51 protein-coding genes (2 of these 51 only partly in view) are annotated in these 57,671 nt (G+C 39.4%); 14 read left to right on the top strand and 37 right to left on the bottom strand.

The genetic code is table 11. From position 1 onward, the window contains the following. The 3 genes in view from ABFU83_RS15530 to ABFU83_RS15520 are tightly spaced (at most 55 nt apart) and all read right to left on the bottom strand, a layout consistent with a single transcriptional unit that may run on beyond the window. Positions 1–35: the start of an OmpA family protein gene (locus ABFU83_RS15530; protein ID WP_347067244.1), read on the bottom strand. Its footprint begins 1,882 nt before the window's first position; only the first 35 of its 1,917 coding nucleotides appear in the window; its start codon is at positions 33–35; its stop codon lies off the left edge, out of view. 18 nt (positions 36–53) lie between these two features. Further along, entirely contained in the window at positions 54–974 is a 921-nt protein-coding gene (locus ABFU83_RS15525; protein ID WP_347067242.1) for a type IX secretion system membrane protein PorP/SprF, read from the bottom strand. 55 nt (positions 975–1,029) lie between these two features. Further along, on the bottom strand, positions 1,030–3,789 hold the full coding sequence (locus tag ABFU83_RS15520) for a gliding motility-associated C-terminal domain-containing protein (protein WP_347067240.1): 2,760 nt from the start codon (positions 3,787–3,789) through the stop codon (positions 1,030–1,032). A gap of 162 nt (positions 3,790–3,951) precedes the next feature. Here ABFU83_RS15520 and hflX point away from each other — a divergent pair, with 162 nt between their 5' ends. Beyond that, the gene (gene hflX / locus ABFU83_RS15515) at positions 3,952–5,184 is read left to right on the top strand and encodes a GTPase HflX (protein WP_347067238.1); all 1,233 of its coding nucleotides are present in this window, start codon (positions 3,952–3,954) and stop codon (positions 5,182–5,184) included. 82 nt (positions 5,185–5,266) lie between these two features. On the opposite strand, the gene ABFU83_RS15510 is transcribed toward hflX, so the two are convergent. From ABFU83_RS15510 to ABFU83_RS15445, 14 genes are all read right to left on the bottom strand, one after another. Next, positions 5,267–6,139: a DUF3078 domain-containing protein gene (locus ABFU83_RS15510; protein WP_347067237.1), complete on the bottom strand. Its 873-nt coding sequence runs from the start codon at positions 6,137–6,139 to the stop codon at positions 5,267–5,269. Positions 6,140–6,240: 101 nt separating this feature from the next. Then, positions 6,241–6,744: a DUF2480 family protein gene (locus tag ABFU83_RS15505; protein ID WP_347067235.1), complete on the bottom strand. Its 504-nt coding sequence runs from the start codon at positions 6,742–6,744 to the stop codon at positions 6,241–6,243. After that, positions 6,744–7,067 carry an SUF system Fe-S cluster assembly protein gene (locus tag ABFU83_RS15500; RefSeq protein WP_347067234.1) on the bottom strand — a complete coding sequence of 108 codons (324 nt, stop codon included), beginning with the start codon at positions 7,065–7,067 and terminating at the stop codon, positions 6,744–6,746. The genes ABFU83_RS15505 and ABFU83_RS15500 overlap by 1 nt, the downstream gene beginning before the upstream one ends. Before the next feature lie 5 nt (positions 7,068–7,072). Then, positions 7,073–7,492 carry a SufE family protein gene (locus ABFU83_RS15495; RefSeq protein WP_347067232.1) on the bottom strand — a complete coding sequence of 140 codons (420 nt, stop codon included), beginning with the start codon at positions 7,490–7,492 and terminating at the stop codon, positions 7,073–7,075. 4 nt (positions 7,493–7,496) lie between these two features. After that, entirely contained in the window at positions 7,497–7,976 is a 480-nt protein-coding gene (locus ABFU83_RS15490; RefSeq protein WP_347067231.1) for a hypothetical protein, read from the bottom strand. 10 nt (positions 7,977–7,986) lie between these two features. Further along, positions 7,987–9,207, bottom strand: coding sequence for a cysteine desulfurase (locus ABFU83_RS15485; RefSeq protein WP_347067229.1), 1,221 nt, complete (start codon positions 9,205–9,207; stop codon positions 7,987–7,989). A 232-nt stretch (positions 9,208–9,439) separates the two neighbouring features. Next, complete coding sequence (locus tag ABFU83_RS15480) at positions 9,440–12,559, bottom strand: CusA/CzcA family heavy metal efflux RND transporter (protein ID WP_347067228.1); 3,120 nt, start codon at positions 12,557–12,559, stop codon at positions 9,440–9,442. A gap of 3 nt (positions 12,560–12,562) precedes the next feature. After that, positions 12,563–12,862, bottom strand: coding sequence for a DUF190 domain-containing protein (locus ABFU83_RS15475; protein WP_136404379.1), 300 nt, complete (start codon positions 12,860–12,862; stop codon positions 12,563–12,565). Positions 12,863–12,874: 12 nt separating this feature from the next. Further along, entirely contained in the window at positions 12,875–13,876 is a 1,002-nt protein-coding gene (locus tag ABFU83_RS15470) for an efflux RND transporter periplasmic adaptor subunit (RefSeq protein WP_347067226.1), read from the bottom strand. After that, the gene (locus tag ABFU83_RS15465) at positions 13,876–15,129 is read right to left on the bottom strand and encodes a TolC family protein (protein WP_347067225.1); all 1,254 of its coding nucleotides are present in this window, start codon (positions 15,127–15,129) and stop codon (positions 13,876–13,878) included. Before ABFU83_RS15465 ends, ABFU83_RS15470 begins: the two co-directional genes overlap by 1 nt. 260 nt (positions 15,130–15,389) lie before the next feature. Next, complete coding sequence (sufD, locus tag ABFU83_RS15460; RefSeq protein ID WP_347067224.1) at positions 15,390–16,706, bottom strand: Fe-S cluster assembly protein SufD; 1,317 nt, start codon at positions 16,704–16,706, stop codon at positions 15,390–15,392. A 42-nt stretch (positions 16,707–16,748) separates the two neighbouring features. Then, positions 16,749–17,495: a Fe-S cluster assembly ATPase SufC gene (gene sufC, locus ABFU83_RS15455; protein ID WP_347067222.1), complete on the bottom strand. Its 747-nt coding sequence runs from the start codon at positions 17,493–17,495 to the stop codon at positions 16,749–16,751. A gap of 69 nt (positions 17,496–17,564) precedes the next feature. Next, positions 17,565–19,013, bottom strand: a complete 1,449-nt coding sequence (gene sufB, locus ABFU83_RS15450) for a Fe-S cluster assembly protein SufB (RefSeq protein ID WP_347067220.1) — start codon at positions 19,011–19,013, stop codon at positions 17,565–17,567. A gap of 80 nt (positions 19,014–19,093) precedes the next feature. Continuing rightward, positions 19,094–19,423: an iron-sulfur cluster assembly accessory protein gene (locus ABFU83_RS15445; protein ID WP_347067219.1), complete on the bottom strand. Its 330-nt coding sequence runs from the start codon at positions 19,421–19,423 to the stop codon at positions 19,094–19,096. A gap of 260 nt (positions 19,424–19,683) precedes the next feature. Here ABFU83_RS15445 and ABFU83_RS15440 point away from each other — a divergent pair, with 260 nt between their 5' ends. From ABFU83_RS15440 to ABFU83_RS15400, 9 genes are all read left to right on the top strand, one after another. Continuing rightward, on the top strand, positions 19,684–20,544 hold the full coding sequence (locus tag ABFU83_RS15440) for an MBL fold metallo-hydrolase (RefSeq protein ID WP_347067218.1): 861 nt from the start codon (positions 19,684–19,686) through the stop codon (positions 20,542–20,544). A 69-nt stretch (positions 20,545–20,613) separates the two neighbouring features. After that, entirely contained in the window at positions 20,614–22,221 is a 1,608-nt protein-coding gene (locus tag ABFU83_RS15435; RefSeq protein ID WP_347067216.1) for a S8 family peptidase, read from the top strand. Positions 22,222–22,309: 88 nt separating this feature from the next. Next, entirely contained in the window at positions 22,310–24,199 is a 1,890-nt protein-coding gene (locus tag ABFU83_RS15430; protein WP_347067214.1) for a M1 family metallopeptidase, read from the top strand. Positions 24,200–24,564: 365 nt separating this feature from the next. Then, entirely contained in the window at positions 24,565–25,602 is a 1,038-nt protein-coding gene (locus tag ABFU83_RS15425) for a patatin-like phospholipase family protein (protein ID WP_347067212.1), read from the top strand. Between the two features lie 69 nt (positions 25,603–25,671). After that, positions 25,672–26,058: a ribonuclease P protein component gene (gene rnpA, locus ABFU83_RS15420; RefSeq protein ID WP_347067211.1), complete on the top strand. Its 387-nt coding sequence runs from the start codon at positions 25,672–25,674 to the stop codon at positions 26,056–26,058. An 89-nt stretch (positions 26,059–26,147) separates the two neighbouring features. Then, positions 26,148–26,972: a DUF4349 domain-containing protein gene (locus tag ABFU83_RS15415; protein ID WP_347067209.1), complete on the top strand. Its 825-nt coding sequence runs from the start codon at positions 26,148–26,150 to the stop codon at positions 26,970–26,972. Between the two features lie 2 nt (positions 26,973–26,974). Then, positions 26,975–28,615 carry a S41 family peptidase gene (locus ABFU83_RS15410; RefSeq protein WP_347067207.1) on the top strand — a complete coding sequence of 547 codons (1,641 nt, stop codon included), beginning with the start codon at positions 26,975–26,977 and terminating at the stop codon, positions 28,613–28,615. 67 nt (positions 28,616–28,682) lie between these two features. Next, positions 28,683–30,665, top strand: coding sequence for a KUP/HAK/KT family potassium transporter (locus ABFU83_RS15405; protein WP_347067205.1), 1,983 nt, complete (start codon positions 28,683–28,685; stop codon positions 30,663–30,665). Positions 30,666–30,675: 10 nt separating this feature from the next. Continuing rightward, the gene (locus ABFU83_RS15400; RefSeq protein ID WP_347067204.1) at positions 30,676–31,494 is read left to right on the top strand and encodes an OmpA family protein; all 819 of its coding nucleotides are present in this window, start codon (positions 30,676–30,678) and stop codon (positions 31,492–31,494) included. A gap of 2 nt (positions 31,495–31,496) precedes the next feature. Here ABFU83_RS15400 and ABFU83_RS15395 read toward each other — a convergent pair whose 3' ends face one another. The 6 genes from ABFU83_RS15395 to ABFU83_RS15370 all read right to left on the bottom strand — a co-directional run bounded on the left by ABFU83_RS15395 (position 31,497) and on the right by ABFU83_RS15370 (position 37,021). Beyond that, positions 31,497–31,946, bottom strand: a complete 450-nt coding sequence (locus ABFU83_RS15395; protein ID WP_347067202.1) for a GNAT family N-acetyltransferase — start codon at positions 31,944–31,946, stop codon at positions 31,497–31,499. Positions 31,947–31,966: 20 nt separating this feature from the next. Next, positions 31,967–32,953, bottom strand: coding sequence for a DUF4837 family protein (locus ABFU83_RS15390; RefSeq protein WP_347067200.1), 987 nt, complete (start codon positions 32,951–32,953; stop codon positions 31,967–31,969). An 18-nt stretch (positions 32,954–32,971) separates the two neighbouring features. Continuing rightward, on the bottom strand, positions 32,972–34,837 hold the full coding sequence (locus ABFU83_RS15385) for a LysM peptidoglycan-binding domain-containing protein (protein ID WP_347067198.1): 1,866 nt from the start codon (positions 34,835–34,837) through the stop codon (positions 32,972–32,974). A 104-nt stretch (positions 34,838–34,941) separates the two neighbouring features. After that, on the bottom strand, positions 34,942–36,129 hold the full coding sequence (gene pgk, locus ABFU83_RS15380; RefSeq protein ID WP_347067197.1) for a phosphoglycerate kinase: 1,188 nt from the start codon (positions 36,127–36,129) through the stop codon (positions 34,942–34,944). 157 nt (positions 36,130–36,286) lie between these two features. After that, a complete protein-coding gene (locus tag ABFU83_RS15375; protein WP_347067195.1) occupies positions 36,287–36,544 on the bottom strand; it encodes a histidine kinase in 258 nt (85 codons plus the stop codon). Positions 36,545–36,802: 258 nt separating this feature from the next. Then, entirely contained in the window at positions 36,803–37,021 is a 219-nt protein-coding gene (locus tag ABFU83_RS15370) for a hypothetical protein (protein ID WP_347067193.1), read from the bottom strand. A gap of 132 nt (positions 37,022–37,153) precedes the next feature. Between ABFU83_RS15370 and ABFU83_RS15365 the strand changes: the two genes are divergently transcribed. Beyond that, a complete protein-coding gene (locus ABFU83_RS15365; protein ID WP_347067192.1) occupies positions 37,154–38,302 on the top strand; it encodes a DNA polymerase III subunit delta' in 1,149 nt (382 codons plus the stop codon). Between the two features lie 5 nt (positions 38,303–38,307). Beyond that, complete coding sequence (locus ABFU83_RS15360; protein WP_347067191.1) at positions 38,308–38,694, top strand: DoxX family membrane protein; 387 nt, start codon at positions 38,308–38,310, stop codon at positions 38,692–38,694. Between the two features lie 65 nt (positions 38,695–38,759). Here the strand turns inward: ABFU83_RS15360 and ABFU83_RS15355 are convergent, their stop codons facing one another. The 6 genes from ABFU83_RS15355 to ABFU83_RS15330 form a co-directional block, all read right to left on the bottom strand. Further along, a complete protein-coding gene (locus ABFU83_RS15355) occupies positions 38,760–41,039 on the bottom strand; it encodes a helix-turn-helix domain-containing protein (RefSeq protein WP_347067189.1) in 2,280 nt (759 codons plus the stop codon). A gap of 80 nt (positions 41,040–41,119) precedes the next feature. Further along, positions 41,120–41,689 (bottom strand): OmpH family outer membrane protein, encoded by a 570-nt coding sequence (locus tag ABFU83_RS15350; protein ID WP_347067187.1) that lies wholly within the window; start codon positions 41,687–41,689, stop codon positions 41,120–41,122. A gap of 250 nt (positions 41,690–41,939) precedes the next feature. Continuing rightward, entirely contained in the window at positions 41,940–42,800 is an 861-nt protein-coding gene (locus tag ABFU83_RS15345; protein ID WP_347067185.1) for a class I SAM-dependent methyltransferase, read from the bottom strand. Positions 42,801–42,933: 133 nt separating this feature from the next. Continuing rightward, on the bottom strand, positions 42,934–44,811 hold the full coding sequence (gene mnmG, locus ABFU83_RS15340; RefSeq protein WP_347067183.1) for a tRNA uridine-5-carboxymethylaminomethyl(34) synthesis enzyme MnmG: 1,878 nt from the start codon (positions 44,809–44,811) through the stop codon (positions 42,934–42,936). Positions 44,812–44,920: 109 nt separating this feature from the next. Next, entirely contained in the window at positions 44,921–45,340 is a 420-nt protein-coding gene (gene ybeY, locus ABFU83_RS15335; RefSeq protein WP_347067182.1) for an rRNA maturation RNase YbeY, read from the bottom strand. Continuing rightward, on the bottom strand, positions 45,333–48,647 hold the full coding sequence (locus ABFU83_RS15330) for a DUF4175 family protein (protein WP_347067180.1): 3,315 nt from the start codon (positions 48,645–48,647) through the stop codon (positions 45,333–45,335). The genes ybeY and ABFU83_RS15330 overlap by 8 nt, the downstream gene beginning before the upstream one ends. A gap of 871 nt (positions 48,648–49,518) precedes the next feature. Between ABFU83_RS15330 and gltX the strand changes: the two genes are divergently transcribed. Next, positions 49,519–51,030 carry a glutamate--tRNA ligase gene (gene gltX / locus ABFU83_RS15325; protein WP_347067179.1) on the top strand — a complete coding sequence of 504 codons (1,512 nt, stop codon included), beginning with the start codon at positions 49,519–49,521 and terminating at the stop codon, positions 51,028–51,030. A 30-nt stretch (positions 51,031–51,060) separates the two neighbouring features. Here gltX and ABFU83_RS15320 read toward each other — a convergent pair whose 3' ends face one another. From ABFU83_RS15320 to ABFU83_RS15310, 3 genes are read right to left on the bottom strand one after another with little or no spacing between them, the layout of a single operon-like run. After that, a complete protein-coding gene (locus ABFU83_RS15320; protein ID WP_347067177.1) occupies positions 51,061–51,753 on the bottom strand; it encodes a porin family protein in 693 nt (230 codons plus the stop codon). A 2-nt stretch (positions 51,754–51,755) separates the two neighbouring features. Beyond that, positions 51,756–52,358, bottom strand: coding sequence for a hypothetical protein (locus ABFU83_RS15315; RefSeq protein WP_347067175.1), 603 nt, complete (start codon positions 52,356–52,358; stop codon positions 51,756–51,758). Positions 52,359–52,369: 11 nt separating this feature from the next. Beyond that, positions 52,370–53,101, bottom strand: a complete 732-nt coding sequence (locus ABFU83_RS15310) for a hypothetical protein (protein ID WP_347067173.1) — start codon at positions 53,099–53,101, stop codon at positions 52,370–52,372. A gap of 229 nt (positions 53,102–53,330) precedes the next feature. On the opposite strand from ABFU83_RS15310, the gene ABFU83_RS15305 reads away from it, so the two are divergent. Next, complete coding sequence (locus ABFU83_RS15305; RefSeq protein ID WP_347067171.1) at positions 53,331–54,305, top strand: SPFH domain-containing protein; 975 nt, start codon at positions 53,331–53,333, stop codon at positions 54,303–54,305. 31 nt (positions 54,306–54,336) lie between these two features. On the opposite strand, the gene ABFU83_RS15300 is transcribed toward ABFU83_RS15305, so the two are convergent. From ABFU83_RS15300 to ABFU83_RS15280, 5 genes are all read right to left on the bottom strand, one after another. Next, entirely contained in the window at positions 54,337–54,573 is a 237-nt protein-coding gene (locus tag ABFU83_RS15300) for a DUF6327 family protein (RefSeq protein ID WP_136404347.1), read from the bottom strand. Between the two features lie 2 nt (positions 54,574–54,575). Beyond that, on the bottom strand, positions 54,576–54,926 hold the full coding sequence (locus tag ABFU83_RS15295; RefSeq protein ID WP_136404346.1) for a phage holin family protein: 351 nt from the start codon (positions 54,924–54,926) through the stop codon (positions 54,576–54,578). Positions 54,927–54,934: 8 nt separating this feature from the next. Further along, complete coding sequence (locus ABFU83_RS15290) at positions 54,935–55,264, bottom strand: YtxH domain-containing protein (protein WP_347067169.1); 330 nt, start codon at positions 55,262–55,264, stop codon at positions 54,935–54,937. 277 nt (positions 55,265–55,541) lie between these two features. Next, positions 55,542–56,456 (bottom strand): sterol desaturase family protein, encoded by a 915-nt coding sequence (locus tag ABFU83_RS15285; protein WP_347067167.1) that lies wholly within the window; start codon positions 56,454–56,456, stop codon positions 55,542–55,544. A gap of 4 nt (positions 56,457–56,460) precedes the next feature. Beyond that, positions 56,461–57,671 carry the 3' portion of a glutamine--tRNA ligase/YqeY domain fusion protein gene (locus ABFU83_RS15280; RefSeq protein ID WP_347067165.1) on the bottom strand. The gene runs 475 nt beyond the window's last position, so the window shows 1,211 of its 1,686 coding nt (coding positions 476–1,686); its start codon lies beyond the right edge, outside the window; it ends in the stop codon at positions 56,461–56,463.

The raw sequence follows: 57,671 nt of genomic DNA, 5'->3' as shown, positions 1-57,671 counted from the left end.
ATTGCGACAACAAAAGCGAAGACCATTTTTTTCATACTGTAGGCTATTTAATGTTAGAAATATCGGGGCGATTTGGATGCAATTTTAGAAAAACAGAGGTCAAACAGTACTATAAATTCATGCGATGATGATGCCGTTTTTTTTAAATCGGATACGATATGATCATAAGCATATCCGATACGAAGGCTTGGCGTAATGGCATAGTTAACCATCGCTCCGAAGGAATCGTCCAATCGGTAAGTAGCTCCGATTTCGAATTTGTCATAAAAAAGGAAGTTGGTCGATACATCAAACGAAGTTGGCGCATCGAAGGCCGACTTCACCATAAAGAACGGTTTGAATTTTGCATTCTCGCTTAAATCGAATACATATCCCCCCGTTACAAAATAGTGTTGGGTATCACTTCCGAATTTACGGCCGTTATAATCCAAATACGTCGACTTTAACATGTTGGGTACCGAAGCTGCCAAATAGTACTTATTGGTATAGTAGAACAATCCGGCTCCCGCGTTAAAAAACGTACGGCTGGTGTTCTCGGCAAAAGCAGGGTCGTTCGCATCCGGAACATACGGACTTACATCCGATAATAGCCCAACCTTATGGAAAGTCGCTCCCGCTTTTAATCCCAAAGCCAGTTTGTGTTCACCACCAAGGTTTAAGGTGTAGGAGAAGTCAGCGTACACATTATTCTCTTTCACAGGACCGATCTTGTCCGAAATTACCGAAAGTCCCAATCCTACATTCTTACCTACCGGACTGTGACCCGAAAAGGTAGCCGTAGACGGAGCCCCTTCAAGATCAACCCACTGCTTGCGGTATAACAACCCAAAGGATAAGGTCTCCTTCGAACCGGCATACGCCGGGTTGATGACATTCATATTATACATGTATTGTGTATAATGTGGGTCTTGTTGTGCTGAGGCCTCTTTTAATCCGATCAGGGCTAAAAAGGCGGTCAAATATATTTTCTTCATTGCTATACTACTTCTCAATAAATCCCCTAACACGATCAGGCGTTCTCTGATGTTATTATCTATTTTCTCTGCTGATATAAACCCAACCCGTTTTTGTTTCACCTTTTTCCAAATCAATAACATAGAAATAGGTGCTATCCGGCAACTCACTGCCATTTTTGGATTGTCCGAACCATTGGTTGGTATAGCCTGCACCATGACTGTAAACTTCCGTACCGTATCGGTTAAAAATGCTTAGTTTTTCGACACTAAACCCCGTTAAATCAAAAGTGTCGTTCAAATTATCGTTATTGGGCGAGATCCCTTTTTGAATCTGACAACGCAGCCCTTTGACGACAATTTCTTTTGTAACGGAGCATCTACCTGCTACAGTAACTTCAACCGTAAAAACAATCGGAAAAGCAACATCATTAATCCAATCCCGGCAATAACGAGTCACATTAAAATCAGGCATATTATCGCCTACTTTTCCTTTTTTATCACAGAACCATTGAAAATGAGTCTTTGTCAGGTCAAAAGTATTTCCTTCTTCTGGTTGTATTTTCAGCACGACTTCATCATCGGTACAATCACTAAGAACAGTTACCGCTATCGGTTGTACTGCTACTGTAAGCGATGCTGTAATACCTTGTTTTACGCATTGATTGGCATACGGGGTAAAGATATAAGTCGTCGTAATAGCATTACTGATTACCGGTGGCATCCAGGCACCTGCTATTCCTTCTTTCGAACGGCTGGGTAATTTCGGAACGGCTGCTCCCGGGCAAATTGGCCCGATCGGATTAAACGTCAGAAGGGTTGTTTTATCCTCATTATCAATTTTCACATCAAGTATATCAACACAATATGCTGTTTTCCAGTAGTAACGATAGGTTCCGCTTGTTGTAAATCCGGAGATCGTAGTTTTATTGGCATGATAATCCCCTATCGTAGATGTTCCGGGATTATTAGTATCGGCCAGCCAGACACCCTCCCCTTTTGCTGAGACATTTGCCAAAACGTTGGCACAATTTAACAGTATAGGGCCTGGTGTGATAATACTATTATCGCTTTTTAGCTCAAAATCATCCAGAAGGTTGCCACTACCTGACTGGTTTTTAAAAATAAAACGGGTTACAGGCTGATTCTCCGGAACAGCGTACGTTCCGACATACTCCTTCCAGGCATTGTTCCCTGTTGTAGCGATCACAACTAAAGCAAAGGGACCTTCCGGCGGACCGGCATAGAGTGCACAGGAACTTTCATTATCCCGACCTCTGTGCAAAAAACGACACCGAAAGGATATAGGAACTGCCGTCGCGTAATCCTGGTATATATCCGAACCTTCCGTTTCATTAATTTCAACAAACTGAGTTCCTGAATAAGCCTGTATATTCAGATTATTACCCGAATGCCAAAATTTTATATGGTTATTTTCCGCTGTTGTTTTCCATCCCGGAACACTGTGCTGATTATAAAGTTGGGGATATGCTGATTTCACCTGATGTAAAGGCTTTTCAAAATCCGGATTTACAGTATAAACCAGACAATCTGTAGCCTTGCTCTGGACAACATCCGGTATCTTAACACAGAGATCAAAGCTAAAGGTTGTTTTTCCACGCAGACTATTAACCGCCAGCCGGAGGGTATAAACAGTCCCTATCCGCAATCCCAATGCCAGTAAAGAATTAGTGGTATTACAATATATTGGTTGTATTTGATCACATTGTTTTCCTTCATACATCGTTATGGCAACCGGTTTTGCGTTTCCTTTGAAATTAATCAGGTCAATCATATGAGTTTCATGAGTAGCCGTAAAAGAAAACCATATATCGCCATTATTATCCGGTACACAGCTATCGGATCCGGTTATCGTAGTTCCTAAAAAAGATACCGGTACTACTTTACTACAGGATTGATCTTCGTTTACAGGAATCGTTTGAGCATTACGGCACTCGTCATTATTCACAAGGGTAGTAAACGCATAGAAATCACTCCATTCACTGTATGCCATTTCCCCACATTCCGACCGCACTCTGAAGCGATAGGTCGTTTGAGGATTAAGATTTATGACAACATATTGGTTTTCGGTTACAGTAGTACTTTCGGAAAGTGGCGAAGCAGCAGCAATCAGTTCGATTTCCCATTTTCCGGGACTGTCCGGAAGCGCCCAGGCTAACACTGCCGAATTGGCGGTAACATTCGTTATCTTGATATCCTTTGGTGTAACACAGGGAGATTTCAATTCGATATCATCAATCAAAAAGCGGTCACCAGTACTACCTTCCGTCTGCTTATGCACGCGCACAAAGGCGATATAAACCATTTCATCTGCTGTGACGTGTTGTTCGTTAAAAGTAATCGTCATCTTTTTATAGACACCTGAAACAGAACCAATTTGACTTTCTGAGAATTCAGCTACTTCTGTAAAAGAAGACAGATCCGTTTGAGCTGTTTTTGAAATCTTTATTTTGAGTTTGGATCCCTGATCACCGGCACGTCCATGCAAAATATAGAAGGACAATTCGCCACCGACCGGAATGGCAACTTTGGGTGCAATAAGCCAGTCTTCTTCTGTTTTACCGTCTCCAATGTTTATTTTTTCGACCATAGCAGCATAATTTCCGGAATGTGGATTATACACACTCGTAATACGAGGCGTTTGTTTCCAGATATTCCGGTTCATCGGTCCCATCCCTATTCCGTTGTGCGTTACGATCCAGGCTCCTTCCGAACCGGAAGGCGGAAAGCTTCCTTCAAATCCTTCCGGAAAAACCTGAGAGAAACAAATAGAATTAAGCATAATCATCAATAGCATCAGGAACGTTTTCTTCATCATTAAATATTTTAATTGGTGAGGCAATACAAAAATCCTATCCATTTAGTAAAAAAAATACTTTATGGCCTGTTTGTAATACAAAATGCTTCTTTAGTTATGATTTAATAATTTATTCCGATTAATCCTGAAATGCTTATTTTTGTACTTTAATAGAAAAGAATGTTAGAGAAAGAAGTAATAAATTTTGAAAAAACCGTAATTGTCGGAATCATAACCAAAGAGCAAAGTGAGGAAAAACTTAGCGAGTATCTGGATGAACTCGAATTTCTGACTTTTACAGCCGGAGGTGAAGTGGTGAAGCGTTTTTCTCAAAAAATGGACAAACCCAACCCCAAAACATTTGTGGGAACCGGTAAAATGGAAGAGATCCAATACTATATAAAAGATAACGACGTTAAAACCGTGATTTTTGACGACGAGCTTACACCGGCACAGCAAAAAAACATTTCCAAACTTTTGGACTGTAAAGTTCTGGATCGTACCAACCTTATCCTGGATATTTTTGCGCAAAGAGCCGAAACATCCTATGCCCGTACACAGGTAGAACTGGCACAATGTCAGTATTTGCTACCCCGTCTTTCGGGTATGTGGACGCACCTTGAACGACAGCGAGGTGGTATTGGTATGCGTGGTCCCGGTGAAACCGAGATTGAAACCGACCGTCGTATTGTTAGGGATCGTATCGCTTTATTAAAAGAGAAAATCAAAACCATCGACCGTCAGATGTCCGTACAACGAAGCAACCGCGGTGCTATGGTTCGCGTGGCCTTGGTGGGCTATACCAACGTAGGAAAATCGACTTTAATGAATGCCATTGGTAAAAGTGATGTGTTTGTCGAAAACAAACTATTCGCCACTTTAGATACCACCGTTCGTAAAGTAGTGATCAAGAACTTACCATTCCTGTTATCGGATACCGTTGGATTTATCCGCAAATTACCAACACAATTGGTGGAATCCTTTAAAAGTACGCTGGACGAAGTACGCGAAGCCGATTTATTATTACATGTGGTAGATATTTCGCATCCCGATTTTGAAGATCATATCGCCTCTGTAAATCAGATTTTACAGGATATTAAAAGTGCCGATAAACCAACGATCATGGTATTTAACAAGATCGACGCTTATAAACACCTGACGATTGACTCCGATGATCTGATTACCGAACGGACAACCAAACACTATACATTGGACGAGTGGAAAAACACCTGGATGTCGAAAGTAGGCGAAAACAATGCCTTATTTATTTCGGCAACCAGTAAACAAAATTTCGAGGAATTCCGTGAAAAAGTATACGAAGCCGTACGAACAATTCACATTACGCGCTTCCCTTATAATAATTTCCTATATCCTGATTATAAGGATGCCGTTGAAAAGGAAGATGAAGAATAACAAAAGGCTGTCGGTGGACAGCCTTTTTATTTACACTATTATTTACACCTGACAGGTTTTAAAAAACTGTCAGGTGTAAATTTTAAAATCCGTAATTGATTCCAAGTCCCAATACCTGACGGATCTGAAATCCTTTAAAAGCATTGTCATCATAAATGGTTTGGAAAGCCAGATTGGTCGATAAATATTTGTTGATTTTCATCACGATATTTAACTGATAATCCAAATCGACGTTTTGCGGATCCTCCAGATAATTGGAGTACAGGTTTAGTATATTTTCAACCGATACATTTTCCATCAGGTTAAACTTATAATAGGCCGATGCGTTAAAACCCAATTCATATCGCATACTTTTTCCTTCATCCACGCCAAAATAACCCTGATTGGGCAAGGTAAAATTCTTGTCAACAAATGTTAACTTAGAAGTCGCCGGTGAAAGGTTTACTTTCAGATTATCACTTTTTTTCCAAAGCATACCCGGACCAAAAGACAGGTATCCCGGAGACAGAAAGTTGGTATATTCACTTCGGGTTTCGGCACCATCGGCATCCGTCCCATACTTGTATCCTTTTGTCATCTGCGTTTTAAAGTTTAAAAAAGCAGAATAATACCAGTAACCAGCCGCTTTTTTACCCAATAGCGAGTTTAACTCCAGTCGGTCGTCCGTTTTCTTTTCAAAAGCGGAGTTCTTCGTTTTTACAAGCCCGTAGGCGGCAATAATTTTATTGTCCCAGGACCAGTCACCCTTCTTATAATTAAAATCGTAATTCACGCCCAGATTACCGGCGATATTGTTTTCTCCTCCGGCAACCCAATTGTTAAAGGCCGATTGATTAAGAAGGAATGAAATATTCCCTTTGGTTGTCCAGTGTTTTGTAGTATCCTGAACAGGTTCCTGTGCTTGAACGGCCATAGTACCGATAAAACAAAGCAGTGTCAATGCAATTTTTCTCATAGGTAGAATTTTCTGTTTCACACAAGGTAACAAAAAATCACAAAAAAATCACAAAAAAATCACAAAAAAATCACAAAAAACTGTGTAAAAACCGACAAATACTATTTGCGTTTATAAACCGGAACGGCCGAACAGGCTTCGCCAAACATAATGCTTTTGGCAACCGGCATCAGCTTTTGCGTGGCCAGCACATAGACTTCCTGCGGAACCGGTTTGCGGGAGCACCCTTTGATGATCACCGGTTTATCCTGATAACTGCTATAATCCAGCTTTTGCAGTATTTCCTGATACAATCCAATTTCCATTTGCGGAATCGTTCCCCAGAAAACATTTTTGGCAACCGGCTCCAAATAAGCCGTGATTAACATAAATGCCCACGCAGGAACAATCGCATCCGTACTACAGGATAGTGCCACAAAACCGTCTTTATAGGTCTCCCAGTTATGGTTTTTAAGCTGTTCGCGGAAATCTTTTTCGCGCAGCACCAGACCTTCGTAAAGCCATTGCGAAATATCAATGGAAAAACGAGGCCCTTCCGGATAATAGTCTTCCAGGTCAAAAACCTGCAAAACACTATTCGCGACTCTGTTTACAATCTCTTCCATTACAGCATTCCCAGTTCGAGTTTGGCTTCTTCGCTCATCAGGTCTTTACTCCATGGCGGATCGAACGTGATTTCCACTTCACAGGATTTTACCGCATCGATGGATTTGATTTTTTCTTCTACTTCCATCGGTAAAGTTTCCGCTACCGGACAGTTTGGTGAAGTAAGTGTCATTAAGATCTTTACGTCATTGTCTTCATTGATCATTACATCATAAATAAGACCCAATTCGTAAATATCTACCGGAATTTCAGGATCATAAATACCTTTCAGTACTGTTACCACATTTTCTCCCAGATTTATAGTATCGTTAAATTCTTCCATAACCTTTAATTTTTGGACTGAAACGCCAAAGCATACATTTTAATTTGTTTGATCATCGACACCAGTCCATTCGCACGGGTTGGTGATAAGTGTTCTTTTAATCCGATTTCGTCGATAAAATCGGTATTGGCTTCTAAAATAGCCTGCGCCGACTGGTTCGAAAAGGTACGGATCAGGATGGCAATAATCCCTTTGGTCAGGATGGCATCGCTATCGGCCGTAAAAACGATATTTCCGTCTTTCTCTTCCGCATACAACCATACTTTCGACTGGCAGCCTTTAATTATATTTTCGTCTTGTTTATACTGTTCTTCAATGAGCGGTAAACTTTTCCCCAGTTCAATGATGTATTCGTACCGTTGCATCCAGTCATCAAACATCGAGAATTCGTCTACAATCTCCTCCTGAATTGCTTTTATCGTCATCTTGTTATTTTTTGTCGGCTAATTCATTTAGCTTATTTACAATTTTTTCAATCGCTGCCGGCGGAAATCCGTGATCAAAAGTAGGTGCGGTATACGTTCCTTCTTTGGTTTGTATCGTAAAATTGGCCATCGCAGCACCGTCATAAAACCTTTTTTCGGTAGGTGCTTTTAATTCCGGCACCGCTTTCAGATCTATCTTTTTAAAGTTCGTCAGGATATCATTCCACTCCTGATCCGAAAGTTGTATCACCGTTGGTTCACTCCTATCACCTCTTGTACTGCTTACCCGTAATTCCTTATTGTCCAGTACGATTTTTCGATAGAACCCTCTTGATGAAGCATCATATTCAAAAACCGGGTTTTGTTGTTCCTGTTTCATCGTTAGTTCGGTTTCTTTTGCTGTCGATCCGGCTATATTTTTCTTCGTACAGTTGCATCCTGTACAGGTAATAATAACCGATGCCAAAAGGGTTACTAGTCTCATAGGCTTGTTTTTAGGATAACATTTGTTTTGCTTTTTTTACAGCTTCTACAAAGATATCAATTTCTTCTTTCGTATTGTAAAACGCAAACGACGCGCGCACCGTTCCCGGAATATCGAAGAAATTCATCACCGGTTGTGCACAGTGGTGACCGGTTCGTACGGCAATTCCCAGTTTGTCGACAATCGTTCCGATATCGTACGGGTGGATACCTTCAATGTTAAACGAAATCAACGACGCTTTATGCGCTCCGGTTCCGTATATTTTTACGCCTTCAATTTCCAATAATCTTTCGGTTCCGTAGGCCAACAATTCCTGTTCGTAGGCTTCGATGGCTTCAAACCCGATTCCATTCAGATAATCGATTGCGGTTCCTAAAACGATTCCGCCTGCGATATTGGGTGTTCCGGCTTCAAATTTATGCGGTAAATCGGCGTAAGTTGTTTTTTCGAAGGTTACTTCTTTGATCATTTCACCTCCACCCTGATACGGTGGTAGTCGGTTTAACCAGCTTTCTTTTCCGTATAAGATTCCGACTCCAGTTGGTCCGCAAACCTTATGACCGGAAAACACATAGAAATCGCAATCCAGTTCCTGTACGTCGGGACGTAAATGGGGCGTCGCCTGTGCACCGTCGATTAAAACGGCTGCACCAACCTGATGTGCTTTTTCAATGATTTCGGCAATTGGGTTTACCGTTCCCAACGCATTAGAAATATGATTTACCGCAATGATTTTTACTTTATCATTCAGCAACCTGTCGAATTCCGAAAGGATCAATTCTCCTTTTTCGTTCATCGGAATCACAACCAAATTTGCACCGGTACGCTCGCATAAAAACTGCCACGGCACGATGTTGCTATGGTGTTCGATAGCCGAAACCATTACTTCATCGCCCGGTTGTAAAAGTGCGGCAAAACCATTGGCCACCAGATTAATTCCATGGGTTGTCCCCGACGTAAAAATAATCTCGTGATTGTGTTTGGCATTCAGATGTTTTTGAATCGTATTACGGGACACTTCATACGCATCGGTTGCCAACTGGCTCAAGGTATGCACGCCTCTATGGATATTCGCATTGATTTCCTCGTAATATTTTGTAATCGCATCGATTACCACTTTCGGTTTTTGGGCGGTGGCGCCATTATCAAAATAGACCAGCGGTTTTCCGTTTACTGTTTGAGAAAGTATGGGAAAATCGGCTCTTACGGCCTGAATATCTAGTTTTTTCATCTGATTTTACTGTTTTTTGTCAGATGGAATTGCAGACAAGCGAATCGCCTGTCCCTCCATTTTTTAATCCATGCAAATTTACGGGATGTTTCTTTAAAAGACGCATAAATTAAGACAGATTTAAGGGAGCCTTTTGGGAAAGCAAAAAAGGCCGTCCAAAAACGGACCGCCTTTTTATGTATAACCGTACCGACCTCGCATATCGGCACGGCTTTAGGATTGAGATCTCCTGTTAAATTTTCTTCGTTGGATGAATCCAGTAATACAAGGCCGGAATGATAAGCGGTGCAAAAACAAGCGTACTCAACAATCCTCCGATAATTACCGTAGCCAACGGACGTTGTACATCGGAACCGATTCCGGTTGACGTTGCCGCCGGTATTAATCCCAGTACGGCTAATACCAGAATGGATAAGATTGCGCGCAATTGCTCTTTGGAGACTTTTTCGACCGTCTCTCGGGAACTTTCATCACTGATTCCTACATTGGCTCTATTGAGCGCCGAGACGAGCAATACTCCGGCCATTACCGATATACCAAATATCGATACAAATCCTACACCTGCCGAAACGTTAAAGTAATAACCGCGTAACAATAAGGCTGTGATTCCGCCACCAAGGGCAAACAGGATACAAGCCATCGTAATCAACGTGTCTTTAAAGTTTTTATAAAGTGAGAACAGTAATATAAACACCAGTCCAATCGTTAATGGAATTGTTAGTAATAATTGTTTACCGGCACGTTCCAGGTTTTCATATTGCCCACCGTAAATGATCTGGTAGCCTTTTGGTACTTTAACCGTTTTGTTGATTTTTCCTTCCAGCTCTTTTACAAAACTCACCTGATCGCGTCCAACGATATTGGTACGTACAGTAATCATACGTTTTCCATTGTAGTGGTAAATATTGGTTTGTCCCTGAATAAAACTTACATCCGCCAACTGATCAATTGGAATTAAAGCCCCATTGGTTGACGTCACTAATAAGGATTTGATCTCATCGATATTCGCACGGTGTTGTGGCAAATAGCGCACTACGATATCGTATCGTTTTACACCGTCGTATAAGGTGGTAATCGCTTTTCCACCGATCGCGGCTTCGATAATATCCTGAACATCGGAAACATTAATTCCAAAACGAGCTGTTTTTTCACGGTCGATATGGATTGACAACTGTTCCTGCGGTCCTTCCTGTTCGATGTTCACCGCGGCACTTCCTTTCATTTTATTAACAATCGACACAATACTATCGGCTTTGGAACGCATCAACTGCAAATCATCTCCCACGATACTCACCGCTAAATCGGCCGCACTACCGGTTACAATCTCCATTACCTGGTCGATAATGGGCTGACCGGAGGAGAAACGCACACTTGGCAACGCATGTTCCAGATCGGTACGAACCATTTTTACCAGTTCTTTTTTGGTAATCGTATCACTCCACAATTTATAATCTTTTAATCCGATCAGAATCTCGTTACGGTTGGCCGGGAACGGGTCGGTACCATCGTCATTTCGCCCCGCCTGTGTAATGATATAGGAAATCTGCGGATATTTGGAAATCACTTTTCGGATTTTAGGCGAATAGGTCGAATTCTCCTGAATCGAAATACCCGCCGGGAAATTTCCACGGATAAAGATCGATCCCTCGTCCAATTCCGGTAAGAACTCCGATCCCAAACGCGCTCCGAATGCGATCAGTACAAACACCACCGCCATTCCGATATAAACGGTTTTCTTATAATTGTTCAACAATCCACTAAGTAGCTTGCTGTATTTTTTATCCAGATAATCCAGTACGATGTTTTTGTGTTCTTTGATCTCCGAATCGGTATTCGAAACCACTTTGTTATACACAAACGAGATCAGTACCGGTATCAGCGTTAGCGCTGCCAACATCGAACCCACTACTGCAAACGATAATGTTAACGCCATTGGGGAGAACAATTTCCCTTCTACACGCGTCATCAATAAAATCGGCATATAGGCCAGAATGATAATCGCCACCGAGAAGAAAATCTCACGCCCCACTTCCTGAGCCGAAAGCATGGTAATTTTTACAATACCTTCTTTTCGCTCTTCGATGGTCGCCTTTTTATAACGCCTGATCAAGTGTTCGGCCATGACCACGGCACCATCAACGATAATCCCGAAGTCGATCGCTCCCAACGATAGCAAGTTGGCCGGAATACCGGTTAATCGCATAATGATAAAAGCAAACAATAACGAGAACGGAATGGTCAACGCTACCACTAATGCACTTCGCCAGCTTCCCAGGAAAAAGATCAAGACGATAATCACAATACTGATTCCTTCGAACAAGGTATGCCCTACGGTTTCCAGCGAGTGATTGATCAGGAAGCTACGATCGTACATTGTACGGATTTTCACCCCTTCCGGTAATTCGTGATCCTGAAGGTCGGCGATGCGCTGTTTCAGACTTTTTAAAACCTCACTCGGGTTTTCATAACGGCGTAATAACACGATTCCTTCCACTCCATTATTGACATCCACTTTTTCATCCGGGAATGTATAGCCCAAAACCCCACTTGGCGGTGGTGGCATGATTTCCACTTCGCCCACATCGCGGATAAAAACCGGAAGTCCGTTGGCCGTTTTGATCACGATGTTTTCAATATCCTTTTCGCTTTTAATCGCTCCGAGTCCACGAACCGCAAAAGCCTGTCCGCCACGTTCGATGGTATTTCCTCCGGAGTTGATATTATTCGCAACTACCTTTTCCTCAATATCGGAAATTTTCAGGTCGTATTTTCGCAGTTTTTCCGGTGATAACTGAATATGAAACTGTTTTAATGGCCCGCCAAAGGTCGTAATATCAGCAATCCCATCGGTTTGCAGCAAATACGGTTTGATCACCCAGTCCTGTAAATCCCGGATTTGGATTGGTGTAAAACTTGGCGGTGCTTCCACCACATAACGGAAAATCTCCCCAACCGCGGTTGACAATGGCGCCAATTCGACCTCCACACCATCCGGCAAATCGGCTGTTGCCAATCGCTCCATAACCTGTTGTCGGGCGAAATAATCGTCTGTTCCGTCTTTAAACGTCAACTGAACAATTCCCAGACCGAAAATCGTACGGCTTCTTCTGTCCAGTACGTTCGGTGTATTTTGTAGCGCCCGTTCGATAGCCACTGTAACCTGTTGTTCCACCTCTTCGGCAGCACGCCCTTTGTATTGTGCCACAACAATTACGTTGGTATCGGCAATATCCGGATACGCTTCAATTTTTAATTGCGTAAAGCAAAAATAGCCCACCAGCATCAAAGCGATACTGATCCCCACTACAATCCATCGGTTTCTAAGTGAGAATAAAAGTAAATTCTTAATCATTTTTTACCATTGTTCCACAGCATGTGTGATAATTAATCCTCCGCTGTACACGTTTCGCAATTCTTTTATAGCTTCTTCCACATTTTCTTTTGTATCGACAAAAGAGATCACCAGCGGTGTTTCGTCAAAAGAAAATTCCCGGTTCGGCCGTTTCAGCTTCTGGTGTTTTCCAAAGCCCATAAATCCGTTAAATGCGGTTGCTCCTGCGATATTTTTTTCCAACAGAAACAATAAGATGAATTCGTATAAAGGACGCGTGCCTCTCAATTCGTCTTTGTCAATAAAAATCTGAGCTTGTACCATTTGTATAACTTTTTAGTAACCGAATGACAATCCTTTAAGCTGCATTACCCCGTCTTTTACGACTTTACTTCCATTATCGACACCTCCGAAGATGATAATCCGATCGCCAATCTGCTGTCCGATCTGCACTTCTTTTCGTTCAAACTGAGAGTCGTTTTTCTGTATAAACACATAGTTTTTACCTTGCACCGTTACGATAGCCGTTTTGGGTACACTAATCGTATTATTACTTTTTAACCCGAAAGCCACATTGGCATACATCCCCACTTTTAGTCGGTCGTCGGCATTATTTAATCCGATGCGCAGTTTCACCATACGCGTGGTAAAATCCACCCGATCGGCAATAGCTTCGATTTTACCGGTAAAGGTTTCATTCGGATAGGCCGTAAACTGAATACGACAGGTATCCCCTTTTTTCAATTTACTGATTTGATTTTCCGGAATATCACTCACCAGATAGGCCGCACCTTTTTGTGCTCTTCGCAACAAATCCGGATCGAAACCAGCCGATTTCAACATGGCTTCGTGTTCGATGATTGCTGCTTTTTCGTTCGACAAATTGGTCATTTCCATAGACAAAGCCGTTTGCGCATTTAACAACTCCTGGCCGGTCATCGCACCGTGCTGATTCAGGTCTTTTGCCCGGGCCAACTCAATCTGACGTTGTTTGATATTGACATTACTGATTTGTTTGATATTAATCTGATGCTGGATCAATTGGGTGTAATTGGAAGCCAGTTCGGGATTTTCGAACAACACAATATTGTTGGAACTACCGGAATCCGATCCGAGTACCGTTGCGCCTACCTGACCAACCGCCATCAAATCCCCGCTTAAGGAACCGCTTCCGATTACTTCGGTTTTAAAGAGGTTGAATATACTCTTATCCGTGAACGTGATAAGGCTTCCGTCGTTTTCTACTTTCGGAGGCTGTGGGTCTTCTACTTTCTTTTTCTCTTTGGAATTGCAGGAAAGCAAGAGCCCTAAAACTAAAATTGAAAAAACACGTTTCATTATTGTGCGATTTGATTTATTAAACCTGTTGTGTATAGTAATTGGATATAACTTTCTTTGTGCTGGTAGACCGCTTCGTAATAATTTTCCTGACTGTCGTACCACGTACGTTGTGCTTCCAGAAAGTCGATTAAAGTGGTTCCGCCGCGCATATAGGCATATTTCACATTACTTAGAATCTGATACGATTGTTCTTTCATTTTTTTCAGATTTCCGGCATTCTGTTCGAACTGTTTGTAACTGGCGTAGGCGTTTCCAATTTCTGTTTTGATACGCTCTTTGGAGGTTGCCAGTTCTTGTTCGGCTTTGTCTTTGGTGACCTGTGATTTTTTGATTTCGCCTTGATTTCTATCGAAAAACGGCAGATCAATCGTCGCATAAATCCCGACATACGGCACCGTATTTTGCGGATTATAAATCGCTCCCAATTCCGGTTGCGGATAGGCCATGCTTTTCTGAAGGGAGATATTACTTTTCATCATCTCCACATTGTTTTTCAGCACGTTGATATCGCTTCGGTTTTCGATGGCGTTTTGCAACATCTGATCCTGGTTTTGCAGTGCCGAAAGTTCGACAGCATCATCCGCAGCAATGGCAATATCATTCGTCACACCTAAAGCGAATTTCAGTGTATTTAATTTATTCTGGTAATCCTGTTTTGAAGTTTGCGACAACAGGTTGTATTGATTGGCTACCAACTCCGTACGATTATAATCGGTCGTGGTGATCACCTGATTTTTCAATCGGTTTTTATTGATCGTAACCAACGTATCCCAGTTGTTTTTGGCCATCAAAGCCGTTTGCCATTTTTTCTGTGCCAACCATACATCCAGCCATTTCATCGCGACATCCGTAAGCAAGTTGCGTTCGAAATCCTGATAGGCTGCTTCCGAAACGGCTACACTTTTATTGGCCACATCGATTTTATTTTTCCGTTGTGACGGAAGCTGGAACTGTTTGGTTAGCTGCCACCAAACCTGGCGGTTCTGGGCATTACTCCATTGGGTACCGGGCGCATAATGTGCCGATTCGGCCAGTTGTAGTGTCTGATTGTTTAACGACAGGTTTGGTCGTAATTTCGCCGTAACCACGTCGGCTTGTGCCACCTGTACGGTGAGCTGTTCCGATTTGAGTTCCCGGTTATTGGCCTTTGCGGTTTGTAGTGCCGTTTTGATATCGTAAACCGTTTGCGATACCACCACGTCTTTTGCCATAACTACGAGGGCAAAAGTGAGCAATAGTTTCAATTTCATATAAAAACAGTATTGAAATTTGTCTTCAACAACGAATCTTAATTCTGCAACAAAATTCCACCTTCACTCAAATAAAAGCTAATTTATCTCATTAGATTTTTATTAGATTTTCATGAACCTCATCCATCTCGCAATTAAAATTAACAATAAAAATCGTAATTCACTCGTATAAAACCATTTAAAATTCGCAAAACGCATGTTTTTAAACAAAAAAGCCTGACAATTTTGTCAGGCTTTCATTTATTTTGAGTGGTCTTGTATTACAAATCGAATCCCATATTCACCCCTAATTTAGTGGCAATGATACGGGCAATTTTGTTTTTCAATTCCGGTATTTTAATACTTGCGGTTACTTCACTTGTAAAGGCATACATCAATAACGCTTTGGCTTCTTTTCTCGGAATTCCGCGTTGTTGCATGTAGAACATCGCATTTTCGTCCAACTGTCCGATCGTACAACCGTGCGAACATTTTACATCGTCGGCAAAGATTTCCAACTGCGGCTTGGCGTTTATCGTCGCTTTATCACTCAACAAAATGTTGTTGTTTTGCTGGAATGCATCGGTTTTCTGCGCTTCTTTTTCCACATAAATCTTCCCGTTAAACACACCGGTTGAATTGTCTCCAAAGATACCTTTGTAATTCTGGTGGCTTTCACAATTTGGTTGTGAATGGTGTACCAAGGTATAGTGATCTACGTGTTGTTTGTCGCCAATAATTGTAATTCCTTTTAACGTACTGTCGATACGCTCGCCTTCGTGATAGAAGTTCAGGTTATTACGGGTGATATTTCCACCAAACGTAAAGGTATGTACCGAAACGATACTTTCCTGTTTTTGGGAAATATACGTATTGTCGATCAATGTTGTGGTTTGCACATCATTCTGAATCTTATAGAAATCGACAATAGCGCGTTTGTGCGCGAAGATTTCAGTAACAGAATTGATCAATACCGGATTCTCGTTTAAGCTCTGGTGACGCTCTGTAATTTGCACATGCGCGTTTTCCCCCACGATAATCAGATTTCGGGGTTGTACCATCAAAGCCGCTTCGTTTCCGGTGGAAAAGTAGATAATTTCGATCGGTTTGTCGGCTACTTTACTTTTCGGGATATTGATATACGCACCTTCATAGGCAAAAGCCGTATTTAGGGACGTTAAGCTTTCTTCTTTACTCGCTACCTGATTAAAATAGGTATCGATTATCATTTTGTATTTGGGTTTGGTCAATGCCGATGACATCAAACAAACATCCAGTCCGTCGTGTGTTGTTGATGACAAAAACGAGCTAAAAACCCCATCCACAAAAACCACTTTATAAGTATCCACATCATTCAGGAAGTATTTCTTTACCTCCTTAAAATCGACAGCACTTTCTTCTTTCGGAAATACACTGAAATCCTTTTTTAAAATAGCGTTCAGCGACGTATATTTCCAGGCTTCCTCCTTTTTGGTTGGAAAACCTTTATTTTCAAAGTTCTTCAAGGCTTCGGTACGAACGTCGTGCAGGGTTGCCTGTACATCTACGCGTTCTTCAAAAGCCATAAAAGAGGCTAACAGTTTTTCTTTTAAATCCATGTTTATGCGTTTCAAAACCGGAACAACCGGTTATACCGAAATCTAGTTTTCGTTTTTAATCCAATCGTATCCTTTTTCTTCCAGCTCTAATGCCAGTTCTTTACCTCCGGTTTTAACGATTTTACCATCGTGTAAAACGTGAACGAAATCCGGAACGATATAATCCAAAAGTCTTTGGTAGTGTGTAATTACGATAACGGCGTTGTCTTTACTTTTCAGTTTGTTAACTCCGTTGGCAACGATACGCAAGGCATCGATATCCAAACCGGAATCCGTTTCATCCAGAATAGCCAGTTTCGGTTCCAACATCGCCATTTGGAAGATCTCGTTTCTCTTTTTCTCACCACCGGAAAAACCTTCGTTTAACGAACGGGATAAGAATTTACGGTCGATTTCCAATAATTCAGATTTTTCGCGAATCATTTTTAGCATTTCATTGGCTGGCATTTCTTCCAAACCTTGTGCTTTACGGGTTTCGTTGATCGCCGTTTTCATAAAGTTGGTTACAGAAACACCCGGGATTTCAATTGGATACTGGAACGATAAGAACACCCCTTTGTGTGCGCGCTCTTCCGGTGCCAGTTCGGTTAATTCTTCCCCTTCCAAAAGGATTTCCCCTTCGGTCACTTCATAATCTTCCCGACCTGCAATTACCGAAGAAAGCGTACTTTTTCCGGCTCCGTTTGGCCCCATGATTGCGTGGATTTCTCCGGCTTTTACTTCCAGATTGATCCCCTTTAATATTTCTTTATCTTCTACGCTAGCGTGTAAATTTTTGATAACTAACATTTCGCTTCTAATGTTTAATTTTTATTTGTAACGTCTCCGTTGCTTCTATACTGTTCGAAAGATTCGGGATTAACCTACCGATCCTTCTAATGAAATTTCAAGTAATTTTTGTGCTTCCACGGCAAACTCCATCGGAAGTTTGTTTAAGACCTCTTTACTGAATCCGTTTACGATTAATGCAATCGCTTTTTCGGTTGGAATACCCCGCTGATTACAGTAAAACACCTGATCTTCTCCAATTTTACTCGTCGTTGCTTCGTGTTCGATCTTCGCCGTACTGTTTTTGGATTCGATATACGGGAACGTATGCGCCCCGCAATTGTTACCCATTAGTAACGAGTCACATTGCGAAAAGTTACGGGCATTTTCGGCTCTGGCACTCACCTGAACCAATCCACGGTAACTGTTTTGTGATTTTCCGGCAGAAATACCTTTGGAAATAATTGTACTTCGGGTATTGTTTCCTAAGTGAATCATTTTGGTTCCGGTATCGGCTTGCTGGAAGTTATTGGTCACCGCAATCGAGTAGAATTCGCCTACCGAGTTATCCCCTTTTAATACACATGACGGGTATTTCCAGGTTACCGCTGATCCGGTTTCAACCTGCGTCCAGGAAATTTTGGCGTTTTTCTCACACAAACCTCTTTTGGTTACGAAGTTAAAAACCCCACCTTTTCCGTCTTTATTCCCCGGGAACCAGTTCTGAACGGTCGAATATTTAATTTCGGCATTGTCCAGCGCGATTAGTTCCACAACGGCAGCATGCAATTGGTTTTCGTCACGCGATGGTGCGGTACATCCTTCCAGGTAACTCACATAACTCCCTTCGTCGGCAACAACAAGTGTTCTTTCAAACTGCCCTGTTCCGGCCTGATTGATACGGAAATAAGTCGATAATTCCATTGGACAACGTACGCCTTTTGGAATATAACAGAACGAACCGTCGGAGAATACCGCCGAGTTTAATGCGGCATAAAAATTGTCTTTTTGCGGTACCACCGAACCGATATATTGACGCACCAATTCCGGGTGTTCCTGAATGGCTTCCGAAATGGAACAGAAAATAATTCCTTTTTCGGCCAACGTCTTTTTAAACGTAGTGGCTACGGAAACCGAGTCCATTACGATATCGACCGCCACACCGGCCAGTTTCTTTTGTTCGTCTATAGAGATACCCAGTTTTTTAAAGGTTTCCAGTAATTCCGGATCCACCTCATCCAAACTTTGGTATTTATCTTTTTTCTTAGGAGCAGAATAATAGGAGATCGCCTGAAAATCCGGTTTTTCGTAGTGTACGTTAGCCCATTCCGGTTCGATCATTTCCGTCCAGGCGCGGAAAGCCTCCAGTCGCCATTCGGTCATCCATTCCGGTTCCCCTTTCTTTTTCGAAATGGCCCGAACGATGTCTTCATTTAACCCAACAGGAAACGTTTCCGATTCGATATCGGTATAGAAACCATATTCATACTCTTTGGTTTCCAGTTCTTTTTTTAATTCTTCTTCAGTATACTTACTCATTTCTATATGCTTGTTCTCAATACTTGTACCTTATTCCGGTTTTAAGCCGGAATAAAGGTATTGGTATAATGACTTATCTTTTAAAGTGAAAAACTTTCACCGCAACCGCAGGTTCTGTTCGCGTTAGGATTGTTAAAAACAAATCCTTTTCCGTTTAATCCTCCGGAATATTCCAAAGTAGTTCCCACTAAATACAAAAAGCTTTTTTTATCAACCGCTATTTTTATATTATTGTCTTCGAACACTTTATCATCATCGCCTAAGCTTTTATCAAACTTTAAGTCATACGATAAGCCTGAACAACCGCCACTTTTTACGCCTACGCGAACATAATCGGTAGCAGCGTCAAAACCATCGTCTTCCATTAAATGGACGATTCTTTTTTTTGCTGTTTCAGATACTTTTATCATAATGTTTAAACAGATTATTTCTAATTTCCAGCAAAGATATTACAAATATTGCGGTTTGCCATACTACCTAACATTTTTATAACGAATAGCTTGATAGAAAATAGTTATAACATGATATTTGTCATTTTTAAATCCTAAAAAGTCCTCTATTATTGTAAGTTTTTCCCATTTTTATTCAAACCGGTTGCGGTTTAGCTGTATTTATTTTTCCTGATTTAGCATTAAAAAGTATCTTTACATTCCAAATTAAAACGAATGCAATGAAATTATATCCTATAGAAAGCGGCAACTTTAAACTGGATGGTGGCGCTATGTTTGGCGTGGTTCCGAAAACCATCTGGAACAAAACCAATCCTGCCGACGAAAACAACCTTATTGATATCGCGGCACGATGCCTGTTGATCGAAGATGGCAACCGACTGATTCTGATCGATACCGGAATGGGCAACAAACAATCGGACAAGTTTTTCGGGTATTATTCCCTTTGGGGTGATCATACGATTGACAAATCATTGGCGCAACACGGTTTTCACCGCGACGATATTACCGATGTATTTATGACGCATCTGCATTTTGATCATTGCGGCGGTAGCGTAGTCTGGAATAAAGACCGGACCGGATACGAAGTCGGTTTTAAAAATGCAACGTTCTGGACCAACGAAAACCATTGGGAATGGGCCACCAAACCGAATGCCCGCGAAAAAGCTTCTTTTTTAAGTGAAAACATCTTACCGATCCAAGAAAGCGGTCAGCTGAAATTTATACAACGTCCGGATGGCGATTTCCTTGAAAAATCGGAATTGGGCTTTGGCATCTTTTTTGTCGACGGTCATACCGAAAAGCAAATGATTCCGCATATCGAATACAACGGCAAAACCCTTGTTTTTTGTGCCGATCTTTTAGCTACAGCCGGTCATATCCCGATTCCATATGTGATGGGATACGACACCCGTCCGCTGTTAACATTGGACGAAAAAACCAAATTCATGAACCACGCTGCCGATAAAAACTATCTTTTGTTTTTAGAACACGATGCACATAATCCAATCATTACCGTCGAACATACCGAAAAAGGCGTACGTTTAAAAGACGTATTTACTTGTGATGAAATACTAAAGTAGTGTTAATCTCAGCCCTTTTTGTAACAAAAAAAAATACTTTCGACCTATAAAATCAGAAAAACAAAGAATATGAAACTAATAAAACCGCTTTACTTATCTGCCGCACTGGCTATAGCCCTGGCAAGTTGCAGCACACAAAAAACAAGTGTTTACGCACCTATTTCCGCACCGGATAATATGCCGGTTAAAGTGGGTAAACTGGCCGAAAAAGATTTAAAACGCTGGAGTCATCTGGATCTTATTAAAGATACAGTTCCCGGAATGAGTGTAGACAGAGCCTATGACTTTTTAAAAGGTAAAAAAAGTAAAAAAGTAATCGTTGGAGTTGTGGATTCCGGAGTGGATATTGATCATGAAGATTTAAAACCGGTTATCTGGAACAATCCAAAAGAAATCGCTGGTAATGGTATCGACGATGATAAAAACGGATTTATCGATGACATCCACGGATGGAATTTCTTAGGAAAAGCCGAACATGAAAATATGGAATTCACGCGTATCCTGAAAAAAGGAGACACCAATTCCGAAGCCTATAAAAAAGCAAAAGAGGCCTACGATAAAGAATACAATGAGGTAATTCAGGCCAAACAACAATTGGATTTTATCTTAAATGCCAGCAATACCCTTAAAAAGCATTTAAAGAAAGACACCTATACTTTAGAGGAAATTCAGAAAATCCAGACGACCGATCCGGCTGTAAACCAGGCGAAAATGGTAATGTCGCAGGTATTACCTCAAACGGGGAACGATCTGAAGAAAATCGACGAGTTTAAAGACCAGGTATACAGTCAGGTGAACTACCACTTAAACCTTGAATTTAACGGAAGAAAACTGGTTGGTGACAATCCGGACGATATCAAAGATGTAAAATACGGCGACAATAACGTAATCGGGCCAGAAAAAGAAGGTGCGAAACACGGAACACACGTAGCCGGTATTATCGCACAAACCCGTGGAAACGGATTGGGAGGCGATGGTGTTGCGAGTAATAACGTAGAAATCATGGCCGTAAGAGCAGTACCGGACGGAGACGAATACGATAAAGATATCGCATTGGCAATTCGTTATGCGGTAGACAACGGTGCTAAAGTGATCAACGGAAGTTTCGGAAAATACTTTGCACAACATCCGGAATGGGTATATGATGCGATCAAATATGCGGCTTCAAAAGACGTACTATTGGTGGTGGCTGCCGGTAACGAAGGTTTAGACCTGAATGCTGATGGCGGTGTAGATCGTTTCCCGAACGACAACATCAAAATGGGACCAGAAATTGCAAACAACTTCCTTACGGTAGGCGCCTTAAACTATGTGTACGGGCCGGAATTGGTTGCCGATTTCTCCAACTACGGTAAATCGGATGTGGACGTATTTGCACCGGGTGAAAAAATCTATGCGACTACACCAAATCAAAGCTATGAATACCTACAGGGAACGTCAATGGCATCACCAAATGTTGCCGGAGTAGCAGCCTTGATTCGTTCGTACTATCCAAGCCTAACAGCGGCTCAGGTAAAACAGATCATTATGGATTCCGGTATTGCGGTAAAACAGGATGTTATTTTAGGAGGGGATCCTAACAATGTACGACCGTTTAGCGAAATATCCAAATCCGGTAAAATGGTAAATGCGTATAATGCATTGATCATGGCCGACAAGATGGCTTCTAAAAAATAATTCCAAAACACGCTGAAATGGAAGGGACTCCCCTTCCATTTTGGCTATTCTACCGATCGGCAACGATCCAAAAATCAATTACTACAAAATGAAAAAGTTATTCTTACTTTCTTTACTGAGCATGGGCAGTTTGTGGGCACAAAAGAATCCGGATCCGGGTTACTGGCAACAGCATGTTGACTACAAAATGGAGGTAAACATGGATGTGAAAAACTTCCAGTACAAAGGAAAACAAACGCTTGTTTACACCAACAATTCGCCCGATACCTTACGCAAGGTATTTTACCATTTGTATTTTAATGCCTTTCAGCCGGGTAGCGAAATGGATGCCCGTTTAAAAACGATATCCGATCCGGACAAACGTATGGTCAAAAGCTTTAAAACCGGAGACAAAACGGTAAAAGAAAGTAGAATCAGCACTCTAAAACCAAACGAAATCGGTTTCCTTAAAGTAGCCAATTTCAAACAGGATGGCGAAACCGCCAATAACCGCGTAGTAGGAACCGTATTGGAAGTCGATTTGGCCAAACCGATTTTACCGGGAAAATCCACCACCTTTACGTTGGATTTTGACGGACAGGTGCCACTTCAAATCCGTCGTTCCGGAAGAAATTCCGACGAAGGTGTAGCCCTTTCGATGACACAATGGTACCCTAAAATTGCCGAATTCGACTTCGAAGGATGGCATGCCGATCCCTATATCGGACGGGAATTCCATGGTGTTTGGGGTGATTTCGACGTAAAAATCACGATCGACAAAGACTATGTAATCGGATCGACCGGATATTTACAAAACAAAAACGAAATCGGCCACGGCTATGAAGACAAAGGGACTACGGTAACCTATCCTAAAAAAACCAAAACCCTTACCTGGCATTTTATAGCTCCAATGGTTCATGATTTTGCATGGGGCGCCGACAAAGATTTTATCCACGATATTTATCCGGGACCCAACAATGTAGAATTGCACTTTTTCTACAAAAACAACCCAAAATACATGGACAAATGGAAAGAGCTTCAGCCAAAAACAGCTGCTCTAATGGACTTTTTCAATAAATCCGTAGGTGAATATCCTTACAAGCAATATTCTGTGATTCAGGGTGGCGACGGCGGTATGGAATATGCGATGTGTACGTTGATTACCGGCGACAGAAGTCTGCCGAGTTTAATTGGCGTAACCGCTCACGAAATGGCACATTCCTGGTTCCAACACGTGTTAGCGACCAACGAAAGCAAACATTTCTGGATGGACGAAGGATTTACCTCCTTTATTTCGGATTTGGCCATGATCAAGGTAATGGATAAAAAACTTCAGGAAGACGAAAATCCGTTCCAATCGGCCTACAACAACTATTTCTATATGGTCAATACCGGTCATGAGCAACCACAATCCACACATGCGGATCGCTTTGACGAAAACATGATTTACAGCATTTCGGCCTATAGCAAAGGGGAAGTATTTTTAACCCAATTGGGCTATGTAATCGGAATGGACAAAATGATGGAAACCCTAAAACGTTATTTCCGCGATTATAAATTTACGCACCCAACGCCAAACGACTTTAAACGTACGGCCGAGCGTGTTTCGGGAGCGTCATTGGATTGGTACCTAAACGACTGGACCAAAACCACAAATACCATCGATTACGGCATTAAATCGGTTACCGAAGATGGAAAAAACACTAAGGTAACACTGGAACGAATCGGAAGAATGCCAATGCCATTGGATATTCTTGTGCTATATCAGGACGGAACCAAAGAAAGTTTCTATATCCCGAATACCTTAATGCGTTGGAACAAAGAGAATCCGTTCCCGGAAATCCAGCGAACTGTTTTAGGAGGATGGGACTGGGCTTTTACCGCGTATGATTTCACCATCAACAAAGAGAAAAAAGCCATCAAAGCCATCGTAATCGATCCAAGCGATTTAATGGCCGATGTCAAAAAAGAAAACAACGTTTATGAGGCAAAGCCATAACGACAACACACCATAAAAAAAGCGGCTTTAAAGCCGCTTTTTTTGTATCTTGATTCCAAATACCAATAGCTATCGGTCTCTCCTGTTTATTTCCCATATTGCAATCTTTTGTCAGCCCGATGTCAACCCTCCTTTTTAATTAAATACTACCTTTACAAGGCTAAACAAAACCGAAACTAACGATGGATTTGCAGTCGATATCGTTTTGATCATTGATGGTAAAACTGCATCGTGGATCACGACGGGATTTCCGACTCGAAAAAAATTATCAAAATTAAAGCCTTATAAACGGTTATATAATCCTTTTGTAATACATTAGCCACAACAAAATCCCCTTCAAAACGGGATGGTAACACTACAGTACCATGTCAAAAAAAATACGAATATTAAGCCTTGATGGTGGTGGTATCCGCGGAATCATCACCTGCGTGGTCTTGAAATATATCGAAGAAGAATTACAAAAACTGGATAATCCAACTGCAAAATTAGGCGACTATTTTGATCTGATTGCCGGAAGCAGCACCGGAGGATTACTAACGTCCATCCTGTTATTTCCGGATAAAAACAAAAAAGCCAAATTTTCGGTGGAAGCCGCTTTGGATCTGTACGCCAAAAAAGGAGAAAGTATTTTTAATGTTTCGCTGTGGGAGCACATGATCAACCCGTTTGGATTGTTTAACGAAAAAATTTCGCAACGCAATCTGGAAAAACAACTTCTGGAAGTTTTTGGCGATTTGCAGTTACAAAATTTTATCAAACCTTGTTTGATCACGTCCTACGATATTGGTCAGCGGAAAGCAAAATTCTTTACCAGTCACGAAGCCGAATCGACTCTGGAAAATTTTTACGTCAGAGATGTATGTCGGGCGACAAGCGCTGCGCCAACCTACTTTGAACCGGCCAAAATAAAATCATTATACGGACAGGAATTCACTTTAATCGACGGTGGTGTTTATGCCAATAATCCGGCTTTGTGTGCCTATGCCGAAGCGCGTAAAATTGCCTTTTCTAAAATTCTGGGCGATCGGGAAAAAACAGATTTTCCAGCCATTAATGATATGATCATCATTTCTGTAGGAACCGGAGAAGTCCACAAACCGTATACTTTTGAAAAATTTGAAAACGCCGGTAAGATCAAATGGATCGGACCACTGATTGATATCTTGCTGTCTGCCAACGTGGAAACCGTCGATTATCACCTGACGAAAATGTACGAGACCTTAGGGCCACGCAACCAAAAAAACTATTACCGATTGATGCCACAATTAAAAAATGCCTCACCGGAAATGGACGATACCTCACAAAAAAATATCTACGAACTCATCCAGGCCGGTTTGTTTTATGTGGATCAAAACCGGGAAATGCTCCGGGAAATCGCGAAGAAACTGATCAAAAATAAATAAGCAATAGCAAACCTGTCGGCTATTAGTAAACACGACCCGTTTTATGCTACCTTTTTGTACCTTTGCCGGATGAAACATACCTATCCGAAAACCGAAAAACTCAAAAGCCGAAGCACAATCGACTTATTGTTCTCCCAGGGGAAGTCGGTTTCCAAATACCCATTGCGCCTGGTATATGTACCTTTGGAATCGGACGAATCGGACGAAAAAATCAAAATGGGTGTTTCCGTTTCAAAAAAATACTTTAAAAAAGCCGTAGACCGCAATTATTTTAAACGGGTGTTACGCGAAACCTACCGACTTAACAAAAACATGCTGTTGGATACGATCGATAAACCGTATGCCTTTATGTTTTTGTACCAAACCAAAGAACGCTTATCGTATCCCGAGATCGAAGAAAAAACCGTACAGCTTTTTGAAAAGTTTGCCGATTCCATCCAAAACAAAGAATTGTAAGATTTTTCATTGTATCGAATTCCAATTCCATCTAAAATTGTACTTTTAGTTGTGATTTTACGTTGTATATCAAACTAATGGCACTTTCTATGAAAAAAATACTCCTTGCTGTAGCGGTCCTTACCTTTTCTATTAGCTGTAAAAACCAACATTCCGAAGATGTGGCCGTGGCGGAATCCCTCGATGTCAAAATGATGAATCTGGAACCCGCGCCTATGGCTGATGAAGCTGCTGCTGCCGGCGGATCGGAAACCACTATCGAAGCTAAAATCATTAAAAATGCCAACCTTCGGTTTGAAACATCCGACCTCAACCAGTCGTATACCGATATTCAAAAGGCAATTATAAAATATAAAGCTGCCATCCAAAACGATGTAACCGGAAAAAACAACAATTCGGTTTACCGCAATCTGACGATCCGGATTCCGAATACGGCTTTTGATGCGTTTATCAACGATATCGGCAAAGGCGTTTCCCATTTTGATCGCAAAGAAATTGCATCCGATGATGTAACCGAAGAATATATCGATATCGAATCGCGCATCAATACCAAAAAAACCTTAGAAAAACGCTATCTTGATTTATTAAACAAAGCGACTAAAGTCTCCGAAATACTGGAAATCGAAAAAGGACTGGCAACGGTTCGCGAAGAAATTGAATCGATCGAAGGGCGGTTAAAATACCTGCAAAGCCGGATTGCGATGAGTACCATCACGATCGAAATGTACACTCAAAATGCCTCCGAAAGCGGCGTGACCGTTTCCTACGGCAGTAAAATGTGGAATTCGTTTAAAGAAGGCTTTTTCGGGATTTCAACTTTCTTCCTTGACCTACTGCAAGTTTGGCCATTTATCCTTATTTTCGTGTTACTTTTGGTGTATATACGCAAAAGATTAAAGAAAAAATCCGTTTAAAAATGCTACGTCAGTTTAAAAGAAGATATATTATTCCTGTAGTTGCGGGAGGTTTTTTGTTTGTAGGTGCCAGTTTCAGGGATGACTTTTTTGAAATTGCCAAGCAGATCGAAATCTTCACAACGCTATTTAAAACCGTCAATCAGAATTATGTAGACGAGACCAATCCGGCCGACTTGATGGACAAAGCCATTAAAAACATGTTGTTGGATCTGGATCCGTATACGGTTTACTTTAACGAACAGGATGTTGCGAAATTCAAGATCAATTCGACCGGTGAATATACCGGAATCGGTGCGTATATTTCACGACGCGAAGGGCGTTTGATTATCCGTGAGCCGTATAAAAACTTTCCAGCCGACAAAGCCGGTTTAAAAGCCGGTGATGAAATTGTTCAGATTGGCGATGTCAACTTAGTTGATTTTAAAGACGATGCCGCGCAACTTTTAAAAGGCTCTAAAAATTCCAAGATCGACATACAATACAAACGTCAGGGAAAACTAATGAAAACCCAAATTGTACTGGATGAAGTCGAAATTAAAGCGGTACCTTTTTATGCATTGTTAGCCGACAAAACAACCGGTTATATCGTATTGTCACAATTTAATGCGAAAGCATCGGCCGAAACCAAAGACGCGCTGGAAAAATTAAAAAGTCAGGGTGCGACCAAAATCATACTCGATTTACGCGGAAATCCGGGTGGTTTACTACATGAAGCGGTGAACATCTGTAATCTTTTTGTACCGCAAAACGAGGTCATCGTAACCACAAAATCAAAAATTGAAAAACACAATAACAGCTATAAAACACAAAAACAACCGGTTGACCTAACGATTCCACTAGCTGTTCTGGTTGATGGAAAAAGTGCGTCCGCGTCCGAAATTGTAGCCGGAGCATTACAGGATCTGGACCGAGCCGTAATTGTGGGCGCCCGAAGTTTCGGAAAAGGATTGGTACAACGTCCGTTGGATTTAACCTACGGAACACAGGTAAAAGTGACTATCTCCCGCTACTATACGCCATCCGGAAGATGTATTCAGGCATTGGATTATTCCAAAAAAGATAAAAACGGAAAAGCGATTCGTACCGATGCGAGTCAGTATAACGCTTTTAAAACCCGTAAAGGAAGAACCGTTTATGACGGTGGTGGTATTCAACCCGACATCGAGCTTGCAGAAGCCAAAACGAGTACGATCTCGGATGCTTTGCTAAAAAACGACGGGATTTTCAACTACGTAACGCAGTACTATTATAAAAATCCGAATTTAGGAACAACCATTCCGACTTTTTCGGACACCGATTTTACTGAATTCAAAGCCTTTTTGAAAAAAGAGAAATTCGAATTTGACACCGAAACCGAATTGGCTTTAAAAAACACCTTAGCCACAGCCAAAAAAGAAAAAATCGAAGAAAGTATTACTGCCGAATACCAACAACTATTAGCAGCCGTACAACGAAGTGAGGAAAAAGAGTTGGATAAAAACAAGTCGGAAATCAAAAAACTTATTGTCGACGAAATCATAAAACGCTATCAGTATAAAGAAGGATTGTATCAATATTACACAAAAAGTAACATAGAAATAACAAAAGCGCAAGCATTGCTCAATAATCAGTCGGAATACAATAAAATCCTTAAAAATTAATTTTCGCAAGAATTGTGTAGGACTTTCGTTTTTTATGATAATTTTGTGATTTTAAATATTTCACATCGTGAGTTCTACACACAGCAGTAACCACCTTAACAAAGTGACCCTAGGTGGTTTAATTGTCACATTAGGAATTATTTATGGAGATATCGGAACCTCTCCATTATACGTAATGAAAGCCATTGTTGGAAAACAGGCTATCGATCCGGATGTGGTACTTGGTGCGATTTCCTGTATTTTCTGGACGCTAACCATTCAGACAACTTTTAAGTATGTAATTCTCACATTACGTGCCGACAATAAAGGGGAAGGTGGAATCTTTTCGCTCTACACCCTTGTCAAAAAACTCAAAAAGCGCTGGCTGATCGTTCCCGCTATTCTGGGAGGAAGCGCCCTGCTCGCCGACGGTATTATTACACCACCCATTTCCGTATCATCAGCTATCGAAGGATTGCGAACTTATAATCCGGAACTAAACACCATTCCGATTGTTATTGGAATTCTTTTTGCTTTATTCTTTATTCAGCGATTCGGAACCAAACTGGTTGGAAAATTCTTCGGCCCATTAATGCTACTTTGGTTCGGAATGTTGGGAACGCTAGGTGTTATTCACCTGATGGGAAATGTTGCTGTATTAAAAGCACTAAACCCTTACTATGCTTTTCATTTATTAAAAATACACCACGAAGGATTCTATGTTTTAGGCTATGTATTCCTGTGTACCACCGGAGCGGAAGCCTTGTACAGTGACCTTGGACATTGTGGTATCAAAAACATCCGAATCAGCTGGATTTTTGTAAAAAGTATGCTGGTTTTAAACTACTTCGGTCAGGGAGCTTATCTGATTTCGAATACCGGAAGCACTTTAGTCGAACTAAGCGGAAACGCCAACAATCCCGGAAATCCATTCTATCTGGTGATGCCGGACTGGTTTTTACCATTCGGAATTGCGATCGCAACCATGGCAGCCGTTATTGCTTCGCAGGCATTGATTAGCGGATCGTTTACCTTGATCAGTGAAGCGATGCGTTTAAACCTATGGCCAAAAGTGCGCATCAAATACCCAACCGAATTAAAAGGGCAATTATACATTCCGTCTATCAACTGGTTGTTATTTATCGGATGTGTATTTATTGTCGTTCACTTTGAAGAATCCGGAAATATGGAAGCCGCCTACGGACTGGCAATCGTCATGTGTATGATTATGACCACCATTTTACTGGGCTTCTTTATGGTATTAAAACGCTATAACCCAATCTTTATCGTTTTGGTTATCGCTTTATACCTAACCATTGAAATCTCGTTCTTCCTGGCCAATATCGAAAAATTCCCGCATGGTGGTTATGTATCGGTATTCATTGCCGGCTTACTGGCCTTTATTATGATCGCCTGGTTTACCGCTAAAAAGATCCGAAAAGACTATACCGAATTCGTTAAAATCGACAAGTTTAAAAATGTTATTTCCGAGTTGAGTAACGACCTTTCGATACCAAAATATGCCACGCATTTGGTTTATATGACCAATGCCAGCCACGGAGATGAAGTGGAATCGAAAATTATTTATTCCATTTTGCAAAAGCGTCCGAAACGCGCCGATATTTACTGGCTGATTCACGTAAACGTAGTCGACGAACCGTATGAAATGGAATACCGCGTTCGTGAGATTGTAAAAGACGATATTATCCGGGTGGATTTCTATTTGGGATTCCGTGTCGCACCGCGCATTAACCTGTTGTTTAAAAAAGTAGTTCAGGATATGGTTAAAAACGGCGAAGTGGACATTACCAGTCGTTATGAATCCCTGAATCGAAACAACGTATTGGGTGATTTCAAGTTTGTACTAATCGAAAAATTTATGTCCTACGATAACGATTTCCCTTGGTACCAACGTATTATTCTGGATATTTATTTCTTCCTGAAAAAAATCAGTTTATCCGAAGAACAGGCTTTTGGACTGGATAGCAGTTCGGTAAAAATCGAACAATATCCAATTGTGATCCATCCGCCGGAAGACATCAGTCTGACCCGAATTAAAGACCGAAAATAACATCTGAAATATGAAACGTATTGCGCTTGTTTTTCTTTTTTTGCTGACGTGTCAGTTTCTGACGGCACAGGAAGAGGTTGTACATTCTGTTTATTTTGAATTTGACAAATTTAACCTGGAAGAAAAACAGGCCAATGACGTAGTAGCTTTCGTAAAGGCAATCGATACTTCCCGTATCGAGAGCATCCAGATTTACGGTTATTGCGACGATCGCGGTAAAGATGCCTATAACTATAAGCTGTCGAACAATCGGGCGAATACAATCAAAAATAAGCTGATTGAAAAGGGAATCAAAAACAAGATCATTGTAACCATCGAAGGCAAAGGGCGTGTTTTGATCGACGACGATATTGTGGACAACCTTCCGGAAGTACGCCAGAAAAACCGACGCGTCGATGTGGTGATGAACTTTAAACCGGTTCCGCCTAAACCGATTCCCGGAATGCATTCGACCATTAAAGGCGATCTGATAGTTGGCGACCGGATCTATCTTGAAAAAATCCTTTTTGATAAAGGAAGTAGTCGTTTAACGCTAAAATCGAAAAACGAACTGGAACGGGTGGCCAAGTTGTTACAGAAATACAAAAATCTGGAATTCGAAATTCAGGGTCATATTTGCTGTACACCTACGTTTCAAAAAGAGGCGATCGACAAAGACACCAAAAAGAGAATGCTTTCACACAACCGTGCTCAGGCTGTTTATAAATTTCTGATTCAGAAAAGAATCGACAAAAACCGAATGACATTTAAAGGCTACGGAAACACCCAACCTTTGGGCAATGGCCCGGATCAGGATCGACGCGTGGAATTGGTGATTACGAAAGTGTAACGTTATTTTATCTGCATTTCGATATGCGGAATATTATCTTCCAGGTATTCGTCCGAAGCCTGAACAAATCCGTGGGATTCGTAAAAACGTTTCAGGTATAATTGTGCCGAGATGGTGATGGTATCCGTACCGTAGTGTGCCCGGATTCCGTTTTTGGCTTCGCGAATCAGATCATGACCCCATTTGCGGTCGCGGTAGGATTGTTTCACCACTACCCTTCCAATGGAAGCGGCATTTTGAAAATAATCGCCCGGCTGGAAGATTCGGCAATAGGCTACCAATTCCCCGTTAAAAGTTCCCATTAGGTGTAGCGCTTTCTGATCTTTGCCATCAATATCCTGATAAACGCAATCCTGTTCGACTACAAAGATTTCGGAACGCAATTGTAGGCTAGCATATAGATCAGCAAGCGAAAGTTCGTTAAATCGCTTTATTTCGAATTTTAGAGTCATATCTGTATGGTTGTCATAAATTATTGCAGTATGTGAACGGATTTCATAATCGCTTCCAGTTCAAAAATCATATCTCTTTTGGCATTCGACGGATCGTAAACAAAACCTTCCAGAATGAGATAGCGTTTGTTTTTTTCATCGCGGATGGCATAATTCAGAAACGGTCCGCTCATAAAGTTATTCTGAAGTTCCCAGGTTCCTTTGGTTTCATAGGCGGTTTTGCCATCGAGACGGGTATTCATAAAATAGGGAGAATAGCCTTCTTCGGTGACCATCGAGGAATGTTCCATCGTTCCGCGGATATACAAAGCGCCCACCGAATCGCGGACTTTTACAATATTACCAACGATATCATTGTTCTTTTCAATTTGTGAAATCGGCACCTGATAGACCAAAAGACTGGAGCTACCGGATGGAATGTCTTTTTTCATCCAATAAAAATATTCCTTTTCATCGGCATAACGATACGTATCCGGAATTTCAATATTGATCATAAACACACCCCGAAGTTTATCGTCACTCAATCGGGCTTTTTCCATTTTATGCTGGACATAATGGATTTCGGAATATTTGATAATCGAAATAAGGGTTTCCGAATGGGTTTCGATCAGGTCGAGAATTTCGTGAATGGAATATCCGGTGATATAGAAAACATTTTGCGGTTTGGCATATTTGTTTTCCACGTGTTTGAATTCTTTGTTCAGTCCTTTGGACACGACCAAAATATTCCGGCTTTGTGTTACGACGCCTTCAAAAATTTTAGGAGAGTACTGGTTGATCGTAAAAATCGGTTCTTCCTGTGGCAATCCATCTACCGGATAAGCCAATTTTTTACGAAGACTGTCGCCCACTTCACCGTTCCACATCACATCGTCGATCACGATGGCAATTTCATTAATATTCCCTTTTGATTCAGGCAAAAATGCTTCCCCTTGTTTCTGTCTGTCTTTACAGGAAACAAGAGAAAGCATTGGTAAGAGTATTGCAAAAAAGATTGCTTTTTTCACGGATTATTTTGGGAGAATCTACCCGTTGATTTTAAGTTTCATTCCGGGTTTGATATTTTCGTTATCGATATTATTCCATTTTTTGATTTCGGCAACGGTAATGCCCGGGTGTTTTTTAGCGATGCTGAAAAGTGAATCCCCTTTCTGAACGATATACATTCTTTCTTTGTTGTAGTTGCGTTCTTTGCTGGAATCACGGTTTATGATTTCTTTTTTCACTTCTTTTTCAACCACCGCTACCGGTGCAGTTTCTTCAGCAGGTGCCTGAACCGTTAATTTCTGACCGATTTTGATTTCGCTGTTTTCGATGTTATTCCATTCTTTCAACTGATCGATCGTCACTTTATTCTTTTCGGCAATAGCGGTAAGGTTATCCCCTTTCTGAACAACATACAAATCGTTTTCGGTGGCTTTTGGTTCTATAATTTTAGGTTCGGCCATTTTTGGTTCCGCCGTTTTCTTTTTGGCTGCCGATCGGTCGGCTACCATAACATTGGTTTCGAATTCAATTTTTAGTTTTTGTCCGGCATTAACGGTATTCTTTTTCAGCTTGTTCCATTTCTTCAGTTCGGCAACGGTCACATTGTTTTTTGAAGAAATCTCCGACAGATTATCCCCGCGTTTCACGGTATAGTATTTAATGCGGGTCTTTTTCACCGACTTCATCGGTAAATCTTCCACATTGGCTACTGCAAGCGAATCGCGTTTTGTGGTACGTTGTGCAATCGCATCTTTACGAATGTTGGGAGAAGTAAACGGTTTTTCGCGTTTGCCTTCTTCATATTGCACATAGGCATAAATCTTATCTTCGTTCGAAACAAACATACCCGCTTTTTGTTTAGGCAAACGGATATAATGCGGTTTGTCGGTTACATACGGAACCACATCCAGTTTATAGATCGGGTTTAACAATCGCAATTGTTCTACCGGTATATCCAATAAATCAGAAAGTTGTTTGAACGACATTTTTTGTTTTACCATTAGCGTATCCGTTTCAAAATACGTCATTGGTGCGCGTTTCGGAACGATACCATGTTCTTTACGGTATTCGTAGATATACATGGTTGCCAGGAAAGCCGGAAGATAACCTTGTGTTTCCTTGTGCATGAATTTACGAATATTCCAATAGTTGGTCATTCCTCCGGAACGACGGATTGCTTTGGCTACGTTACCCGGTCCGGTATTATAGGACGCCAGCACCAGATCCCAGTCGCCAAAAATACCGTACATAGTCGACAAATACTGACAAGCGGCTTCGGTAGCTTTCATAGGATCGCTACGCTCGTCTACATAGGAATTCACTTCCAGGTTGTATTGTTTTCCGGTAGCATACATAAACTGCCATAATCCGGTAGCACCCACTCTTGATTTTGCTTTTGGATTTAAAGCCGATTCTACAACCGCTAAATATTTAACTTCCAATGGAATATTATATTTCGCAAGCTTTTCTTCAAACATCGGGAAATAATATTCCGAAATGGCCATCATTCTTTCGAAAGCTTTTGGTCTGTTTTTCAGGAATGATTTAATAATATTTTCAAGTCCCTGATTGTATTCGATGTTGAAAGGTGATTTTTCGTCCAGTCTTTTTAAGCGGTCCTTAAGTAAATCCGTAGGCAGGTCGTAGGCAACTTCCTGATCGATATTTACTTTGGCAAGATCAGATTCCATATCGGTAAACAAATCCTGATTGCTTAATTCCTTCATCCACATTTCGTCGATGCAGGCACTGGTTTCATATTTTACGAACGTCGATTTTAGGGAGTCCAGATAGGACAATTTGATTTCCGGTTTGGCCGGAACTTCGTTTTCGGCCGTCTCCTGAGCCATAGCGCCCAGACTGATCAGACCTAAAAACAAAGACAATATTTTTTTATTATCCATACATTCTATCTTATAACATGTTAAAGTTCAATTTCTTATGTAAGCCATGCAAACATAATAGCTAATAACTTATATTTTGTTTAAATATTGTTAAAAATGGCAATTTATTCCAAAATGGCTGCGATTCCGGGCAATGTTTTCCCTTCCAACATTTCCAACATAGCACCACCGCCGGTAGAAACATAGCTCATTTTCGGTTCCAATCCAAATTGTTTTACTGCAGCTACTGAATCGCCACCACCAACAAGCGAAAACGCTCCGTTTTTAGTAGCTTCAGCAATAAAGTTTCCAAGGGTAATGGTTCCTTCTGCAAATTTTTCCAATTCAAAAACGCCCAATGGCCCGTTCCATAAAATCGTTTTGGAATTTTTGATTACGTCTTTTAACGCTTCCAATGATTTCGGTCCAACGTCCAATCCCTGCCATCCATCCGGAATCTGATTGACATCAACAATTTGGGTATTGGCTTCGTTTGAAAAAGCATCGGCCGCCACGACATCCACCGGAAGGTGGATTTGTACGTTTTTAGCTTTTGCTTGTGCTATAATGTCTAATGCTAATTCCAGTTTATCATCTTCACAAATCGAATTTCCGATATTTCCGCCCAATGCTTTGATAAAGGTAAAGGTCATTCCGCCGCCAATAATCATATGGTCAATTTTATCCAGGATATTCTCAATTACAGTAATTTTAGACGATACTTTGGATCCACCTAAAACAGCCGTTACCGGTTTTTCGGCATGATGCAATACTTTGTTTAAACTTTCGATTTCTTTTGCCAACAGGAACCCGAAACATTTGTTTTCCGGGAAAAACTGGGCAATGATTGTTGTTGAAGCATGCGCACGGTGTGCCGTTCCGAAAGCATCATTTACATAGATGTCTCCCAGTTTGGCAAGTTTTTTAGCAAATTCCACATCGCCTTTTTCTTCTTCGGCATGGAAACGCAGATTTTCCAATAACAACACTTCACCCGGTTGTAAGTTGGCCGCTGCATTTTCGGCTACCGAACCGATACAATCGGATGCAAAGGTTACCGGAACACCCAATACCGCAGCGGTTTTGGCTACGATATGTTTTAGTGAATATTTTTCTTCCACGCCTTTCGGACGTCCTAAATGCGACATCAGAATAACGCTTCCACCCTCATTTAAAATTTTATCGATCGTTGGTTTGGCTGCTTCGATACGGGTTGCATCGGTTACTTCGAAATTTTCATTAAGCGGCACATTAAAGTCAACACGGATAATTGCTTTTTTATCTTTAAAATTAAAGTCGGTAAGGGTTTTCATTATATTTTATTTGTTGATTGTTTGTTTAATAATCTACAAATATAGTATTTTTATTTTTTATGCCCTTTTTTCTCTTTTATTCAAATTTTTTAAGCGGGTAAATGCGTAATATTTATTTATCGGAGCCGAAATGCAACTTTTAGTGCGGAAATGATTTTTAAAGGAACCTCAGTGGATCTGGGCTAAACGCTTTCTTTTTCCAGGTAGCAAAGCGCCAGATTGGGATACATCGGGAACGAAAGGATTTCCCAGTGCGCCCTCGCATCCGTTCCGAAAGCTGGACAATCGCATCGGCGGTACGATTGTCTTTCCGAATTACCAATGCATAAATACTATTCAGCGTATTAAACAAAAAATGCGGATTGATCTGTGCTTTGAGTAATGAAATTTCAGCCTGCATTTTATCGCGTTCCACATGTTGCAAACGTCTATTAATAACTAGGAAAAGACTTGTTAAATTTCCGATCAGATAAACCAAAATCGTATTCAGATGCTCGTTGGCTTGTTCATCGGTCCCGCTCCAAATCCGGGTTTTGGTCCTGGCGGGTGAATCGGCTTAGGGCGCGCCATTTTTTCGATATTAAAAAGATCCATATCCGGTTTGTCAAAAAAATGAGACGTCAAAAGCAATAGAATCAGAAAAACAAAAAGCAACCCAAAGTAAACGGTCTTTTTATTTAAAAAAATAGAGTTTTGGAATAAAATAGTAATAGTTCACATAGAAAAAAAGGAGCAATCCGACATAAACCGAAAAGTACGTCCGGTCGTGGCCATTGTGCAGAATATCCGGAATGCGTATAATACTGGTTTGCGAAGATAACAGGTATGGCAATACCAGAAATGACAGGCAAATACAAAAGTGGTAGGCATAAAACGAAATCTTCTTTTTCATTTTTCTAACAGTTAACCTATCAAAAATACAGTTATTGGATTGATGCGATAAATAATTGCGGTAAATAATGCAATTTTTGCGGTGAGCGCGAAAGCAGTTTTTACTGTTGGTGTTTTATTCTATATTTGCTCTATGCTATTTTCAGAAATTTTAGGACAAACCCACATTAAAAGCCATCTGACGAAAAGCGCCGATTCCGGACGCATTCCACATGCACAGCTTTTTGTTGGTCCGGAAGGATCGGGTACACTGGCGATGGCCATTTCGTATGCCCAATATATTTTATGTTCCAATACTAACGGAGAAAACACTTCTGGGAACGAAGCCTGTAACTTGAAATTCGAACATTTTTCACATCCCGATTTGCATTTTGTATTTCCGGTTTCGACCAACGACGAAGTGAAAAGTCACCCGGTAAGTGCCAACTTTTTAAAATACTGGCGTACGTTTATAACCGAAACACCTTATGGCAGTCTTTTCGACTGGTATAAAACCATTGGGATTCAGAACAAACAGGGACAAATTGGTGTAGACGAAGCTCAGGAAATTGTAAAGTCCTTATCGCTCAAAGCCTATGAAGGCGGTTATAAAGTGATGATTATCTGGATGGCCGATAAGATGAATATCGCTACGGCGAACAAACTTTTAAAATTACTGGAAGAACCACCGCAAAAAACGGTATTTCTGTTGATCACCGAAAATGAAAACGATATACTGCAAACGATTTTATCCCGTTGTCAGGTTTTACATTTTGGCGGACTTCCGGAAAGTATTATCGCCGATGCTTTGGTTTCACGTGAAAAAACAGACGAAAAAGTGGCTTATAAAATAGCACATCAGGCACAGGGAAATTATAATAAAGCCTTACAGTTGCTACACAAAACCGAGGACGATTATCCGTTTGAAGCCTGGTTTGTACAGTGGGTTCGGGCAGCATTTCGCGCCAAAGGAAATGCAGCGGCGATTCAGGATCTGATTTCCTGGAGTGAGACCATCGCCGGAATTGGTCGTGAAGCACAAAAACAATTTTTGCATTTTTGTATTGAAATGTTTCGTCAGGCCTTATTACTCAACTACCAATCCCCTTCCCTGGTTTATATAGAACCTACGGTTGAAAAATTTAAACTGGAGAATTTTGCTCCTTTCGTAAACAGTAATAATATCAACGATATTTTTAAAGAATTGTCGGATGCGATTTACCATATTGAGCGTAACGGAAACGCAAAAATTATCCTGACCGATTTATCGATAAAACTAACACGTTTAATTCATAAAAAATAAACACCATGACGAATACGGAAATTTTCGGAATTTTAATTCTGGCTTTTTTGGCCATCACTTTTTTACAATCCGGCTATGATAAAATTATGGACTGGAAAGGAAACGTCGAATGGCTTAAAGGTCATTTTGCACAAACATTTATCAAAAATCAAGTGCCACAATCGTTGTTTTTAATTTTAGTATTGGAAGTAATTGCCGGTGCTTTATGTGTAATCGGAATTGCACAACTGGTTATGAACGGTGTGACAACTTTTGGTCATTATGGTGCAACTTTTTCTTGTGTTACGTTACTGTTTTTACTTTTCGGACAACGTATTGCAAAAGATTATGACGGCGCACGAACCATCGTAATCTATTTTATTCCTGCGATTTTAGCGGTTTACTGGTTATAAGAAATAACTTTCTTTTTTAAATAGCACACCTGACAGGTTTCGAAAACCTGTCAGGTGTTTTTTTATCAACTGTTTTTTTGTAAAACGGCTTTGTACAAGCGGAGTTCTTCCCAGCTAAATTCATCGCCGTATTTTTCTTTTATTTCGCCTAAGCCTTCGCCGCTATATTCTTTAAAAGCCGATGCCAGATTTTTGAGTTTATCTTGTGGCAAAATATCCGAAATTTCGATCGCTTCCATCTGAATCAGTTTTGAAAAATGGGTATATACCGTCCCCACGGTAAGTTTCCGGATTCCGGCAATTTCGGTAATCGATAGGTTTTGCGTCCACAATTCCAGCGTCTCTTCGTAGGTTGATTTTTTCGGTTCTTTTGTTTTTTTCTTTTTCGCCGTATAGCGTTCGATATCCGCTTCATCCTCGATAAGCGTAACCGCTGTTTTTCGCAACGCCTCCCGGATAATTTCAATCTTATCCTGTTTGTATTTTTGCAAGTAGGGCGATACCAATACTTCTTTTGATATTTCTTTGTTTTCCAAAACGGCACGTAGCAACAATTTGACTTTTAACAATCGTAAAACCGCATTGGTTTGCAACTCCTCCAGTTCCGACAATTCTTCGAAAAAAGCTTTTACTTTTTTCAGGCGTTTGATCTCCTCTATTTTCCAGTACAACTCGAAAGTCAGCTCGTCCATTTTCGGGAAAAAATAATCGAATGCTTTATTGATCCGCTCTTCTATAAAAGCCAGATCGACCGGTTCCTGCTGAAACAATTTTGTGAGTTGCGCGATAAATTTTTGCGATGGTTCCCGCAATTCATGTACCGCCAGTGATTGTTGTTGCGCCCATACCTTCGATTGTCCTTTAGGCGATTTTCCGGTTTCCGACAGGTAGGTTTGCTGATGTTTGCTCCATTGCGCAGCCAGTTCGTGCCAGTTAAAACTGTCTTTCAGATAATTAAGTAAAAAAACACGTGTTTCGGATACCAATTCCCCTTCCAGTTTTTCGACCGAAACCCGGCTTTGTGCATAATCCATCACATCGGCATCGTTGGAAATACCATTCATTTGTATCGCAGAAAGCAAAATAAGCCCTTTTAACGAACGCAAACGCGAAAGAGCAACATAGGCTTGTCCGGGCAGAAAAACCTGCGATACATCGAGCGCTGCTTTGTCGAACGTCAAACCCTGGCTTTTGTGTACGGTAATTGCCCAGGCGAGTTTGATTGGATAGTGCGTAAAAGTGCCTAAAATCTCCTCTTCAATTTCCTTGGTCATTTCGTCCACATAGTACCGAATATTTTTCCATTCGTAACGTTCGACTTCGATGGTTTTATTTTCTTCCGGAAAATGCACAAAAATTTCACGGGGCGAAATCGATTTTACAACACCCATTTTTCCGTTAAAATATTGTTTTTCAAACGAAAGATCGTTTTTCACAAACATCACCTGCGCACCAACTTTTAATTTGAGCTGTTCTTCCACCGGAAAGATCTTATCCGGAAAATCACCTACAATTTCCGGCAGAAACGTATAAACTTCTCCATCCAGTTCCTCCAGCGCAGTACTATTGATAGCGTCGGCTTTGGCATTATGTGTAGTAAGGGTGATGAAACCGGGATTCTTTTTAAAATCGAAATCCGGTTGTACATATTGGTTTAAAATAGCCAGGTCATTTGTCGTAACCGTATTATTTCGCAGGTTGTTTAAAACAGAAATAAATTCGGAATCGGTTTGCCTGAAAATTTTGTCCAGTTCGATATACAAAGGCGGGTTTTGCTGAATCACATGGGAATGAAAAAAGAATTTCCCACGATAGTAACGCTGTAAAACCGACCATTCTTCATTTTTGATGACTGGTGGTAATTGTAGTAAATCTCCTATAAATAATACTTGGACGCCACCAAAAGGCATTTCATTTCTGCGGACTTTACGCAACATAAAATCCATAGCATCCATAATGTCTACACGAAGCATACTCACTTCATCGATAACCAGCAATTCCATATTCTGAATAACGGCACGTTTGGCACCATTCATTTTAAAATGCCGGCTTAAAGTATTTCTATTTTCGAACCGTGAATTTTCAGAAATATACGGATCTGTATTGGCATCCGGGAGAAATGCCGCAAAGGGTAACTGAAACATCGAATGTATCGTAACACCACCTGCGTTCAAAGCCGCAATACCCGTAGGTGCTACAACAACAGTATTCTTATGTGTAGTCGTAATGATTTCGCGGAGCAATGTCGTTTTACCGGTTCCGGCTTTACCGGTAAGGAAAACCGACTTTTGCGTTTGGTTAATGAAACGCAAAACATAGGCAGCAGCATTCGAAATAGTTTCCATTTGGCGTATATTTTAAAAACTAAAAATACAATTATTTATCTGATTTTCAATAAAAAAGCCTTCACAAGGAAGGCTTTTCATTATTTCTTTTCTTCAGTTTTCTCTTCTTTTTTATCAGAAGATTTGTACTTATCGTTTAATTCTTTGCTGATTTTTTCGGTAATATCCAAACCTTCTTTTCCGTATAAGATTGTAGCGGCATCACCCGTTCCGTAGATATATTCGTAATTGTTTTTCTTACCGTAATCTTTGATATAATCTTTAATTCTTTTTACCAAAGAATCCATTTCTTTACCACTTTCCTGTTGCAATGTTTGTAACATCGCTTGTTGTTTCATATTGATTTGTTGCTCTCTTTTTTGCAACTCTGCTCCTTTTTGTTGTGCCCAGGCCATACCTTTAACCTGTGCATCTCTTTGGAAATTGGCAGCATCAGACTGGAATTGTTTGGCTTCACCCTCTAATTCTCTTCCCATTTCCTGCGACTTGGTTTTGTATTTTGACTCAATATCTTTAGCTTCCTGATTTTCTTCTATCAATTTAGAAGTATCTACATAAGCCGTTTTATTTTCTGAAGCAGTAGTTGCTCCTTCTTTGTTGCAAGAAAACATTGCCAACGCAAGTCCGATAATTAAAAAGGATTTTTTCATTTTATCAATTATGATTTTTAAAATTTTTGTAAAAATAAGAATTCGTATTAAAGTTCCAAAAGTTGTACGACTGAAAGTTTAAAATATGATTTTTATCTTTTTTTTTGATCAATAAGATTTTCTTATGTCTGATTTAAAAAATAATAAGAAAATCTTATAAAAAACAGCTTTAAATAAAGCGTTTTAAGCGCCTTTTAAAAAATCCCCGATAGATGGCATATTTTAGCCTTTGATCGTGGATTATTTTACTTTATTTTAAATTTTCGCTGTTTTTTAGGATATAAATATGCGAAGAATACTCAAAATTTTGCTTTGCTGCTAAATTTGATCGTAAACCGATCCAAAAACCTTTTATAAAATTCATTTTCCCATTTTTATACTTTTCAGATAAAAGGGAAACATAAAAACTATCAAAAAGCATTGGTTTGATTTTTACCAGTCGGATATTCTGACGGGCGAAAAGTTTTTCAATAGCCGTTTTCGAAAAATGCCATAAGTGTCTTGGCACATCATAGGCTGCCCAAAAGGCACCGTAATAATTTGCATCGTACGATTTATAATTGGGTACGGCAATAATGATCGTTCCATTTGGTTTTAATAAACGCTTTAACGTTGCAATCTGATTTTCCAAATCCGGAACATGTTCCAATACATGCCACATCGTAATCACATCGAACGATTGCTTTTCTAATTGTTCTAAAGCCTCTGCAAAACGAATCCCTTTTGTGATCGCACTATTTTTGGCTTTTTCGCTGGGTTCGATTCCGATCGTATTCCAACCCTGACTTTGAGCTTCCAAAAGAAAATCGCCCGTTCCGGCACCAATATCTAAAAGTGCTCCTTTTTCCGATTGAAAAGCGGTAATTAATTTTACTTTATCGCGAATGGCTTTTCGTTTGATGATATGATATACTTTTTCAAACAACGAACGTTTCCCATCGGTATGCGAAATATAATCGTCGCTTTCATAATACGACGGTAATTTTTCCAGGCTAGGTTGCGGAGTCGTTTTTAATAATTGTAACTCTTCATCCAAAAGCAATTCGAAATTTTCGTTGGAAACGGAATGATCTTTTACTTTTATAAAAACGGTATTATTTGAAAAATTCATTACTGCTAAAAAATTTATTTTTTAAAGATTCCTTTGTTTATAAGGCTTCGCGGGATAGTTTCACGTGGAACATAAAATAAAAACAGCCAAAGATACTTTATATATCATGGCTGTTTTTATTTTGTTTATTTTTTTATCGTCCCATATGGACCAACAAAACTGAAACATCACTTGGCGAAACGCCACTGATTCGGGAAGCCTGCGAAACCGAAATCGGTTTAATTTTCTTTAATTTTTCCCGTGCTTCAAACGAAAGCGATTTTATTTTATCGTAATCGAAGTTTTCCGGAATACGAACATCTTCGAGTCGGTTTAATTTGTCGGCGTTATTTTTTTCTTTTTCAATATAACCGGAATATTTCACCTGGATTTCGGCTTGTTCGATTACTTCCAAATCCAATTCGTGTTCGGTTACATATGCTTTTACTTTTTCGAATTTTAAAATATCTTCCAAATCCAATTGCGGACGGGAAAATACTTTAAACATTTTATCCGGCTGCGAAATTGGTGCAGAACCTTTAGCTTCCAAAATTGGATTCGCTTCTGCAACTTTTACACTGGTTTCTTTAAAAAACGAAACAAAGGCATCCGACTGACTTTGCTTCTGCTCCATACGTTTTAATCGGTCGTCGGTAGCTAATCCTACTGCATGCGACATAGGCGTTAAACGGAAATCCGCATTATCCTGACGCAATAACGTACGATATTCGGCACGCGACGTAAACATACGATACGGTTCTTCTGTTCCTTTGGTAATTAAATCATCAATCAATACTCCGATATACGCTTCATTACGTTTTAAAACAAACGGATCCTGATCGTATGCTTTTAAGTGGGCGTTCATTCCGGCGATCAAACCTTGAGAAGCCGCTTCTTCATATCCGGTGGTACCGTTAATTTGTCCGGCGAAAAACAAACCTTCAATAAGTTTTGTTTCCAGCGTATGCTTTAATTGCGTTGGCGGGAAGTAATCGTATTCGATGGCATATCCCGGGCGGAAGAATTTTACATTCTCAAAACCAACCACCGAACGCAATGCTTTAAACTGAACATCTTCCGGTAAGGAAGTTGAAAATCCATTTACATAAACTTCCACCGTATTCCAACCTTCGGGTTCTACAAAAAGCTGGTGACGCTCTTTATCGGCAAATCGATTGATTTTATCTTCAATCGACGGACAATAGCGTGGTCCTAAACTTTTAATTCGCCCATTAAACATAGGCGAACGATCGAAACCTTCACGTAGTAAATCGTGCACCAGTTCCGAGGTGTAGGTCATATGACACGGTTTTTGAACCGTCAATGGTTTTGTGACATCCAGATATGAAAATTTCGAAGGATTCTCATCCCCCGGTTGAATCTCCATTTTCGAATAATCCAACGAACGACCATCCACTCGTGGTGGTGTTCCGGTTTTCATTCGGCCAGAAGTAAATCCTAACTTTATCAAATCCTCGGTAATTCCGTACGCCGCACCTTCACCGGCACGTCCGCCACCAAATTGTTTTTCTCCAATATGAATCAAACCATTTAAAAAAGTACCATTCGTTAGCACTACCGTTTTCGCTTTGATTTCAATTCCAAGCGAAGTCTTGATTCCGACAATCTTTCCATTTTCGGTTAGAATTCCGGAAACCATTTCCTGGTAGAAATCCAGATTTGGTGTTTGTTCCAACATCAATCGCCACTCTTCTGCAAAACGCATACGATCGGATTGCACCCGTGGCGACCACATTGCTGGACCTTTTGATTTATTCAGCATCTTGAATTGGATGGCTGTTTTATCCGACACAATTCCGGAGTACCCACCCAGCGCATCAATCTCCCGAACGATTTGTCCTTTTGCAATACCCCCCATTGCCGGGTTACACGACATCTGTGCGATGTTTTGCAAACTCATTGTAATCAACAGCGTTTTGGATCCCATATTTGCGGCCGAGGCTGCGGCCTCGGAACCAGCATGACCGGCACCCACTACGATTACATCATATTTATCTTGAAATAAACTCATTGTTCCACGTGAAACATTTTACTGTTTCAATTAATTTTAAAAAATATTTTCTACAAAGCTACGCAGAAGTAGAAAACCAAATAAAAACTTTATAAAAGAATTAAGATGTTTATTGTTCCACGTGGAACATAGCTACCTTTTCATCTTCTTTAGCACGCATTAAAAGTTCGTCCTTTTCGGATTTATCTTTATAACCACAATAGTGTAATATACCATGAATCATCACTCGTTTCATTTCTTCCTCGAAAGAAACATTGAAATCTGCCGCATTATCCCGTACACGTTCCACCGAAACAAATATATCTCCATGTAATTCGTTTCCTACAGTGTAATCAAAGCTAATGATGTCTGTAAGCGTATCGTGATCGAGGTATTCCACATTGATTTTATGCAAATACTCATCATCACAAAATATATAATTGATTTCCCCTTCCTGCTTGTTTTCCGATTCGATTACAGCAGTAATCCATTCTTCATAAGTCGCTTCATTTTCTAAGGCGAAATCGGTTTCGTAATTAAAACTAATCATCTTTCTTAAAATAGTTTTGAACCTTTTGGTTAAAATTTGGGCGCAAAGGTAAGCTTTGTCTATTTAAAATTTCAACACTATTCAAATATTCTTTTAAAGCAGCAGGCAATTGATTACCAGAACCATTAAATTCTTTTTTATTGGTTTGCGACTGCCTTTTGTTTTCTTCTCCCTGTTGCTGAATCGCGTTGTCTAATTTTAATAGCTCGTGCTTTAGGTTTAACATACGCTGCATGGTTTCATTTTTAAAGCCTTTGTTTAACAATTGCTTTTCGATATCCTTCATCTGGTTTAGGGCATTCTGGCCGTTTCCGCCCACTCCTTCTTTTTCCAAAGCCTTTTGTAACGCTTCACGAAGGCGTTGTTGTTCTTTGTAAATTTCTAAGATTTCACCTGCATCGCCTTCACCATCATTACCGTCTTTTCCATCGGAACCTTCCTTACCCTCTTTACCACCTTTGTTTGGTTTCCCATCACCAGGCTTTTCCCCTTTTCCTTTTTTCATTCCCTCTTTCATCTTTTCACTCAGTCCTTCCTGTTTTTTGATGATGTCTGGTAATTGCATACCACTTCCCTTATTTCCCGGTTTTGGTTTTCCTTTACCCTGGCCGGAGGATTGCATTTGCATTTCCATCTGCATCTGGTTCATCACATCACTTAGAAAATCGGCCAGTTTGTTCGAAGATGTAATCGTATACTGTTGGTGCGAAACACCACGACCAATATTATTATCCGTAAAATTGGTTAGCGATTTATCAATATTGTAATGCACATTGCCAACTTCATTTGTGATCATTTCGGTTATTTTCGGATTGCGCAACGACATCGCAAAAAGACTATCATCCACATGTTTGAACTGTAATTTTAAATCCTGTTGCTTTTTCAACATTTTATTAAAGCCAAGACTACGATCGCCGGACGATTTAAAATTTTTCATCAGACTTTCCTGCGAAAATGAAAACGCCAACAGGTTATCCAAAATCTGACGCAGCATTTTGGTGTCTTCTTCCAGCTGATCCATTTCACCGGATTCCATAGATGACTGCATTTGCTGGGCCATCTTTTTCATTTTCTGAGAGGCGGATTTTTGCTTTGGTTTTGCTTTGGATTGGTTTTGCTTTTGCAATTCCTCGGAAGCATTTTTCATATCCTCTTTAATTCCTTTCTCCTCTTCTTTGTTCGAAGGGATATCCATCGGTGCTTTTAAATCCTGATTTTGTTTTTCAAGGTCACGAAGATCTTCCTGCAACTTATTAAAATCTTCGTTAATCTTATCCTGATCCTTTTTATTGTTATCCTTACTATCGGAAAGTTGGTCCTGTTTATCACTTAACTTATCCAACTTATCGGCCAACTGTTCCGCTTTCTTTTCAACATAAAAACGCTTGGTTAATTCCACCAATTGTTCTAAATTTTTGGATTGATCTTTTGTATTTTGTTTTAGCTTATCAATTTTTTCAAAAAGCTCTTCTTCTTTTAGCTTGTTTGTAAGCTCGTCCAGTTCTTTTAAAAGCTTTTCATTTTTTTCAATTTCCTTTTCATTCTTCTCCAATCGGCGCATCAATTCGTCTTTGAACTCATCCTTTTTTTCCGCATTAAATTGTTCCAGATTGTCTTGCATTTTTTTAGAAAATTCCTTCATCATCTGATCCTGTTGCTTCTGACGGTTAATGAAATCCTGAACTTTTTTCTGATCTTTAAAATCGAGATTGGTTTTCTCTTTTCCTAATTTCTGTAATTTATCCAGTTCTGATAATTGCTTATCCTGATTTTTAATGGACTTTTCAAGACTGTTGATATTACTATTCTGCTCCTGTAAAATCTGATCCTCTTTTTCCTCGGTCGTTAACTCACGATGAGAAAAGACAGAAGACTTCGAACTTTTAAAATTGTGAATCGCATCATTATCAAAAATCTCAAAATAATAATCGTATTCTACACCTGGTTGAATATTCAAACCATTAGGAAACGTATAGACAAACTGATCAAACGTTTCGCGTTTCACTGGAATGGTTCCACGAGAAACCTGATTCGGTTTTTCCTTCGGATAATATACCACCTGTAATTTCGTCAGTCCATAATCGTCGGAAACCTGGCCAATAACCATGTTCTTTTTTAGTTTTAACGAATCCGGAGCCGATTGTACCGAAATCGTCGGAAACTGATCCTTAACCGTAGTAATCTGATACTGTAATTTTTCGTGATCGGTTACCTTTTCATTTGAAGTAAGTATTTGATATTCTGTATTTTGAAGTATTCTTTTGGATAAACTAAACAGGTTTTCATTGCGTTTAAACGCGTCATTAACCGAAGCATCTTTCCAAACCACTTTACTCGTAGCCAGCGTATTAACTTTCCAGGTAATGGTAGTTCCTTCTGGTACGATCGCATTGCCACTTCCCTGAATCAATTCCGGTTTTTTTCCGAGATAGGATGGAAAATTCAAAACCATTTCGAAATTAACAATGGTTGGAACCGCAACGACATTTACCTGATAAGTATTTGAAACCACTTCGTTGGCCAATAGTTTAAAATCGGTATTCTTGGTAATTTTATCAAACTGATATTGGAACACACCCGGTCGAACGTTTTCCAGGTAATAATTTTCATTACCAATAGCGATCATTGCATTTTCCGGAATTACCGTTCCATTGGTTTTTACCTGTAATAAAAAATCCTGACCCTGTTCGGCCGTTAGATTTTTATTGATAATCTGAAAACTAAACGGAGCCGGTGGCGCATATTCTTTTTTGTAATGCACTACCCGATCCAAACTTTCGGTAATGAGATTTGAATTTCCGGAGACCATAAAAAACAATAACACCAACAATGGGATTATGGCATACGGAAGATACCTGGTGTTCTTTTTAAAATTAATTGCATTTCCAAACGGAACCGGTTTTAACGATATCGCTTTTTGTTCGATCGAAGCCAATAGTAATTCCGATTTATCACTTTGTCCGTACAGCTGTAAAAAATTCGTCAGCTTATCATTTACTTCCGAAAAGTGATTTCCGATAATTAACGAAGCCTGTTTGTAATCGATTCCCTTTTGTAATTTGAAAAGTTTGAACAACGGAAATAGAATAAACCGTAGCAAAAAGAAAAGTTCTACTAAAATGAACAGCCAGAACAAAACCGTTCTACCGTTTGGAGAAAGCCATAGAAAATGTTCCACGAGCAACGTGACAATAAAATACAGCAAACCGAAACCGGTAAAAAGAATAATTCCTTTTAGCAATTCGTTCGTATAAAACTTTTTTATAAAGTCTTCCAGCTTTTGAAATATCAGTTCTTTCGTTTCCAAATTATCAAAATTTGTTTATAACCGATAAAATTACAATTTTAATCGAAACAGGAATTAACTATTTTACAGAAGGAACAACGTTTAAAGAGGAAAGAACAAAGAAAACAGAAGAAAGAGAAAAGAGTTAAACAGAGAAGTTGTCAACAATCATTAAAATAATAAAAAAGATCTTTTAAAAATTTTAAAAAAATTGTTTGTTATTATAGCTTGTTAATAGTGGCAATAACTTTTTATTTTTTCTTCTTAATTTGGAGTTATACAATTTTATCCGGTTTTATCAACAGTGTTGTTTATCGATAAAGCTTTAGAAATGAAGTCTTTTTAAAACGTTATTAACAATGGTGGATAAACCATTTACATCTATTTTTATTAATAAGTTTACTTGTTAATTTCTGTTAATAACTGTTGACTATCTATTCATAATTTCAAAACAAATTTTAAAAAATAGATTTGGTAGTTTCATTTAGGTTTTGGATTAGCAAATTTTAGGATACAACCAAAAATCTTTTATAATTTTCTATCTAAAGTTATAAACAATCTGTGTTAACTTATAATTAACTGAAAATCAATACAATGTAAATTTGTATTAACATAGCTCATTTTTAATGTTAAAATGATATAAAGTTTACTGATTTACAAGGTTTTATATTAAATAATCGGCAATGTCAATTTGTAAATTACCTTATATAGTATAATGTATTTTAAAGAACGCTATCGATTTGATAAAACAAAGGTATTTTTATCGGGAATGATTGCGAAAAATATTTTTCAGATAGGATAAACAGTAAATGAACCTATTTATAAACAGTATCGGATAAAATAATTCGAAGGGAAAAAGCATAATTGTATCTTTGCGTAAAATTTTTAAAAAATGTCAAAGCCAGTTCGTGTGCGATTTGCACCTAGTCCTACAGGACCTTTACATATAGGAGGCGTTAGAACCGCTTTATTTAATTATTTATTTGCTAAACAACACGGTGGTACGTTTTACCTTCGGATAGAAGATACCGATCAGAACCGTTTTGTACCCGGAGCGGAAGCGTATATTATGGAAGCTTTGGAATGGTTGGGTATTGCGCCGGATGAAACAATTGGTAAAAACGAAAAATTCGGACCGTACCGTCAGAGCGAACGTAAAGAACTTTATAAGGAATATGCCGATCAACTTATTAACAGTGGTTGGGCATATTATGCTTTTGACACGGCCGAAAGCCTGGATAATCTGCGTAAAACTGCCGAACAGGACGGAAAAACCTTTATATATAACCATACGGTTCGCGAGCAATTGGATAATTCACTTACCAATTCGGCCGAAAAAGTTGCAGAACGTATCAACCATGGTGAAGAATATGTGATCCGTTTTAAAACACCGGTTGGAGAAACCTTACATCTGAATGATATTATCCGTGGCGATATTAAATTTGATACCAACTTATTAGACGATAAAGTATTGTTTAAAAGTGACGGAATGCCAACCTATCACCTGGCGAATATTGTAGACGACCATTTAATGGAAACGTCTCATGTGATTCGTGGAGAAGAATGGTTGCCTTCCCTACCCTTACACGAATTGTTATACAAAGCATTTGGATGGGAAGCACCAAAATTTGCACACTTACCGTTGATTTTAAAACCGGTTGGAAATGGAAAACTTTCCAAACGTGATGGTGATAAACTTGGATTTCCGGTATTTCCATTGGATTGGACGGATCCGGTTTCGGGCGAAAAATCGTCGGGATACCGCGAAAAAGGATTTTTCCCGGGCGCTGTGGTCAACTTCCTGGCTTTATTAGGATGGAACGACGGAACCGATCAGGAGTTATTTACCTTGGAAGAATTGGTTACAAAGTTTGATTTAGGACGCGTACACAAAGCCGGTGCGAAATTCGATCCGGAAAAAAACAAATGGTTTAACCACCATTATCTGGTACAACAATCGGACGCTTCGTTAGCTACAGCTTATGCTGTGATTCTAAAAGAAAAGGGAATTAACAAAGAGATTTCTTATGTTGAAAAAGTAGTAGGACTGGTAAAAGAGCGTGCGACTTTTGTAACCGACTTATATGACTTATCGGATTTCTTTTTTGTAGCGCCATCGGCCTACGATGAAAAAGCCGCTAAAAACTGGAAAGAAGACACCGGTTCGATCATGCAGGAATTAATTTCGGTTGTTGAAAACATTGGTGACTTTACTTCGGTAAACATTGAAACGATTGTAAAGGACTGGATGACCAAAAATGAGATTGGAATGGGGAAAGTGATGCAACCGTTTCGTTTGAGCCTTGTAGGTGCTTTAAAAGGTCCACATTTGTTCGATATTGTCGAAATGATCGGAAAAGAAGAAACCGTACAGCGAATTCAAAAAGCGATTAGTACTTTATAAAAAAAAAGCTCCGATATCGGAGCTTTTTTTTTATTCATAACCTAGTAATCTTGCTAAACTATAACTTACAACGAATGAAAAAGTATTTATTTTTCCATTCAATGAAGGGCCAGTGTATGTATAATTACTATTATAACTATTTGTTTCTACAGGTCCTAATACATTAGTTAATCCTAAGGTATAACGCAGGTCAAATTTAAAATTGTTATAACCACCTGTTAAACCGAATCCTGCGCCATAATCAATTTTTTCGGCTTTGGTTAAACTATTTTCATCAAGAAGATGGGGTAAATAATATTGACCATTAACATCTTCACCTCCTGAGGGCGTAAATCCAGAACCAAAAGATAGGATTAAACCTGCTTGCGGACCAAAATAAAATTTATCTTCATCAGGTTTTAAAATATAATAATTTAAGAAAAGACCCAGATCAATAGCACTTTTTGAATATTTAGTAGTACCATCGTATTCATAAGATTGATTTACCGTTTTCAGATTGACATTTCTGTTGTTATAGAAAACCTCAAATTGATAATTATAAGATTCATGGTAGCCAAAAGTAAAAACAGTTCCAATTTTATAGCCAATACCAGGATCACTTAGTAAATCTTTTGAATCCAAAGAAGTATAGTTCATTCCTGCAGAAATATGGAAACCTCTTGGTGCTTGCGAAAAGAGTATTGTGGGGAATAATAAAAGTAATAATAGTTTAATTTTTGTCATAGTTAATTGCATTGAATGTAAATAGGATTTTGAATTAATTCTAAAATTGAAAGAAATTCAGGGTCAGAGGAATTTTGTAACAAACTGTCGATTCTGTTCAGAAGCGGAGTACAATTTGGAAAGTAGGATTTTATTTGTTCCGGTATTTCGGTCCTTTTTTCTCTATTTCTTTTGTTTTTAGAATCTTTAACTAATAAATCATAAAGTACAGTAGTGTCATTTTCCAATACATATAAATAATTATAAACGGATCGGGTTAAAATGGTACCTTTACTTGACATTACTTCCCTTACGATAGAAATACCTACTAATTTTTTAGAGCCTTCTTCGGCTATTATATAATAGCCTTCTCTTTTATTATTTATCGTAAAAGCTTTAAACTTATAAGGACCATGTACCAAATAATCCAAATCTTTAAAGGTTATATATTTTTCCCAGGTTTTCCCGGGTAATTTATAAGAGATTCTATTGTCTATTACCAATATATCGATTGCATCATTTCTAACTATTGTTTTCTTTTTTTTCGTATCAACAAAATAAGAATTCTGAGCAACGGATGTTAAAGTACTTACTAGTAATAACAGTAATAGTATTTTTTTAAACATACTGTAAAGCTTTAATTATTATCAATTAATTTTGCATTAGCCGTAAAATAAACCTGATTGGAATTTGCTACTGAAAAAGGCATATCACAAAACTTTGCAGATAATTTACCATTGGCTTTTGATACCACAACATCTCCTGAAAGCGCATAAAAGTTTAGAACATCACTCCTATTAAGTTTAACGAATACTTTATTTTGTGCTATTAAATCGTATGAATTTACTATTGAATAAATTCCGGTTTCGGGAATATTATTACCTTTAAAGGTAATAGTAACATTTCCGTTTACACCACCTCCATATATTTGATACGTATTATCCGATTTTGGACCAGCTTGAAAATAATACAAATAAGTATCGGGAAAATAGTCATAACGGAATGTTATATGATTATCCACTACCGAGCAGTTTACGGTATTGGTAATTAGTGATACATCGGTACTAACAACTTCACTTTCACAAATTCCACGGGTAATTTTTAATTTATATTCTCCCGCCATTGCAGTGGTAGCGTTTGGAATTACAGGATTACGTTCGGAAGAATGAAAATCATTAGGACCAGTCCATTCATAAATTGCATCCTCAAACACCACATTAGTGGACTTTAGCATAATACTTTCGCCTGTGAGGAGAGGTGAATTACTACTTAGTTTAGGATTTTTCAGATAACAACTAACAGGTTCTTTATCTTCACATCCAAAGAAAATAAAGGCGCTAATTGCGACAATAAAAATTTTTTTCATCATTAAAAATTAGGGTTCATTAAAAATCGGGCAAAGATATCTTTTTATATAAGATTTTTCATATTAATAATTTTTTAAATATATAAGCAGTAGTATTATAATTAAAATATTGACTTTCAGTTTTTTAGTGTTTTTTTAAAAAAAGAGAAATGAAGTATTGCTTACTATAATAAAAAAAAGGTTTTCCTTTTTTTCGTATCTTAACCGAATAAACCATTAAAAGCTACATTTTATGTTTAGTTACGTTATTATTGTTATTCTCGTATTTCTCTTTTTAGCCTCGTTTTTTACGGTTAAACAGCAATCTTCCGCGATTGTGGAACGTTTTGGAAAATTCAACAGCATCCGTCATTCCGGATTACAATTAAAAATTCCGGTTATCGACCGTATTGCCGGTAAAGTGAATTTAAGAATCCAGCAGTTGGATGTGATCATTGAAACGAAAACAAAAGATAACGTATTCGTTAAAATGAAAGTTTCGGTTCAGTTTAAAGTAATTCAGGAAAAAGTGTACGATGCGTTTTATAAACTGGAATATCCGCACGATCAGATTACGTCGTATGTATTTGACGTAGTGCGTGCTGAAGTACCGAAATTAAAATTAGACGATGTTTTCGAAAGAAAAGACGACATTGCGATCGCTGTAAAAAGAGAGTTAAATGAAGCGATGACAACATATGGATATGATATTATCAACACTTTGATTACCGATATCGATCCGGATATTCAGGTAAAAAATGCCATGAACCGTATTAATGCGGCCGATCGTGAAAAAACAGCTGCCGAATATGAAGCGGAAGCCAGTAGAATCCGTATTGTAGCCAAAGCGAAAGCCGAAGCTGAAAGTAAGCGTTTACAAGGTCAGGGTATTGCCGATCAGCGACGTGAAATTGCCCGTGGATTGGTAGAAAGTGTGGATGTATTAAATAAAGTAGGAATCAACTCTCAGGAAGCCTCAGCATTAATCGTTGTAACCCAACATTATGATACGTTACAGGCCATCGGATCGGATACGAATTCGAACCTGATTTTATTACCGAATTCACCACAAGCCGGAAGTGATATGTTAAACAACATGGTAGCTTCTTTTACGGCTTCGAATCAGGTTGGTGAAGCGATGAAAAAAGCGCAGGGAAAGAAGAAATCGAAAGATGATTTCCAACGTCCGGATCATTATGATACCACAGCATTACCGGAAACGGAATAAATAAAATAAAAAAGCGGCATTAGCCGCTTTTTTATTTGAATAACCGGTTAAAAATAAAACCGATTAATAGATTTTGAATGGTTCCCGATTTCGTAAAAAATGAACCTATGGAACGAACCACTCCCGAAGTAAATACTCCTGGTGTAAGGTCATCCCGTGTTTTTTCGACTGCATAGACCAAACGTCTGTAATCCAGTTCTTTCTGTACTTTTAAGATTTCCAGTTCACGGTTGATTTCATCATATGACGAATATTTTTTTCTTTCCATAATTAATCATTAAAAAAGAATTCGGAGAATTTTTCCAGTATCGGGCCTTCCACGATTTTATCTTTAATGTAGTACACCACGATACAAAGGATCAGATAAATGACACCCACAATTAAGAAACCGAGCGCATAACTACCCAACATATTACCTAAAGCAAAGGCACCGGCTATAGACAAGAAAAGTACCATCAACATCAGGAAAATACTCAAAAGGAAAATTTTAAGTATCATTGTTGTTGACTTCATAGCTACTTTAAAAAACCATAGTTTATAGTAGGCCACGTTGGAATCGAATAATGCTTTGGCATTATCCTGAATTTGTTCGGTATTTTCTTTTAATTTTTCAAAAGCCATAGCCTACTTTATTTAGTTGCTTTAGCGTGTTGTTTTTTAAGATCGTCCAGTTTTTTTTCTAATGTTGCGATAATATCTTCGGTCTTATTATCGACGTTGGATACTAGATGATCAAATTCGCTTTCCAAATCCATTTTGGCTCTGCTGAATTTATTTTTGAGGTTATGGGTAGCCTCGTTAAACTTGTCTCGTAAGTGATCTGTTTCCTTATCGAAACCATCTTTAATTTTTCTTCGGGTTTTAGATCCTTTATCGGGAGCAAATAAAATTCCGACACCGGCACCGATAGCTGCTCCGGCTAAAAGTGCCAATAATGTGTTACCTGTGTTATTAGACATAATCTCACTTTTTAAAAATTAATAATTATAAACTTACGAAATTAATATTCATAAATACGTTAATAAGTCGTTAATAAAAACTTGTTTTTTAAAATAACGAAATTAAAAGCCTTTTTAAATCGTATTTTTTTAGAGATGTAAAATCTATTTACCTAAAAAAGATAATCGATTTAAAAGCACGGTGTAAAGTCATTTTTAATAGATTTTAAAAATGATTATTTGTATTTTAATTGATAAAACATATAATAGAAAAAGGCTTCTAAAAAGAAGCCCTTTATCATTTTTGTCTATTTGCTCTTTCTTCGGCCCGAAGTTTAGCAGACGTTTTAAAATCTCCGGTATGTGACCATCCCGGTGGATAAAAAATATATTTTAGTCGGTCGGAAAATTTTAGATTTGGTTGAGAAGCATCTCGCCAAATATCTTTCCATTCGTGAAATACAATATTAAGTGGTCCTTTGTCTTCTATTTCGGAAGTAAGTCCAAAGCGCACTTCTTCATAATTCGGATCTTCTTTTTCAAAAGTTCCAAACATACGATCCCAGATAATTAATCCCATTCCCATATTACGATCTAAATAACGGGCATTGGAAGCATGGTGTACTCTGTGATGGGATGGTGTAACCAAAATCCATTCTAAAATACCCATACTTTTCACGGTTTTGGTATGTACCCAGGTTCCGTAAATCTGAATAATCGCATAAGCGGCCATAATATGCCACGGATTAAAGCCTAAAAATGCTATCGGCGAAAAGAACAAATAGCGGTATAAAGGCTGTAAAACAGGGGATCTAAACCCTGTGGTAATATTAAAATAACCGGAATTATGGTGCGTTACGTGTACCGCCCAGAACATTCTGGAGTGATGATCCACATAATGATGGACATAATAGGCAAAATCCTGTAAAAGGAAAACACCAATCCAATACCAAACACTGCTGTATTCCAGATCGAAAATGCGGTGTTCGTAAAAGTAGAACATAACCCCAATAGCAAAGGCTTTCATGATAATGTCCAAACCATAGTTCAGACAAGCCATATAGATATTGGTAAGCGTATCTTTCGTATTATAGAAATGTTTTTTATGCGAATAGCTGTAAAACATTTCAAATAAGATGATTAGGATATGCAACGGAGCCGAATATAAATATACATTGGCTACGGCCTGTTCTCCAAAAAAATGATCTAACATAACTTTATTCTTTACTTTCTACTTTTGCCCATGTATCGCGAAGGCCAACGGTTTTGTTAAAAACCAGTTTATCAGCAGTAGTGTCGCGATCTACACAGAAATATCCCAAACGTTGGAACTGGAATCGGTCACCATCGACTGCCGTTTTCAGGCTAGGTTCCAGGTATCCGGTAATGATTTCCAATGAATTAGGATTTAAAAACTCTTTGAAATTAATTTCTTTATTACCATCCGGGTTTTCATGTGAAAACAAACGATCGTAGATTCGGATCTCAGCCGGAACCGCATGTGCTACCGATACCCAGTGAATGGTACCTTTTACTTTGCGCATACTCGCTTCCGAACCGCTTCCACTTCTACTGTCTTCATCATAAGTAGCATGAATTTCGGTAATATTTCCATCAGCATCTTTAACCACGCTTTCCCCCTTAATGATATAGGCATTTTTTAAACGCACTTCTTTTCCAAGGGTCAAACGGAAAAATTTACTGTTCGCTTCTTCTAAAAAGTCTTCTCTTTCAATATATAATTCTTTAGAAAAAGGCACTTTTCTATAGGTCATTATTTCTTCTTCCTGATTGTTTTCGGCATCCAACCACTCCTCTTTACCTTCCGGATAATTGGTAAGGATCAGTTTCACCGGATCCAATACGGCCATTACACGTGGAGCCGTTTTGTTCAGATCTTCACGAACGCAGAATTCCAGTAAAGAAACGTCAATCAGGTTATCCCGTTTGGCAATACCAATGGTATCGGCAAAATTACGGATAGCCGTTGGCGTATACCCTCTTCTGCGCATTCCGGAAATGGTAGACATTCTCGGATCGTCCCATCCGGTAACATGTCCTTCCTGAACCAATTGTAGTAATTTACGCTTACTAACAACGGTGTGCGAAAGATTTCTACGTGCAAATTCACGTTGTTTCGGGCGTACTTTGTCGGTATCAATAATCTGATCTAAAAACCAGTCGTACAATTCGCGGTGAGGTAAAAACTCCAGCGTACAGAACGAATGTGAAATTTGCTCCAGGTAGTCGCTTTCTCCGTGAGCCCAGTCGTACATTGGATAAATACACCATTTTTCACCGGTTCTGTGGTGGTGTTTGTGTAAAATACGGTACATGATTGGATCACGCATTAGCATGTTGGTAGAAGCCATGTCGATTTTGGCTCTTAAAATATGCGTACCTTCTTCGAATTCACCATTTTTCATTC

This window comes from Flavobacterium sp. WV_118_3, assembly GCF_039778605.1.
In the GTDB taxonomy this organism is placed as follows: Bacteria; Bacteroidota; Bacteroidia; order Flavobacteriales; family Flavobacteriaceae; genus Flavobacterium.
Note: the sequence above shows the minus strand (reverse complement) of the source record. Positions and strands in the feature narration are given on the sequence as shown.

Coding starts and splice junctions, on each gene's coding strand:
- ABFU83_RS15525 (WP_347067242.1), bottom strand. CDS start 974: ATGAAGAAAATATATTTGACCGCCTTTTTAGCCCTGATCGGATTAAAA.
- ABFU83_RS15520 (WP_347067240.1), bottom strand. CDS start 3,789: ATGAAGAAAACGTTCCTGATGCTATTGATGATTATGCTTAATTCTATT.
- hflX (WP_347067238.1), top strand. CDS start 3,952: ATGTTAGAGAAAGAAGTAATAAATTTTGAAAAAACCGTAATTGTCGGA.
- ABFU83_RS15510 (WP_347067237.1), bottom strand. CDS start 6,139: ATGAGAAAAATTGCATTGACACTGCTTTGTTTTATCGGTACTATGGCC.
- ABFU83_RS15505 (WP_347067235.1), bottom strand. CDS start 6,744: ATGGAAGAGATTGTAAACAGAGTCGCGAATAGTGTTTTGCAGGTTTTT.
- ABFU83_RS15500 (WP_347067234.1), bottom strand. CDS start 7,067: ATGGAAGAATTTAACGATACTATAAATCTGGGAGAAAATGTGGTAACA.
- ABFU83_RS15495 (WP_347067232.1), bottom strand. CDS start 7,492: ATGACGATAAAAGCAATTCAGGAGGAGATTGTAGACGAATTCTCGATG.
- ABFU83_RS15490 (WP_347067231.1), bottom strand. CDS start 7,976: ATGAGACTAGTAACCCTTTTGGCATCGGTTATTATTACCTGTACAGGA.
- ABFU83_RS15485 (WP_347067229.1), bottom strand. CDS start 9,207: ATGAAAAAACTAGATATTCAGGCCGTAAGAGCCGATTTTCCCATACTT.
- ABFU83_RS15480 (WP_347067228.1), bottom strand. CDS start 12,559: ATGATTAAGAATTTACTTTTATTCTCACTTAGAAACCGATGGATTGTA.
- ABFU83_RS15475 (WP_136404379.1), bottom strand. CDS start 12,862: ATGGTACAAGCTCAGATTTTTATTGACAAAGACGAATTGAGAGGCACG.
- ABFU83_RS15470 (WP_347067226.1), bottom strand. CDS start 13,876: ATGAAACGTGTTTTTTCAATTTTAGTTTTAGGGCTCTTGCTTTCCTGC.
- ABFU83_RS15465 (WP_347067225.1), bottom strand. CDS start 15,129: ATGAAATTGAAACTATTGCTCACTTTTGCCCTCGTAGTTATGGCAAAA.
- sufD (WP_347067224.1), bottom strand. CDS start 16,706: ATGGATTTAAAAGAAAAACTGTTAGCCTCTTTTATGGCTTTTGAAGAA.
- sufC (WP_347067222.1), bottom strand. CDS start 17,495: ATGTTAGTTATCAAAAATTTACACGCTAGCGTAGAAGATAAAGAAATA.
- sufB (WP_347067220.1), bottom strand. CDS start 19,013: ATGAGTAAGTATACTGAAGAAGAATTAAAAAAAGAACTGGAAACCAAA.
- ABFU83_RS15445 (WP_347067219.1), bottom strand. CDS start 19,423: ATGATAAAAGTATCTGAAACAGCAAAAAAAAGAATCGTCCATTTAATG.
- ABFU83_RS15440 (WP_347067218.1), top strand. CDS start 19,684: ATGAAATTATATCCTATAGAAAGCGGCAACTTTAAACTGGATGGTGGC.
- ABFU83_RS15435 (WP_347067216.1), top strand. CDS start 20,614: ATGAAACTAATAAAACCGCTTTACTTATCTGCCGCACTGGCTATAGCC.
- ABFU83_RS15430 (WP_347067214.1), top strand. CDS start 22,310: ATGAAAAAGTTATTCTTACTTTCTTTACTGAGCATGGGCAGTTTGTGG.
- ABFU83_RS15425 (WP_347067212.1), top strand. CDS start 24,565: ATGTCAAAAAAAATACGAATATTAAGCCTTGATGGTGGTGGTATCCGC.
- rnpA (WP_347067211.1), top strand. CDS start 25,672: ATGAAACATACCTATCCGAAAACCGAAAAACTCAAAAGCCGAAGCACA.
- ABFU83_RS15415 (WP_347067209.1), top strand. CDS start 26,148: ATGAAAAAAATACTCCTTGCTGTAGCGGTCCTTACCTTTTCTATTAGC.
- ABFU83_RS15410 (WP_347067207.1), top strand. CDS start 26,975: ATGCTACGTCAGTTTAAAAGAAGATATATTATTCCTGTAGTTGCGGGA.
- ABFU83_RS15400 (WP_347067204.1), top strand. CDS start 30,676: ATGAAACGTATTGCGCTTGTTTTTCTTTTTTTGCTGACGTGTCAGTTT.
- ABFU83_RS15395 (WP_347067202.1), bottom strand. CDS start 31,946: ATGACTCTAAAATTCGAAATAAAGCGATTTAACGAACTTTCGCTTGCT.
- ABFU83_RS15385 (WP_347067198.1), bottom strand. CDS start 34,837: ATGGATAATAAAAAAATATTGTCTTTGTTTTTAGGTCTGATCAGTCTG.
- pgk (WP_347067197.1), bottom strand. CDS start 36,129: ATGAAAACCCTTACCGACTTTAATTTTAAAGATAAAAAAGCAATTATC.
- ABFU83_RS15370 (WP_347067193.1), bottom strand. CDS start 37,021: ATGAAAAAGAAGATTTCGTTTTATGCCTACCACTTTTGTATTTGCCTG.
- ABFU83_RS15365 (WP_347067192.1), top strand. CDS start 37,154: ATGCTATTTTCAGAAATTTTAGGACAAACCCACATTAAAAGCCATCTG.
- ABFU83_RS15360 (WP_347067191.1), top strand. CDS start 38,308: ATGACGAATACGGAAATTTTCGGAATTTTAATTCTGGCTTTTTTGGCC.
- ABFU83_RS15355 (WP_347067189.1), bottom strand. CDS start 41,039: ATGGAAACTATTTCGAATGCTGCTGCCTATGTTTTGCGTTTCATTAAC.
- ABFU83_RS15350 (WP_347067187.1), bottom strand. CDS start 41,689: ATGAAAAAATCCTTTTTAATTATCGGACTTGCGTTGGCAATGTTTTCT.
- ABFU83_RS15345 (WP_347067185.1), bottom strand. CDS start 42,800: ATGAATTTTTCAAATAATACCGTTTTTATAAAAGTAAAAGATCATTCC.
- mnmG (WP_347067183.1), bottom strand. CDS start 44,811: ATGAGTTTATTTCAAGATAAATATGATGTAATCGTAGTGGGTGCCGGT.
- ybeY (WP_347067182.1), bottom strand. CDS start 45,340: ATGATTAGTTTTAATTACGAAACCGATTTCGCCTTAGAAAATGAAGCG.
- gltX (WP_347067179.1), top strand. CDS start 49,519: ATGTCAAAGCCAGTTCGTGTGCGATTTGCACCTAGTCCTACAGGACCT.
- ABFU83_RS15320 (WP_347067177.1), bottom strand. CDS start 51,753: ATGACAAAAATTAAACTATTATTACTTTTATTATTCCCCACAATACTC.
- ABFU83_RS15315 (WP_347067175.1), bottom strand. CDS start 52,358: ATGTTTAAAAAAATACTATTACTGTTATTACTAGTAAGTACTTTAACA.
- ABFU83_RS15310 (WP_347067173.1), bottom strand. CDS start 53,101: ATGATGAAAAAAATTTTTATTGTCGCAATTAGCGCCTTTATTTTCTTT.
- ABFU83_RS15305 (WP_347067171.1), top strand. CDS start 53,331: ATGTTTAGTTACGTTATTATTGTTATTCTCGTATTTCTCTTTTTAGCC.
- ABFU83_RS15300 (WP_136404347.1), bottom strand. CDS start 54,573: ATGGAAAGAAAAAAATATTCGTCATATGATGAAATCAACCGTGAACTG.
- ABFU83_RS15295 (WP_136404346.1), bottom strand. CDS start 54,926: ATGGCTTTTGAAAAATTAAAAGAAAATACCGAACAAATTCAGGATAAT.
- ABFU83_RS15290 (WP_347067169.1), bottom strand. CDS start 55,264: ATGTCTAATAACACAGGTAACACATTATTGGCACTTTTAGCCGGAGCA.
- ABFU83_RS15285 (WP_347067167.1), bottom strand. CDS start 56,456: ATGTTAGATCATTTTTTTGGAGAACAGGCCGTAGCCAATGTATATTTA.